Annotated in this window: 55 protein-coding genes, 1 tRNA gene and 2 pseudogenes (2 of these 58 running past the window's edge); 25 read left to right on the forward strand and 33 right to left on the reverse strand. The window is 67.0% G+C overall.

The genetic code is table 11. The features are described from left to right. Positions 1-245, forward strand: partial view of an AAA family ATPase gene (locus Q9Q95_RS09845; protein ID WP_306096470.1) — the 3' end only. It extends 1,036 nt beyond the left edge of the window; the window shows 245 of its 1,281 coding nt (coding positions 1,037-1,281); its start codon lies beyond the left edge, outside the window; it ends in the stop codon at positions 243-245. Positions 246-446: 201 nt separating this feature from the next. Here the strand turns inward: Q9Q95_RS09845 and Q9Q95_RS09850 are convergent, their stop codons facing one another. Further along, the gene (locus Q9Q95_RS09850; RefSeq protein WP_306096472.1) at positions 447-1,556 is read right to left on the reverse strand and encodes a DNA sulfur modification protein DndB; all 1,110 of its coding nucleotides are present in this window, start codon (positions 1,554-1,556) and stop codon (positions 447-449) included. A gap of 274 nt (positions 1,557-1,830) precedes the next feature. On the opposite strand from Q9Q95_RS09850, the gene Q9Q95_RS09855 reads away from it, so the two are divergent. From Q9Q95_RS09855 to Q9Q95_RS09875, 5 genes are all read left to right on the forward strand, one after another. Beyond that, entirely contained in the window at positions 1,831-2,589 is a 759-nt protein-coding gene (locus tag Q9Q95_RS09855) for a hypothetical protein (protein ID WP_306096474.1), read from the forward strand. A 183-nt stretch (positions 2,590-2,772) separates the two neighbouring features. Next, a complete protein-coding gene (locus Q9Q95_RS09860) occupies positions 2,773-3,114 on the forward strand; it encodes a hypothetical protein (RefSeq protein ID WP_306096476.1) in 342 nt (113 codons plus the stop codon). Between the two features lie 87 nt (positions 3,115-3,201). After that, positions 3,202-3,618 (forward strand): hypothetical protein, encoded by a 417-nt coding sequence (locus Q9Q95_RS09865; protein ID WP_306096478.1) that lies wholly within the window; start codon positions 3,202-3,204, stop codon positions 3,616-3,618. Beyond that, positions 3,615-3,818, forward strand: coding sequence for a hypothetical protein (locus Q9Q95_RS09870; RefSeq protein WP_306096480.1), 204 nt, complete (start codon positions 3,615-3,617; stop codon positions 3,816-3,818). The genes Q9Q95_RS09865 and Q9Q95_RS09870 overlap by 4 nt, the downstream gene beginning before the upstream one ends. A gap of 5 nt (positions 3,819-3,823) precedes the next feature. Next, the gene (locus tag Q9Q95_RS09875; RefSeq protein WP_306096482.1) at positions 3,824-4,048 is read left to right on the forward strand and encodes a hypothetical protein; all 225 of its coding nucleotides are present in this window, start codon (positions 3,824-3,826) and stop codon (positions 4,046-4,048) included. Positions 4,049-4,661: 613 nt separating this feature from the next. Here the strand turns inward: Q9Q95_RS09875 and Q9Q95_RS09880 are convergent. Next, a tRNA-Pro gene (locus tag Q9Q95_RS09880) sits at positions 4,662-4,738 on the reverse strand. 141 nt (positions 4,739-4,879) lie between these two features. Between Q9Q95_RS09880 and yajC the strand changes: the two genes are divergently transcribed. The 5 genes from yajC to Q9Q95_RS09905 are packed head-to-tail and all read left to right on the forward strand — an operon-like array spanning position 4,880 to position 8,844. Then, entirely contained in the window at positions 4,880-5,221 is a 342-nt protein-coding gene (gene yajC / locus Q9Q95_RS09885) for a preprotein translocase subunit YajC (RefSeq protein ID WP_306096484.1), read from the forward strand. Then, positions 5,221-6,819 carry a protein translocase subunit SecD gene (secD, locus tag Q9Q95_RS09890; protein ID WP_306096486.1) on the forward strand — a complete coding sequence of 533 codons (1,599 nt, stop codon included), beginning with the start codon at positions 5,221-5,223 and terminating at the stop codon, positions 6,817-6,819. The genes yajC and secD overlap by 1 nt, the downstream gene beginning before the upstream one ends. Before the next feature lie 10 nt (positions 6,820-6,829). Beyond that, positions 6,830-7,795: a protein translocase subunit SecF gene (gene secF, locus Q9Q95_RS09895; protein ID WP_306096488.1), complete on the forward strand. Its 966-nt coding sequence runs from the start codon at positions 6,830-6,832 to the stop codon at positions 7,793-7,795. 12 nt (positions 7,796-7,807) lie between these two features. Then, positions 7,808-8,179 (forward strand): Mth938-like domain-containing protein, encoded by a 372-nt coding sequence (locus Q9Q95_RS09900; RefSeq protein WP_306096490.1) that lies wholly within the window; start codon positions 7,808-7,810, stop codon positions 8,177-8,179. A 14-nt stretch (positions 8,180-8,193) separates the two neighbouring features. After that, the gene (locus Q9Q95_RS09905) at positions 8,194-8,844 is read left to right on the forward strand and encodes an alpha/beta hydrolase (protein ID WP_306096492.1); all 651 of its coding nucleotides are present in this window, start codon (positions 8,194-8,196) and stop codon (positions 8,842-8,844) included. Positions 8,845-8,923: 79 nt separating this feature from the next. Here the strand turns inward: Q9Q95_RS09905 and Q9Q95_RS09910 are convergent, their stop codons facing one another. Both Q9Q95_RS09910 and Q9Q95_RS09915 read right to left on the reverse strand, forming a co-directional pair. Continuing rightward, positions 8,924-10,150, reverse strand: a complete 1,227-nt coding sequence (locus Q9Q95_RS09910) for a threonine synthase (protein ID WP_306096494.1) — start codon at positions 10,148-10,150, stop codon at positions 8,924-8,926. A gap of 103 nt (positions 10,151-10,253) precedes the next feature. Continuing rightward, positions 10,254-11,105, reverse strand: coding sequence for an endonuclease/exonuclease/phosphatase family protein (locus Q9Q95_RS09915; RefSeq protein ID WP_306096496.1), 852 nt, complete (start codon positions 11,103-11,105; stop codon positions 10,254-10,256). Between the two features lie 98 nt (positions 11,106-11,203). Between Q9Q95_RS09915 and hslV the strand changes: the two genes are divergently transcribed. Both hslV and hslU read left to right on the forward strand, forming a co-directional pair. Continuing rightward, positions 11,204-11,758: an ATP-dependent protease subunit HslV gene (gene hslV / locus Q9Q95_RS09920; protein WP_306096498.1), complete on the forward strand. Its 555-nt coding sequence runs from the start codon at positions 11,204-11,206 to the stop codon at positions 11,756-11,758. 193 nt (positions 11,759-11,951) lie between these two features. Then, on the forward strand, positions 11,952-13,244 hold the full coding sequence (hslU, locus tag Q9Q95_RS09925) for an ATP-dependent protease ATPase subunit HslU (protein WP_306096500.1): 1,293 nt from the start codon (positions 11,952-11,954) through the stop codon (positions 13,242-13,244). 140 nt (positions 13,245-13,384) lie between these two features. On the opposite strand, the gene Q9Q95_RS09930 is transcribed toward hslU, so the two are convergent. The 8 genes from Q9Q95_RS09930 to Q9Q95_RS09965 form a co-directional block, all read right to left on the reverse strand. Then, positions 13,385-13,783, reverse strand: a complete 399-nt coding sequence (locus tag Q9Q95_RS09930; protein ID WP_306096502.1) for a hypothetical protein — start codon at positions 13,781-13,783, stop codon at positions 13,385-13,387. Positions 13,784-13,785: 2 nt separating this feature from the next. After that, positions 13,786-14,187, reverse strand: coding sequence for a hypothetical protein (locus tag Q9Q95_RS09935; protein ID WP_306096505.1), 402 nt, complete (start codon positions 14,185-14,187; stop codon positions 13,786-13,788). Positions 14,188-14,223: 36 nt separating this feature from the next. Continuing rightward, positions 14,224-14,952 (reverse strand): hydroxyacylglutathione hydrolase, encoded by a 729-nt coding sequence (gene gloB, locus Q9Q95_RS09940; RefSeq protein WP_306096507.1) that lies wholly within the window; start codon positions 14,950-14,952, stop codon positions 14,224-14,226. Between the two features lie 38 nt (positions 14,953-14,990). Then, positions 14,991-16,040, reverse strand: coding sequence for a nitronate monooxygenase family protein (locus Q9Q95_RS09945; RefSeq protein ID WP_306096508.1), 1,050 nt, complete (start codon positions 16,038-16,040; stop codon positions 14,991-14,993). Beyond that, positions 16,037-16,492 carry a VOC family protein gene (locus Q9Q95_RS09950; RefSeq protein WP_306096509.1) on the reverse strand — a complete coding sequence of 152 codons (456 nt, stop codon included), beginning with the start codon at positions 16,490-16,492 and terminating at the stop codon, positions 16,037-16,039. Before Q9Q95_RS09950 ends, Q9Q95_RS09945 begins: the two co-directional genes overlap by 4 nt. 197 nt (positions 16,493-16,689) lie before the next feature. Then, positions 16,690-17,439, reverse strand: coding sequence for a tetratricopeptide repeat protein (locus Q9Q95_RS09955; protein ID WP_306096511.1), 750 nt, complete (start codon positions 17,437-17,439; stop codon positions 16,690-16,692). Beyond that, positions 17,421-18,167, reverse strand: coding sequence for an alpha/beta hydrolase (locus Q9Q95_RS09960; protein ID WP_306096513.1), 747 nt, complete (start codon positions 18,165-18,167; stop codon positions 17,421-17,423). The genes Q9Q95_RS09955 and Q9Q95_RS09960 overlap by 19 nt, the downstream gene beginning before the upstream one ends. 167 nt (positions 18,168-18,334) lie before the next feature. Beyond that, complete coding sequence (locus Q9Q95_RS09965; RefSeq protein ID WP_306096516.1) at positions 18,335-19,213, reverse strand: neutral zinc metallopeptidase; 879 nt, start codon at positions 19,211-19,213, stop codon at positions 18,335-18,337. Positions 19,214-19,328: 115 nt separating this feature from the next. Here Q9Q95_RS09965 and Q9Q95_RS09970 point away from each other — a divergent pair, with 115 nt between their 5' ends. The 3 genes from Q9Q95_RS09970 to Q9Q95_RS09980 all read left to right on the forward strand — a co-directional run bounded on the left by Q9Q95_RS09970 (position 19,329) and on the right by Q9Q95_RS09980 (position 22,037). Continuing rightward, positions 19,329-20,468 carry a patatin-like phospholipase family protein gene (locus tag Q9Q95_RS09970; RefSeq protein ID WP_306096935.1) on the forward strand — a complete coding sequence of 380 codons (1,140 nt, stop codon included), beginning with the start codon at positions 19,329-19,331 and terminating at the stop codon, positions 20,466-20,468. A gap of 133 nt (positions 20,469-20,601) precedes the next feature. Further along, the gene (locus Q9Q95_RS09975) at positions 20,602-21,387 is read left to right on the forward strand and encodes a 3-hydroxybutyrate dehydrogenase (RefSeq protein ID WP_306096517.1); all 786 of its coding nucleotides are present in this window, start codon (positions 20,602-20,604) and stop codon (positions 21,385-21,387) included. 20 nt (positions 21,388-21,407) lie between these two features. Further along, positions 21,408-22,037, forward strand: coding sequence for a DUF4893 domain-containing protein (locus tag Q9Q95_RS09980; protein ID WP_306096519.1), 630 nt, complete (start codon positions 21,408-21,410; stop codon positions 22,035-22,037). A 72-nt stretch (positions 22,038-22,109) separates the two neighbouring features. Here Q9Q95_RS09980 and Q9Q95_RS09985 read toward each other — a convergent pair whose 3' ends face one another. Then, positions 22,110-22,469 carry an endonuclease domain-containing protein gene (locus tag Q9Q95_RS09985; protein ID WP_306096522.1) on the reverse strand — a complete coding sequence of 120 codons (360 nt, stop codon included), beginning with the start codon at positions 22,467-22,469 and terminating at the stop codon, positions 22,110-22,112. A gap of 220 nt (positions 22,470-22,689) precedes the next feature. On the opposite strand from Q9Q95_RS09985, the gene Q9Q95_RS09990 reads away from it, so the two are divergent. The 3 genes from Q9Q95_RS09990 (at position 22,690) to Q9Q95_RS10000 (ending at position 24,479) form a co-directional block, all read left to right on the forward strand. Further along, positions 22,690-23,970, forward strand: a complete 1,281-nt coding sequence (locus Q9Q95_RS09990; RefSeq protein WP_306096523.1) for an amidohydrolase — start codon at positions 22,690-22,692, stop codon at positions 23,968-23,970. 70 nt (positions 23,971-24,040) lie between these two features. After that, on the forward strand, positions 24,041-24,253 hold the full coding sequence (locus Q9Q95_RS09995) for a hypothetical protein (protein ID WP_306096525.1): 213 nt from the start codon (positions 24,041-24,043) through the stop codon (positions 24,251-24,253). A gap of 79 nt (positions 24,254-24,332) precedes the next feature. Continuing rightward, on the forward strand, positions 24,333-24,479 hold the full coding sequence (locus tag Q9Q95_RS10000) for a hypothetical protein (protein ID WP_306096527.1): 147 nt from the start codon (positions 24,333-24,335) through the stop codon (positions 24,477-24,479). Here Q9Q95_RS10000 and Q9Q95_RS10005 read toward each other — a convergent pair. The 5 genes from Q9Q95_RS10005 to Q9Q95_RS10025 form a co-directional block, all read right to left on the reverse strand. Then, a complete protein-coding gene (locus tag Q9Q95_RS10005; RefSeq protein ID WP_306096529.1) occupies positions 24,476-25,189 on the reverse strand; it encodes a TorF family putative porin in 714 nt (237 codons plus the stop codon). The two genes, Q9Q95_RS10000 and Q9Q95_RS10005, sit on opposite strands and share 4 nt — an antisense overlap. Further along, positions 25,189-27,378, reverse strand: a complete 2,190-nt coding sequence (locus tag Q9Q95_RS10010) for a bifunctional diguanylate cyclase/phosphodiesterase (protein ID WP_306096531.1) — start codon at positions 27,376-27,378, stop codon at positions 25,189-25,191. The genes Q9Q95_RS10005 and Q9Q95_RS10010 overlap by 1 nt, the downstream gene beginning before the upstream one ends. Positions 27,379-27,505: 127 nt before the next feature. Further along, positions 27,506-28,456 (reverse strand): cation diffusion facilitator family transporter, encoded by a 951-nt coding sequence (locus Q9Q95_RS10015; RefSeq protein ID WP_306096534.1) that lies wholly within the window; start codon positions 28,454-28,456, stop codon positions 27,506-27,508. An 11-nt stretch (positions 28,457-28,467) separates the two neighbouring features. Continuing rightward, the gene (locus Q9Q95_RS10020; RefSeq protein ID WP_306096536.1) at positions 28,468-28,836 is read right to left on the reverse strand and encodes a hypothetical protein; all 369 of its coding nucleotides are present in this window, start codon (positions 28,834-28,836) and stop codon (positions 28,468-28,470) included. Positions 28,837-28,974: 138 nt separating this feature from the next. After that, the gene (locus tag Q9Q95_RS10025; protein ID WP_306096538.1) at positions 28,975-29,724 is read right to left on the reverse strand and encodes a Bax inhibitor-1/YccA family protein; all 750 of its coding nucleotides are present in this window, start codon (positions 29,722-29,724) and stop codon (positions 28,975-28,977) included. A gap of 115 nt (positions 29,725-29,839) precedes the next feature. Here Q9Q95_RS10025 and thpR point away from each other — a divergent pair, with 115 nt between their 5' ends. From thpR to ybaL, 3 genes are all read left to right on the forward strand, one after another. Beyond that, complete coding sequence (thpR, locus tag Q9Q95_RS10030; protein WP_306096539.1) at positions 29,840-30,376, forward strand: RNA 2',3'-cyclic phosphodiesterase; 537 nt, start codon at positions 29,840-29,842, stop codon at positions 30,374-30,376. A 51-nt stretch (positions 30,377-30,427) separates the two neighbouring features. Further along, positions 30,428-30,844, forward strand: a complete 417-nt coding sequence (locus Q9Q95_RS10035; RefSeq protein WP_306096541.1) for a hypothetical protein — start codon at positions 30,428-30,430, stop codon at positions 30,842-30,844. A 282-nt stretch (positions 30,845-31,126) separates the two neighbouring features. Then, on the forward strand, positions 31,127-32,773 hold the full coding sequence (ybaL, locus tag Q9Q95_RS10040; RefSeq protein ID WP_306096543.1) for a YbaL family putative K(+) efflux transporter: 1,647 nt from the start codon (positions 31,127-31,129) through the stop codon (positions 32,771-32,773). A 45-nt stretch (positions 32,774-32,818) separates the two neighbouring features. Here ybaL and Q9Q95_RS10045 read toward each other — a convergent pair whose 3' ends face one another. The 6 genes from Q9Q95_RS10045 to Q9Q95_RS10070 form a co-directional block, all read right to left on the reverse strand. Then, positions 32,819-33,394 (reverse strand): PAS domain-containing protein, encoded by a 576-nt coding sequence (locus Q9Q95_RS10045; RefSeq protein WP_306096545.1) that lies wholly within the window; start codon positions 33,392-33,394, stop codon positions 32,819-32,821. Positions 33,395-33,547: 153 nt separating this feature from the next. Next, a complete protein-coding gene (locus tag Q9Q95_RS10050; protein ID WP_306096547.1) occupies positions 33,548-34,588 on the reverse strand; it encodes a DUF2332 domain-containing protein in 1,041 nt (346 codons plus the stop codon). 95 nt (positions 34,589-34,683) lie between these two features. Continuing rightward, on the reverse strand, positions 34,684-36,528 hold the full coding sequence (locus tag Q9Q95_RS10055) for a methyl-accepting chemotaxis protein (RefSeq protein ID WP_306096549.1): 1,845 nt from the start codon (positions 36,526-36,528) through the stop codon (positions 34,684-34,686). 88 nt (positions 36,529-36,616) lie between these two features. After that, positions 36,617-39,094, reverse strand: a complete 2,478-nt coding sequence (locus tag Q9Q95_RS10060) for a TonB-dependent receptor domain-containing protein (RefSeq protein WP_306096551.1) — start codon at positions 39,092-39,094, stop codon at positions 36,617-36,619. A gap of 117 nt (positions 39,095-39,211) precedes the next feature. Next, entirely contained in the window at positions 39,212-41,692 is a 2,481-nt protein-coding gene (locus Q9Q95_RS10065; RefSeq protein WP_306096553.1) for a TonB-dependent receptor domain-containing protein, read from the reverse strand. Between the two features lie 119 nt (positions 41,693-41,811). Then, positions 41,812-44,325, reverse strand: coding sequence for a TonB-dependent receptor domain-containing protein (locus Q9Q95_RS10070; protein WP_306096555.1), 2,514 nt, complete (start codon positions 44,323-44,325; stop codon positions 41,812-41,814). A gap of 321 nt (positions 44,326-44,646) precedes the next feature. Here Q9Q95_RS10070 and Q9Q95_RS10075 point away from each other — a divergent pair, with 321 nt between their 5' ends. After that, positions 44,647-45,399 (forward strand): nuclear transport factor 2 family protein, encoded by a 753-nt coding sequence (locus Q9Q95_RS10075; RefSeq protein WP_306096936.1) that lies wholly within the window; start codon positions 44,647-44,649, stop codon positions 45,397-45,399. 5 nt (positions 45,400-45,404) lie between these two features. On the opposite strand, the gene Q9Q95_RS10080 is transcribed toward Q9Q95_RS10075, so the two are convergent. Continuing rightward, the gene (locus Q9Q95_RS10080; RefSeq protein ID WP_306096557.1) at positions 45,405-45,869 is read right to left on the reverse strand and encodes a low molecular weight protein-tyrosine-phosphatase; all 465 of its coding nucleotides are present in this window, start codon (positions 45,867-45,869) and stop codon (positions 45,405-45,407) included. Positions 45,870-45,943: 74 nt separating this feature from the next. On the opposite strand from Q9Q95_RS10080, the gene Q9Q95_RS10085 reads away from it, so the two are divergent. Next, positions 45,944-47,509, forward strand: a complete 1,566-nt coding sequence (locus tag Q9Q95_RS10085) for an MFS transporter (RefSeq protein WP_306096559.1) — start codon at positions 45,944-45,946, stop codon at positions 47,507-47,509. A gap of 89 nt (positions 47,510-47,598) precedes the next feature. Next, complete coding sequence (locus Q9Q95_RS10090) at positions 47,599-49,149, forward strand: amidohydrolase family protein (RefSeq protein ID WP_306096561.1); 1,551 nt, start codon at positions 47,599-47,601, stop codon at positions 49,147-49,149. Between the two features lies 1 nt (position 49,150). Here Q9Q95_RS10090 and Q9Q95_RS10095 read toward each other — a convergent pair whose 3' ends face one another. The 8 genes and pseudogenes from Q9Q95_RS10095 to Q9Q95_RS10130 all read right to left on the reverse strand — a co-directional run. Further along, on the reverse strand, positions 49,151-49,888 hold the full coding sequence (locus Q9Q95_RS10095) for an ATP-binding cassette domain-containing protein (RefSeq protein WP_306096592.1): 738 nt from the start codon (positions 49,886-49,888) through the stop codon (positions 49,151-49,153). Then, positions 49,885-50,943 carry a hypothetical protein gene (locus tag Q9Q95_RS10100; protein ID WP_306096593.1) on the reverse strand — a complete coding sequence of 353 codons (1,059 nt, stop codon included), beginning with the start codon at positions 50,941-50,943 and terminating at the stop codon, positions 49,885-49,887. The genes Q9Q95_RS10095 and Q9Q95_RS10100 overlap by 4 nt, the downstream gene beginning before the upstream one ends. A 34-nt stretch (positions 50,944-50,977) precedes the next feature. Then, a complete protein-coding gene (locus Q9Q95_RS10105; protein ID WP_306096595.1) occupies positions 50,978-52,183 on the reverse strand; it encodes a serine hydrolase in 1,206 nt (401 codons plus the stop codon). 66 nt (positions 52,184-52,249) lie between these two features. Beyond that, positions 52,250-52,687, reverse strand: a pseudogene (locus tag Q9Q95_RS10110) (chromate transporter); the annotation flags it as partial. 7 nt (positions 52,688-52,694) lie between these two features. Continuing rightward, positions 52,695-52,763 (reverse strand): annotated as a pseudogene (locus Q9Q95_RS10115) (chromate resistance protein ChrB domain-containing protein); the annotation flags it as partial. Positions 52,764-52,946: 183 nt separating this feature from the next. Next, positions 52,947-53,477 (reverse strand): superoxide dismutase family protein, encoded by a 531-nt coding sequence (locus tag Q9Q95_RS10120; RefSeq protein WP_306096597.1) that lies wholly within the window; start codon positions 53,475-53,477, stop codon positions 52,947-52,949. Between the two features lie 62 nt (positions 53,478-53,539). Next, entirely contained in the window at positions 53,540-54,565 is a 1,026-nt protein-coding gene (locus tag Q9Q95_RS10125; protein ID WP_306096599.1) for a hypothetical protein, read from the reverse strand. A 56-nt stretch (positions 54,566-54,621) separates the two neighbouring features. Beyond that, positions 54,622-54,831 carry the final stretch of a hypothetical protein gene (locus Q9Q95_RS10130; protein ID WP_306096601.1) on the reverse strand. It continues 471 nt past the right edge of the window, so only the last 210 of its 681 coding nucleotides appear in the window; its start codon lies beyond the right edge, outside the window; its stop codon occupies positions 54,622-54,624.

Below are 54,831 nucleotides of genomic sequence, written 5' to 3' on the forward strand. Positions count from 1 at the left end.
TAGGCAAATCGCGTGGACCCAAGAGCCAGTATGAAGCGCCGTTTGCCATGTGGATGCAGGCGTTCTTCGTTCTCTACCCTAACCACGAGTGGTTGCCGGTCAGCACGGTGAAGCAGGTCGCGGTTGGCGAGAAGGTCGTCTCCGCAAGCTGGTGGGACAAGCATAGTGCTGACCACATGGAGAAGCAGAACGTCAACGGCGAGTGGATGTGCCGACCGAAGCGCGTGACCCTAGGTAAGGAGTGAGTAGGGTGGGGAAAGTGGGGGGAGTGCTGTAAGGTGGGGAAACTGGGGAATGTGCTAGCAACTCCTCACTTTGCACCACTGCCCCCACTTCACCACATTCCCCACCTTGCGGGGTTTCGTTACGTGCGCGCCCGCGCATGTGGTCATAAACGAAAGGCGGGCCAGCATTGCTGACCCGCCCCTCATTACAATGCTTGACGATTACGCTGCTTGGGCGAGCGCGTTCGTTTCGCCGTCGGTCAGCTTGAGGCCCAGCTTGGCCTTGATGAACGCCTTCGTCGCGGCCCGGGCCTGCCGGTTGGACACGACCGAGTTGGAAACGATGCAGACGTTTTCCCACTCGTGGTTCTTCTTGCTCCAGTCGATGGTCTGGAGCATTGCCAGCTTGGTCTTCCAGTCATCGTGCGCGAGCAGGTCCGCGCCGAGGCCGCCAAGCGCACGCAGTACGGTGGAGTGCGACGAAATCTTCTCCTGCCGCAGTTCCAGCGCGAGCTTGTGCTGGCTGAGGACGCTGCCCCAATCCGGCATATTGGCAGCCACCTCGTTCCAGTATTCGGCCAGAAGCTCGGCATTGCCGACAATGTCGTTCTTCTTGCCGATCACCTTCAACAGATCGACATTGGCATCATACAGCGCCGCGAGCGTGAACAGCTTGGTGGACTTGACGCCGAGCGACACGTTCTCCTTGTCCGTCAGCTCCTTGAGGACCGGCACCTTGTCGATCATCGCGAGCGTGGCAGCAGCCATGTCGTCGCGCTTGTCGAACAGAATGTCGAGCGACTTGGACGTCTTCTGGACGTAGCGATTCAGGTCGGAGAACATCTGCTGCACGCGATCCGTGTTCTCCCACGGGAAAAGCAGAATGGAGATTGCGTCCTTGCCGATCGGCACGCCCCGGTCGAGCGCGCTGACGATGCCGGCGCAACGATGCTGGCCGTCATTGATGATCAGTTCATCGCCGAGTTGCAGTATCAGCACGCCGATGTCCGCGCCCTCGGTATAGGGTTCGAACTTCGGTTCCGCCTTGTACGACGCCGTGATGGACGAGAACAGGTATTCGTCCTCGTTGTCCTCGATATACTTCGTCAGGTCAGGCACACGCTTTTCGTTCAGCACGCGCTGCTCGCGGTCTTCCGGGCTGATGCCCGCCCAGTTCGTGAACTTGAAGAACTGCGGCACGCCGCTCATCGGCATGAGGCACGAGTAGTAGGTGCGGCTCCCCATCTTGCCGCGCATTGCCGGGATACGAACTTCCAACATGGCATTTCCTTTCACCGAGCTCGCGTGGGCCAGAGCGAACAGCTCGCTCATCACTCGCCCCGAGCTCGTGGTCATATAGCTGACAGCTCGCTCAAATCGTGTCAAGTCCACTCGCTAAATATCTTTACAGCTCTCTCCGCAGAACAAGAGAGCTGTAGCGCAGACGTGGGCGAGCTGTCTCGGCGCTCAAACACCCTGTGTTCGGTTCTAATGCGCCTGAACTGACTTAAGCTATTGTAATAACAATATAATTGCTTGCGGACCTTCGCGCGGCCTCGGTACGCATAAGCATACCGTAATTCTTATCCGAGAGCCGGAGCCGAAAATGTCCGATAAAATCGACACCCGCATTTCGCCAACGCTGCACCCCGGCATTGCCGGTGAGATTGCCGACTACGACGACGAGACGCGCCCGTTGCTTGGAGCGACCGAGACGGCAGTGGACGAGGCGTTCGAGGCACTGAAAAGCATTCACGATGCCAAAGCGGCGGCAGCGACCAACCCGACCCTGAACGAATTCGCCCAGCTGATTGCGGTCGACAACCACGCCAGCAAGCTGATGACGAAGGTGTATGCGTCGTGGTCGCGCACGGTGGACACGCTGAACACCAACATCGCAAAGATGGAGCGCGACTTGAACGCGCCCGTCGAGCAACGCGCCACGGCCTCAATGGCGTCGGAAATCCGAACCTACTTCCGCAGCATGGACAACGAGGCGAAGCGGATCACTGCGATCCGGCAGGCGATTGCCGATGGCGACGACATGACCGTCACGGCGGTTCTCGGTGGCCGCCATTACCTGTCCGGGATCGACGCGGAGACCAGCGCGCAATTCCTCCGGGAATGGCACGGGGCGCAGCGCCCGCTCGAAGCGAAGAAGCTCCGGGCGATGAAGGCAGCAGCGGAGATGCTGAACAGCCGATACAAGATGCTCACCAAGGCGGTCAGCGATGCGGTCGGGGACATCAAGGTCTATCAGGATTCGAAGGATGGCAAGCGGCAGATCCTCGTCAAGACGATCACCCCCGAAATGGTGCGAAAGCAGGTGAAAGAGTCCAACGCCGCATTCGCCGTTCCGGTCTGACGCTTCTTCTAATCAAATCGAGGTAGTTCGATGAATGCTGTCGCTCCCCCTTGGGGCACGGATTGGAAGCCTGCGCCCCCGCCACCTGCGCCACCCGTGCGCGGTGCGGGCAACCCGGCATGGATCCCCGGCTGTCCGTCGCCGAACCCGAAGGGCCGACCAGCGGGCGTACCGGATCGTCGGTTGCTGGCCACACAGCAGATGCTCGACGAGATGCGGAACATCATCGCCGTGCTGGTCGGCAAGGCGCTGGAGGGCGACACCAACGCCGCGAGCATCGTGTTGGCGAAAATCCTGCCGTCAGTGAAAGCGCAGGCCGAGAAGGTCAGCTTCGACTTCGACGCCTCCCAGCCGATCAGCGATCAGGTTGCCCAGGTGCTGGACGCCGTGGCGGCTGGCGCGGTCGCGCCCGATGTGGGGCGGCTCATCATCGACAGCATCAAATCGCTCGCGGACGTTCGGGCCACCGAGGAACTGGCCGCTCGGATCGAGGCCTTGGAGGCGGCGGCAGATGCCCGAGCGTAATTCCGAATATTTTGCGCGCCGCTTGCAAAAAGGCCGAGTGCGAACGGCCTTCGCGCAGATTGACGCATACCCCGACGGAGGCCGCTCATGACGACGATAACCACGGTGCGGAACAAGGTCGTCACCGACGAGCCAGATGCCAGCGACGTGCTGGTCTATGTGGGCTGGACTGGTCCGACCCACGACCCGCGCATCCGTACCGCCATCTCAACCCGCTACATGCCGATCAGCGCCTATCGCGACTGCTTGGACTGGGCTGTGGGTATCGCGGACCAGTTCTCGCACCCGCTCTATATCGTGCCGATCAGTCACGACGACATTCTCCACACCGACCGCTGGAACCCGTTTGCGGACATGCTGGCGACCCTGACCGATCAGGAGCGCGGGGAGCTGCGCCAGACGGCAGTCGCAAGCATGTGCGAACTGATGCGCGACTGCGACGACCGGGAGGTTCGCGCCGAAGCATACGACATTCTTACTCAACTGAAGGTGATACGACCATGACTGACAATACCGTTCCCGAGGGCAAGGCAGACGTTCCTGCTTCGCAGCTTCGTCGTGCCGAGAAGTACGGGATGCCCGCTGAATATGCCGACCGCATCGTGCAGCGCCATTTCGGCATTGCCGACGAGAACGCGGCGCTCGCGGGCGGGCAGCTTGCCGCTGACATTGAGATGAGCAAGGCGCTCAGCGGGAAGGGCTGACCACAGTGGCGGGCATCCGGGCGCTCCAACGCCGCGTGAAGCGGATTGAGAGTGCTCGGAAACCGCGACCGTCGCCCATCATCATTCTCTTCAATTCGTTCGAAGCCTTCGCCGACGCTGCATACGCGGACGTTGAGGCCGGTAGGGTGGCGGGGGAGTTTCTGCCGATCCTCGACATTCTGCGCGATTGGGAAGCGGGCGGCGTTTGGATGCTGGCATATGCCCGCTGACGAGGAGCCAGCATGGCTACTAGCGTGGCAGCACGAGCAGAGTCAGCCCGCACCGCCCCCAGCGCCAAAGGCTCCACCGCCACCACCGCCGCCCGGGCCACCTGTGCCGTTGCGGATGCGTGGTCAGGCCGCAGCCATCGGTATCATCGAGCCGGACCCGTGGCCGTTCGACGGGTGCGTGCGCCGCGAGCCGGTGTTGGACGAGGATTACCCGCCCCGCGTGGTCAGGAAGGTGGGCTGGCACCGCTGCCTCAAGTGCCGTCGCCCATTCTTCTCAGAGGACGTGTTGCGCCTGCGGCTGTGTAGCGGCGCACAGGGCTGCCGGGGAGACGAAGACAGATTCAGATAGCGAGACAGCGCGGGGGTCGTTCCATCACCCGCCGCGCCGAGGGTTAAGGCCACCGACCCCTCGCCATTAAAACATCGGGGCCAGCAGCGGGGTCGCTCTCCTTGAGACCTGACGCTGCCAGCACCCTGCGCCCTCGGGCGTGGGGTGCTGCTATGAGCGCGACGAGTCACGGGCGACAGCTTACGGTCTGCTTATCACCGGCGCGGGCAAGGAAACGGGCAGCTTGCGCTGCCCGGGTAACCTATTGAAATGGTGTGGTAAAATTGGTCGGGGCGACAGGATTCGAACCTGCGACCCCCACACCCCCAGTGTGATGCGCTACCAGGCTGCGCTACGCCCCGACCAAGGGTGCGCCCTCTATTCCGGTCCGGCGCAGGATGCAAGCGACTGCGACAATAGTTGCGCGCCTTTGTACGCCATGTTAGCGCGCGCCGCTTGAACGGGGCCGTTCCGCGTCTCGCAATCCAGGCAAATAAAAACCCATGTTCGCCACCCCAGCATATGCACAGGCCGCAGGCGCGGCACAGGGCGGAAGCACCGCCGGCGCGATCGTGTCGCTGCTCCCGCTCGTCCTCATCTTCGTGGTCTTCTACTTCCTGATGATCCGCCCGCAGCAAAAGCGCATGAAGGCGCTGCAGGATGCGGTCGGCGGCGTCAAGAAGGGCGATTCGGTGGTCACCGCGGGCGGGCTGATCGGCAAGGTCACCAAGGTCGACGAGACCGAGGTCGAGATCGAGCTGGGCACCAACGTAAAAGTCCGTGCGATCAAGGCGACTCTCGCCGAAGTGCGCCCGCTGGGCGGCGCCAAGCCCGCGAACGACTGATGCTCGATTTTCCCCGCTGGAAAGTCTGGGCGGTCATCGTCACGATCGTCGCCTGCGTGGCGCTGTCGATCCCCAGCTTCGTCCCCGAGAATATCCGCAGCACCTGGCCGCGCTGGGTTCCCCAGCCCTCGGTGAGCCTCGGCCTCGATCTCGCCGGCGGCTCCTATCTCCAGTATGAAGCCGACACCAAGGGCGTCGCCGCGGCGCGCCTCGACGGGATGCGCGAATCGGTGCGCGCGGTGATGCGCCGCGATCCGCGAATCGAGATCGGCGACATCTCTGTCCAGAACGGCCAGTTGAGCTTCATGGTGCGCGACCCCAGCAAGGTCGATGCGGCGCGCGAGCGCCTGCTCGAGATCACCGGCAGCGGCGCAGGGCTCACGGGTCAGCGCGTCTGGGACATTTCGGTGCGCGATTCGTCCGTCTTCGTGCTCACGCCGACCCAGGCCGGGCTCGAGGAAGCGCTCAACACCGCGATGGACGACGCCCGCGAGATCATCTCGCGCCGCATCAACGAGTTCGGCACGCGCGAGCCCAATGTCGTCCGTCAGGGCAAGAACCGCATCGTCGTCGAAGTGCCCGGCCTCAAGGATCCGCAAGGGCTCAAGAAGCTGATCGGCGAGACCGCCACGCTCGAGTTCAAGCTCGTCGACACCAGCGTCACGCCGCAGCAAATCCAGTCGGGCACCGTGCCGGCAGGCAGCCAGGTCCTCCCGATGGTCGAGGGCGGCGGCCAGATTGCGGTGTTCCGCAACGCGATGATCACCGGCGACATGCTGGTCGACGCGCGGCAGGACTATGATCCGCAGGACGGTACCCCCGGCGTCGCCATCCAGCTCGACGGCGTCGGCTCGCGCCGCTTCGCCAAGGTGACGCAGGAAAACAGCGGCAAGCCTTTCGCGATCATCGTCGACGACCGGGTGATCTCGGCCCCGAACATCAACGAGCCGATCCTCGGCGGCGCGGCGCGCATCAACGGCGGCTTCACCGTCGAGAGCGCCAACGCGCTCGCGATCTCGCTGCGCTCGGGCAAACTCCCGGTCAAGCTGCGGATCGTCGAGGAACGCACCGTCTCGGCCGAGCTCGGCAAGGATTCGATCCAGAAGGGCATCCTCGCCGGCGTGATCGGCACACTGGCGCTGATCTTCTTCATGATCGTCACCTATGCCCGGTTCGGCGTCTATACGACCTGCGCGCTGGTGGTGAATGCGTTCATGATCATCGGGATCATGGCGATCTTCAACGCCACGCTGACCTTGCCCGGCATCGCCGGATTCGTGCTGACGATCGGCGCCGCAGTCGACGCCAACGTGCTGATCAACGAGCGCATCCGCGAGGAGCAGCGCGTCCGCAATCGCAACGCGCTCGCTTCGGTCGAGTTCGGCTACAAGGAAGCCAGCCGCGCGATCTTCGACGCCAACATCACCAACGTGATCTCGGCGGTGATCATGTTCGCGATCGGCTCCGGCCCGATTCGCGGCTTCGCGGTCGTGCTCGCGATCGGCATCGTCACTTCGGTCTTCACCGGCGTCACCTTCACCCGTCTCCTCGTCGCGGACTGGCTGAAGCGCAACCGCCCCAAGACCATCCAGATCTGAGGCCGAAAGCATGTTCCCGCTCAAGCTCGTCCCCGACAACACCAACATTCCGTTCCTGAAATACCGGAACATCGCGATGGTGCTGTCGATCCTGCTGATCATCGCCTCGATCGTGCTCTGCGTGGTGCGCGGCTTCAATCTCGGCATCGACTTCGTCGGCGGCCAGACGGTGCGCGTCCATTTCGACCGCGCCGTCCCGATCGACGAGATCCGGACCAGGATGGCGTCGATCGGTTTCGACGACGTCACCATCCAGGAATTCGGCAGCGCGCAGGAAATCGGCATCCGCACCTCGCTTCCCGAAGGCGGCGACACCGCGGCCGAGGCGGCAGCGACCAAGATGCGCACGGCGATCGAGAGCAACTTCCAGGGCGCACGCGTCACCGGGGTGGAGAGCGTCTCGGGCAAGGTTTCGAACGAATTGTTCCGCACCGGCGCCTGGGCGCTCGGCGTGGCGATGGTCGCGATCGCGCTCTACATCTGGTTCAGCTTCGAATGGCAGTTCGGCGTCGGCGCCTTGTTCGCCTTGTTCCACGACGTCGCGCTGACATTGGGCTTCTTCGCGGTCACCCAGCTCGAATTCGACCTGAACGTCGTCGCGGCGATCCTGACGATCATCGGCTATTCGCTCAACGACACGATCGTGGTCTATGATCGCATCCGCGAGAATATGCGCAAATATCGCAAGATGGAGATGGTGCCGCTGCTCAACCTCTCGATCAACGAGACGCTGTCGCGCACCGTCGTCACCAGCCTGTCGATCGGGATCGTGCTCACCATCCTGCTCGTGCTCGGGCCCGAGGTGATCTTCGGCTTCACCGCGTCGATGCTGCTCGGCATCGTCATCGGCACTTTCTCGTCGGTCTATGTCTCGGCGGCGATCCTGCTCTGGCTGCGCCTCAAGCCCGACAGCTTCGTCCAGAAGGCTACCGGCGACGACAATGCCGAGCGCGTGACGACGCGCGACCTGCCCTAAGCGGACGACGCGATGAAGATGGAACGCCGCAGCGCCGAAGGGCCGGTGATCTCCGGTTTTTCCGGGCGCGGCTTCCGGGTCGACGAAGGCGTGTACGAAGGGCTGCTGATCACGCCGCAGCGCGCCGATGGCTGGTCGCCCCCGCCGATCGCCGAACTCGGCGAGGCCGATCTCGCGCCGGTCCTCGCGCTCGATCCGCAGCCCGAATTCCTGCTGCTCGGCACCGGCGACACGCTCGTCCGCCCCCCGGCCGCCCTTGTCAGGGCGCTGGGCGCCCGCGGGATCGGCATCGAACCGATGGACAGCCGCGCCGCAGCACGCGCATGGGGGGTGCTGCGTGCCGAACTGCGCTGGGTAGCCGGCGCGCTCTACCCGCTCGGCTAAGGATTCCCACGCCAATGCAGCAATTGAACGGCCCCAGCCTCACGCCCGCGTCGGGTGGCGCGCCGAAGCAGATCGTCGTCCTGCTGCACGGCTATGGCTCGAACGGTGCCGACCTGATCTCGCTCGCGCCGATGTGGCGCCAGTTGCTCCCCGACACGCTGTTCGTCGCGCCCAATGCCCCCGAACGCTGCCCCGGCGCGCCCGGCGGCTATCAATGGTGGGCGCTGCACGATCTCGGCCGCCCCGCGCTCGCCGCCGGCGCCCGCCACGCCGCACCGGTGCTCGACGCCTATCTCGACGGTCTGCTCGCGGAGCATGCGCTGGAGGAGGACAAGATGGTGCTCGCCGGCTTCAGCCAGGGTACGATGATGGCGCTCCATGTCGGCCCCCGCCGCGCGCGGCCGCTGGCCGGCATCCTCGGCTATTCGGGAATGATCGCGGGGCCATCGCTCGACGATACGGAGGTGCGCAGCAAGCCGCCGGTGCTGCTGATCCACGGCGATGCGGACACGATCGTGCCCCTCAGTGCGTACCACCATGCGCATGCCGAGCTGGGGCGGCTGGGCTTCCCGCTCGAAGGCCATGTCTCGCACGGGCTGGGACACGGCGTCGATCCAGCGGGCATCGAGATGGGCGCGAAGTTCGTGACTCGGGTGCTGGGCTAGCCGTGCTCCTGCGAAAGCAGGAGCCCAAGGTCTCACAGGACGTCGCTTGCCGCCCTGGACTCCTGCTTTCGCAGGAGCACTAAAGAGCGCTCCAATCCACCGGTGCGTGCCGGTCCAGATATCCGGACGCATCCGCCAGCGGATATTTCAGCCCCGTCGCGCAGTTGAACAGGACGGCTTTCTCTTCCGCGTCGACCAGCCCCGCCGCCCGTGCATCGCGATACGCTGCCAGCGTCGCCCCGCCCTCGGGACACAGCAGCAGCCCGTCGCGCTTCCCGGCATCGTCCACCGCCTGCATCAACGCCGCGTCGCTCACCGCCAGCGCCTCACCCCCGCTCGCGCGCACCGCGTCGAGGATCAGGAAATCGCCCACTGCCTGCGGCACGCGGATTCCCGCCGCCACGGTATGGGCATCTTCCCAACGCACCGCATGCCGCTCGCCTGCCTCGAACGCCCGCACGATCGGCGCGCAACCCTCGGCTTGCACTGCGTACATCCTCGGCCGCTTGCTGCCGATCCAGCCCAGCGCCTCCATCTCGTCGAACGCCTTCCACATCCCGATCAGCCCGGTTCCGCCGCCGGTGGGGTAGAAGATCGCGTCGGGCAGTTCCCAGCCGAGTTGCTCGGCGAGCTCGAGCCCCATCGTCTTCTTGCCCTCGATCCGATACGGCTCCTTGAGCGTCGACAGATCGAACCAGCCGCGCGCTTCCTTCCCCGCGCCGACCAGCTTCCCGCAATCGTCGATCAGGCCATTGACCCGATAGACCCGCGCGCCCTGCGCCGCGATTTCGCGCACGTTGATATCGGGTGTGTCGTCGGGACAGAAAATCACGGCCTCGATCCCCGCCCGCGCGGCATAGGCGGCCGCCGCGGCCCCGGCATTGCCGTTGGTCGGCATCGCGATCGTGGTGACGCCCAATTCCTTCGCCATCGCGATCGCCATTACGAGGCCCCGCGCCTTGAACGAGCCGGTAGGCAGCCGCCCCTCGTCCTTGACCCAGACGTTCCCTGGCTCTTTCTCCAGCGGCACGATCGGCGTCGCGCTCTCGCCGAGGCTGACGATGTTCGCGGTGTGCCGCACCGGCAGCAGCTCGCGATATTTCCACAGATCGTCGGGCCGCGCGGCAAGCGTCTCGGGATTCAGCGCCGTCCGCACACCATCAAGGTCATAGCGCACCAGCAGCGGCCGCCCGACCCGCGACAGCCCGTGCAGTCGGTCGGCCTCGTATCGCTCCCCGGTCATCGAACATTCGAGATGGCTGACGAAGGTCGGGCGATCGGCGGTGAGATTGTCGTTATGGGACATGCGGCGACGCTTACTCCAAACCGTCATCCCGGCGAAAGCCGGGACCTCAGGCGGCACGCGAACGGCTCGCGGCGCGAAATCCCGGCGTTCGCCGGGATGACGATCAGCGCTTCACCCACCCCAGCTCGGTCATCACCGGGAAGTGGTCCGAAGTCTGCACTGCGCCCCGATGATCGGTGATCGTCACCGTCCGCTTGGCCACGAAACCGCGCGTGAAGATCCAGTCGATCCGTTTGTCGGCAGTGCCGGTGAAATTGTGGAAGGTCATCTCCGGCCCTTCGCGTTTCGGTGCGCCCGTCCACGCATCCTCCAGCCTTGCGCTCAGCGTCCGGTAGGCCGCGCTGCCGGGAATGGTGTTGAAGTCGCCGGTCAGCACCACCGGCGTGTCGCCCGCCATCGCCTCGATCCGTTCGAGGATCAGCGCCGCCCCCTTGGTGCGTGCGTCCTCGTCCTCGGCGCGATACGGCAGATGCGTGTTGAACGCATAGAAGCGCCGCCCGCCTTTGATCGTCTCGAACAGCCCCCATGTCACCATGCGCGGCAAAGGGTGCCCCCAGGTCAGGCTGCCCACCACATCCGGCGTGTCGGACAGCCAGAAATTACCCGACTCGACCAGCTTGAGGCGGTCGGTCCGGTAGAACATGCCCATATGCTCGTCGTCATGCCCGCCGCGGCGATCGACGCCGAACCATGCATAGCCTTTGAGCTTCGCGACCAGATAATCGCCCTGCACCTTGAGCAATTCCTGCGTCCCGAACAGATCGGGCGCGGCCTTTTCGAGCATCGCCACGGTCACGTCGCGGCGCTTGCTCCACGCATTGGCGCCGTCCTTCTCGTTGGCGTAGCGGATGTTGAAGCTCATCACCTTGAGCGGCGCCTGCGCCATCGCCGGCCCGGCCACGGCCAGCACCATCGCCGCCACCAGGCTCCACCACATCCGCATCCCGATACGCATCCTCAACTCCCTCGTCGCTGTGCCCGCATAGGCCACAGGATTGTTTCGCCAGGGTTGCCCCTTTGCGGCGCCGATCGATCACCCCATATCCGCCGCCTATGAGCGAAAACAGCAATGCGTGGCACGGCACCACAATCCTCTCCGTGCGCAAATCGGGCAAGGTGGTCATCGCAGGCGACGGGCAGGTCTCGGCGGGCAACACCGTGATGAAGCCCAATGCCAGAAAGGTCCGTCCGCTGGGCGACGGCAAGGTGATCGCAGGCTTTGCCGGCGCGACCGCCGATGCCTTCACTCTGTTCGAGCGGCTCGAATCCAAGCTCGAGCGCCATCAGGGCCAGCTGCTGCGCGCCGCGGTCGAGCTCGCCAAGGACTGGCGCACCGACAAATATCTCCGCAACCTCGAGGCGATGCTGATCGTCGCCGACAAGGATGTGACTCTGGTGGTCACCGGCAATGGCGACGTGCTCGAGCCCGAGGGCGGCGTCGCGGCGATCGGCTCGGGCGGCAATTTCGCGCTCGCCGCGGCGCGCGCGCTGGTCGATTACGAGACCGACCCCGAGAAGATCGCCCGTCAGGCGATGAAGATCGCCGGCGAACTCTGCGTCTACACCAACGACCGGCTGACCGTAGAGATGCTGGACAGCGCGACCTGAAGTGACATCCCCTCCCTCTTGGGGGAGGGGACCGGGGGTGGGTAAGAAAGGTCGGGCTCGATGCGCGCGCTTTTCTTTCAGCCACTCGCCCCGTTGGGCTCGCTGCGCTCGCACCCTCCGACCCCACACCGCTTGAAGCCACGCCCCCGCCCCCACATCTAGAGCGGGAAGAAGCACGGAACCCAATCCCCACATGAACGAAGCTCTCACGCCCAAGGCGATCGTCGCCGCCCTCGACTCGCACATCATCGGCCAGAAGGACGCCAAGAAGGCCGTCGCGGTCGCGCTGCGCAACCGCTGGCGGCGACAGCAGCTCAGCGCCGACCTTCGCGACGAGGTCACGCCCAAGAACATCCTGATGATCGGGCCCACCGGCTGCGGCAAGACCGAGATCAGCCGCCGTCTGGCGAAGCTCGCCGACGCCCCGTTCGTCAAGGTCGAGGCGACCAAGTTCACCGAAGTCGGCTATGTCGGCCGCGACGTCGAGCAGATCGCCCGCGATCTCGTCGAGGAGGCGGTCCGGCTCGAGAAGGAGCGCCGTCGCGCCGCGGTCAAGGACAAGGCCGAGGAAGCGGCGATGGGCCGCCTGCTCGACGCGCTCACCGGCAAGGATTCGTCGACCGCGACCCGCGAGGCGTTCAAGCAGCGCTTCCATGACGGCGTGCTCGACAATACCGAGATCGAGATCGAGGTCGAGCAGGCCCAGGCCATGCCGTTCGACATTCCCGGCGCCGGCGCGCAGATGATCAATCTCGGCGAGATGATGAAGGGCCTGTCGGGCACCCCGCTCAAGCGTCGGAAACTCAATGTCCGCGCGGCATGGGACAAGCTCGTCGAGGAAGAGGCCGACAAGCGCCTCGACCAGGACGAGGTCAGCCGCCAAGCCCTCGCCGACGCCGAAGCCAATGGCATCGTGTTCCTCGACGAGATCGACAAGATCGCAGTCTCGGACGTGCGCGGCGGTTCGGTCAGCCGCGAGGGCGTCCAGCGCGATCTGCTGCCGCTGATCGAAGGCACCACGGTGGCCACGAAGTACGGCCCGATGAAGACCGATCACATCCTGTTCATCGCGAGCGGCGCCTTCCACGTCGCCAAGCCGTCGGATCTGCTCCCCGAGCTCCAGGGCCGCCTGCCGATCCGCGTCGAACTGAAGGCCCTGACCGAGGAGGATTTCGTCGCGATCCTTTCGGACACCAAGGCGAGCCTCGTCCAGCAATATGCCGCCTTGCTCGGCACCGAAGGCGTGCTAATTGATTTCACCGAAGACGGTATCCGTGCGGTTGCAAAGATCGCCGCAGAGGTTAACGGCGAGATCGAGAATATCGGCGCGCGGCGGTTGCAGACGGTGATGGAGAAACTGCTCGAGGAAGTCAGCTTCGACGCCGAGGACCGCGCGGGCCAGACCCTCGCGATCGATGCCGCCTATGTCGACAAGCAGCTCGCCGCCGTGGCGCGGAACACCGATCTGAGCCGCTACGTGCTGTAGAAGATCCTCCCCCGGGGACCGGGGGAGTGGCAGGCGCAGCGTGACGGAAGGGGCGCTTCGGCAAGCGAGCCGCCTGTTGCGGAGCCCCCTCCGTCGCCTTCGGCGCCGCCTCCCCCGCTGCGTGAGGGAGGATGTTCAGTTCATTCCTTCACGTACGGGGTGAACGCTCCGAACCGGCAATAGGCGCCCGGGATGCGGCTTCCGGGGTCGACCGGCCGGAACAGGTCGTTCTTGCAGATCTGCGATCCGTGCAGCTCGACGACGAGAATGTCGTATTGGTCGAGCGACGGGCAATCCGCCGCGAGATCGTTGCGCCACACCCGCCTGCCGTCGCGATACAGGATCGTCCGCGCATCCACGATCTGCGGGCCGTTGACGCTCGATGGCGAAGACAGACAATTCTGCGGCTTGCCGGCCACGCGGCCCTTCAGCGCCTCGCTCAGGTCGCGCTGGGCCTCGGCCTCGCGCGATGCCTGCAGCGCGGCGTTGCCGGTGCAGCCAGCCAGCGCAAGCGCCGCGAGCATGAGGACCTGTCGCATGCCTATCTCCCTTTGTCGCGCGTATAGGGCGTGAACTTGCCCAGCGAGCAGCTTCCCGAAAGCACCCCGCCCATCGGCGATCGCGTCTGGATGATGTCGCCGTCGCAATATTGGCCGCCAAAGGTCTTCGAGACCAGGATGTCGCCGCGGCGCAGACCCTCGCAATGGCCGACCACGTCGTTGCGCCACATCCGTCCCCGCCCTGCGACATAGAGGATCGTGCCGTCGAAGGTGCGAATCTCGTTGAACTGGTCGCGCCGGATGCAGCGCAGCGGTTCGCCCGGCACGAGCCCGGCCAGCGCCCTGGTCATCCGTGCCCGATCGCGCGCGTCGGACTGTTCGGTGGCGGCGGTGGTGGTGCAGGCGGCGAGCAGCAGGAACGCGGGCACGGCGAGACGCATCATCCTATACTCCTCAAGCCCCATGCGAACATAAACCGTTCAGCCGCGAAATGCATCCTTGGCCGCGCGCCGCTCCGCCAGAATTTCCACGCTCTCCGCGCGCAGGAACGGATTGGTGGCACGCTCGGCCGCGATCGTCGTCGGCACGGTCGCCTCGCCCGCCGCCCGCGCGCGGTCGACGTCCGCCATCCGCGCGCGGATCGCTTGATTGGCGGGCTCGGCGACCAGCGCATAGCGGCCGTTCGACTGAGTATATTCGTGCGCGCAATAGACCCGCGTCTCGGGCGGCAGCGCGCCCAGCCGCTGCAAATTCGCGAACATCTGCGCCGCGGTCCCTTCGAACAGCCGCCCGCAGCCCATCGCGAACAAGGTGTCGCCGACGAACACCACGCCGTCCTCCGCGAAATGATAGGCGATATGCCCCGCGGTGTGCGCCGGCACCTCCATCACCGTCGCGGCATGATCGCCGAGCCGCACCACATCGCCCTCGCCGACCAGCCGGTCCGCAGTCGGGATCTTCGCCGCTTCGGCCGCCGGCGCGATCACCGGAACCTTCCACGTCGCCTTGAGCTCGGCATTTCCTCCGGTGTGATCGGGATGCCAGTGCGTGTTCCAGATCGCGGTGAGCCGCCAGCCCCGCTCCGCCAGCACGCGTTCGACGCCGGCCGCTTCGGCAGGATCGACCACCATCGTCCCGCCCGAGGCGGGATCGTGGACCAGCCAGATGTAATTGTCGCTGAGCGCGGGTATCCGGACGATATCGAGCATGAGAGCAAGTTAGGCGCTCGCCACCCGCGGCGCCAGCCTCAGGCGGCGAATGTCGCGGCCAAGGTCTCTTCGGCAAGCAATCGGGTAAGCGCCTCCGCTGGCATTGCGCGCGCCAGCGGAGCCCCCTGCCCGGCCCACGCGGGCGAATAGTCCGTCCGGCCGTCCGCCTCCGCCGCTGCGCGCAGCGGCGCCAGCGCGGTCGCCGCGTGCGGGAATGCCGGCGCGAGCGGCGAGATCGGCCCGAGCGCGTCGATCAGCCGGTTGCGGAACCCGCGCGCCTCGCGGCCGGTCAGCACATTGGTGAACACCGTCTCGGCCTCGCTCCCCAGCAAACGCCGATGCATCGGCGAGGCCATGCTTTCGGGCGCGGCGAGATAGGCAGTGCCCAATTGCGCCCCGCTCGCCCCCAGCGCCTGCGCCGCGGCCACGCCCGCGCCGTCCATGAATCCGCCCGCCGCGATCACCGGCAGGTCGATCGCGCGCGCGATTCGCCGCACCAGCGCCAGCGTTCCGATCGGCCGGTGCCCTTCGAGGAACCACCCCGCATGCCCGCCCGCTTCGCCGCCTTGCGCGATCACCGCATCGCAGCCCTGCCGCGCGAGAAAGCGCGCCTCGTCGGCCGTCGTCGCATTGCCGAACACTTTGGCGACCGCCTTGACCCGCGCGAGCAAAGCCGGCGCGGGCAGCCCGAAATGGAAGCTGACGATGTCGGGCCGCACGGCTTCGACGGCCGCGCACAAAGCTTCATCGAACGGTCGCCGCAATGTCCCCGGCCCGACCGGCGGCGCGACGCCCTCCCGCGCATAGAAAGGGGCGAGCGCTTTCCGCCACGCTCCATCGTCGGGCGCGTCGTCGAGTTCGTGACAGAAGAAATTGAGATTGAGCGGCCCGTCCGCCGCGGCGCGCACTTCCGCCGCCTGCGCCGCGACCTGCCCGGCATCGAGCATCGCGCAGGGCAAGGATCCCACCGCCCCGCCGCGGATCGCTGCGACCGCCAGCGCGACGCCGCCCGCCCCCGCCATCGGCGCCTGCACGATCGGAGCCTCGGCTCCGGTCAGCGCGCGAAAGCGGGCGGCGGGGTCGCTCACCAGCTGCCGGTATTCGGCATCGACGCCCAGGGCTCGGCCGGCGGCAGCGGGTCGCCGGCCTGGAGCAATTCGATCGAGATCAGGTCGGGGGTGCGCACGAACGCCATATGCCCGTCGCGCGGCGGCCGGTTGATCGTCACGCCGCCGTCGAGCAGCCGCTGGCAGGTCTCGTAGATATTGTCGACGCGATAGGCGAGATGCCCGAAATTGCGCCCGCCCGTATATGCCTCGGGCGCGCTGCCGTCCTCGGCGGGCCAATTATAGGTGAGCTCCACCTCGGCATTGGCGCGCTCGCCGGGGCCGTTCGAATCCTCGGGCGCGGCGAGGAAGATCAGGGTGAAGCGCCCCTTCTCGCTCTCCATTCGCCGCACTTCCTGCAAGCCGAGCAATTCGAAGAACCGCACCGTCGCCTCCGGATCGGTGACGCGGATCATGGTGTGGAGATAGCGCATGGGTGCTCCGAAAGATGTTTCGGCGGAGATAAGCAGGCCGGAGAGCGCCGCCAACCCCAATCCTCCCTAGCGCAGCGGGGGAGGGGGACCAGCGAAGCTGGTGGAGGGGGCTTGGCCGCAAGTGATATCGCCTTGGGGACGCCCCCTCCGTCGCCTTCGGCGCCACTTCCCCCGCTTCGCGAGGGAGGATTTGCATTTTACTTCTCGGTCGCGCCGAATTGCGCCAGTGCATTGCGCGCCGACTCGGCCATCGGGCTCCCCGGGGCGAGCGTCATCACCTGCCCCCATGCCGCCCGCGCGCCGGCCTCGTCGCCCGCGCTCGCGGCAATGTTTCCCGCCTCGAGCTGCACCTGCGGATCGTCCGCCGCGCGGCGCAGCGCCTCGGCGATGTCGGTCTTCGCACGCTGCAGATCGCCCTGCCGCCGCGCCAGCGTCGCCGAGAGCAGCCATGCCAGCGGATCGGCCTTGGCATCGGCCAGCGCACGGTCGAGATCGCTCCGCGCGCCCTCCGTGTCGCCCGCCGCGACCAATGTCCGCGCGCGATCGAGCCGCGCCTCGCCCAGCGCCAGCCCGCGCAGATGCCCGCCCGCCAGCGCCGCATCCAGCGCCGCGCGCGCCTTCACATGCTCGCCCGCCGCCAGCCACGCATTGCCCGCCTGCGCCCAGTAATTGGCCGATCGCACGTCATGCGCATTCTCGGCCTCGCGCGCCGCTTCCTCGAACGCCGCCGCCGCCGAGGGCCAGCGTTTCTGGTTGGCATAAGCGACTCCGAGGCATTGCCGGGCGAGCATCCCGCCGCCCTCGACCCGCCATTTCGCCGCCGCGGCCGCGCCTTGCGACGGATCGCCGGTGGCGAGGTCCATGCACTCGGCATAGCGCGGCGGCTCCTGCCCTGCGGGCGGCGCCGCGACGGTCGCGGCCTGAAGGCTCAGGAGGAAGAAGAACATAAAGAAAGCACGTCCTCGACAGATCGCAGGATCAGCGCGAGGTCCTGGTCGCGCGAGAGCCGGTGGTCGCCGTCCTTGACCAGCACAGTCTGCACCGCGTCTGAACGGAGCAGTTCGGCGAGCCGCGCGGCGCGCTCCCACGGCACCTCCTTGTCGCGCTGGCCTTGCAGCAGCCGCACCGGTCCGTCGAAGGCGATCGGCCCGATCATCATCCGGTTGGCCTCGCCCGAGGCCCAGAAGCCGCGCGTCGTCACCGTCGGCGCGTCGCCATAGTCGTTGGGCTGCTCGAGCCGCCCATGCTGCAGCATGGTGAGCTTCTCCGCCTGGCTGAATCCCCAGTCGGTGAAGTCCGGCGCCGCGGCGATCCCGACCATTCCCTTGACCAATTCGGGCCGTGCCCTGGCGACCAGCAGCATCACCCAGCCGCCCATCGACGAACCGACCAGCACCACCGGCCCCGTCACCTGCGCGTCGATGATCCGGAGCGCATCGTCGCGCCACAGCGCCAGCGTCTGGTCCTCGAATTCGCCTTCGCTCTCGCCGCAGCCGGCATAGTCGAAGCGCAGAAAGGCCTGCCCCGTCCGCTTCGCCCATTCCTCGAGCGCCAGCGCCTTGGTGCCGTTCATGTCGGAAGCATAGCCGCACAGGAAGACGACCGTCGGGCCGGTGCCCGGGGTATGGCGGAAAGCAAGCCTGGGGCGCTCGGGAGCTTCGGGAATATCGGTCATGCCGAGGGCTTAGGGGCGACACCGCCGATCATCAATCCTCCCTCGCGCAGCGGGGGAGGTGGCGCCGTAGGCGACGGAGGGGGCCTCGCCGCAGATGCGCCGCTCGCGGAGAGGCTCTCCCCACTTCGTGGTTCCCTCCCCCGCTGCGCGAGGGAGGATTTAAAGGTTCAACCCGCCGCCGCGAACGTATCGCATTGCGCCGGATCGCCGCTGTCGAGCCCGCGCTGGAGCCACTGCTTGCGCTGCGCCGAGCTGCCGTGAGTGAAGCTGTCGGGCACGACTTCGCCCTGCCCCTGACGCTGCAGCGTATCGTCGCCGATCGCGTTCGCCGCGGTCATGCCTTCCTCGATGTCGCCCGGTTCGAGCCGGCCGCTGCGCTTTGCCCACACGCCGGCATAGCAATCGGCCTGCAGCTCGAGCAGCACCGACAGGCGATTGCCCTCGGTCCGCGATGCGCGGCCCTGCGCCTGGCTGACCTTGGCCGAGGTGCCTTCGAGATTCTGGATATGGTGCCCCACTTCGTGCCCGACGACATAAGCGCGCGCGAAATCGCCCTTCGCGCCGAAGCGCTTGTCGAGCTCGTCGAAAAAGCCGGTGTCGAGGAACACGCCCTGATCGCCGGGGCAGTAGAACGGACCGACTGCGGCCGATGCCTGCCCGCACGCCGACTGGACCGATCCGGTGAAGAAATTGATCGTCGCCGGCTGATAGCGCTGGCCCTGCTCGGCAAAGACCTGGCTCCACACCTGCTCGGTGCTGGTCATCACCCGGCACGCGAACAGCTCTTCCTGCGTGTCGCACGCCTTGGCCGCGCCCTGGCTCTGGCCCTGCCGGGTCTGCGTCCCGCCGCCGCCGAGCAGCCCGCCGCCGCCCATCCCGAAAAAGATCAATGCGACGATGCCGATCAGCACGATCCCGCCACAACCCATCCCGCGTCCGAGCAGCAAGGGCAGCAGACCGAGCAGCCCGAAGCCGCCGCCACCGCCACCACCGCCCGAACCCCAGTCGCGCGCATTATCGGTGGGATCGAGATCGTCGAGCCGCATGGGAACCCCTTCATCGTTCGGTCTCCGCAACAATGCGCGAGAAGCCCGAGCGTTGCACTCGTTTCCTCTACGGGTGAGGATTGCGGTCGTCCCATAGATGCGCCACATGGCCGGCATGGCCGACGCCGATCCCCGCCCGCGCCGCCGCGTCGCCGGACTGCCTTTGCCGGACTGCGTCGCGCTCGTGCTCCAGGGCGGCGGCGCGCTCGGCAGCTTCCAGGCCGGGGTGATCGAGGCGCTCGACGAGGCGCGCATCGACGTGGACTGGGTCGCCGGCATCTCGATCGGCGCGGTCAATGCCGCGCTGTTCGCCGGCAACCCGCCCGAGACCCGCCTCGCCGCGATCCGCGCCTTCTGGGAAGGCGTCACCGGCGCGCTTCCCGATTTCTCGATTCCCCTGAGCGAGACCGCGCGCGAGTTCACCCATGAATGGGCGGCCGCGACGGTGCTGCTCGGCGGCGTTCCCGGCTTCTTCCGCCCACGCCCGATCCCGCCCGCCTTCGCCGCGCCGGGCACGCCCGCCGCGCTCAGCTTCTACGACAGCAGCCCGCTTGCCGACACGCTGAACGCGCATATCGACTGGGATCTGCTCAACAGCGGCCCGGTCCGCCTGTCGGTCGGCGCGGTCGACCTCGCCAGCGGCAATTTCCGCTATTTCGACACCGCCGACGAGCGTCTCGACGCGCGCCACATCATGGCTTCGGGCGCGCTTCCCCCCGGCCTTCCGCCGATCGAGATCGACGGGCGCTTTTATTGGGACGGCGGCCTCGTCTCGAACACGCCGCTCACGCACATCCTCGATCGCCAGTGCGACGATACGCTCGTCTTCCAGGTCGATCTCTTTCCCGCCGCCGCCGATTTGCCCCGCACGATCACCGACGTGCTCGCTCGCGAAAAGGAGATCCGGTTCTCGAGCCGCACCCGCCAGGTCTCCTACGAGCGCCTCCGCCTGCGCAAGGAGCGCGAGGCGATCCGCCGCGTCCTCGCCAGGCTGCCCGCCGACATGGCCGACGACCCCGACGTCGCCGCACTCCGCACCCTCGCCGACGAAAAGCCGCTCAGCCTCGTCCATCTGATCTACCGCGCCAATGCGTGGGAGGGCGGATCGCGCGACTTCGAATTCTCCGCCCGCTCGATGCACGAGCATTGGCAGGCCGGCCGCGCCGCGGTCGCCGAGACGATGGCGAACGCCCAGCTCGTCGCGCAGAACATCCTCGACGGCAAGACCGCCGCCTTCGACCTCACCCATCGATGATGCGCATCGCCCTCACCCTTCCGGCGCCTTCGGCGCCTCCCTCCCTCTCCCGGCGGGAGAGGGAAGGGGCCCGCCGCCGCAGGCGGTGGGAAGGGTGAGGGTGGCCGCAATTTTCTAGCCAGGGAGTCCCCTCATGTTCCTCAAGGGCAAGTCCGCGATCGTCACCGGCTCGACTTCCGGCATCGGCCTCGCTTACGCCAAGGCACTCGCCGCCGAAGGCGCGTCGGTGATGATCAACGGCTTCGGCGACACGCAAGCGATCGAGGCCGAACGCGCCGCGCTCGAAGCCACCAGCGGCGCCAAGGCGCTCCACGATCCCGCCGACATGTCGAAGCCCGACCAGATCGCCGCGATGGTCGCGCGCGCCGAGGAGGAGCTCGGCAGCGTCGACATATTGATCTCGAACGCCGGCATCCAGCACGTCGCTCCGATCGACGAGTTCCCGATCGAGAAATGGGACGCGATCATCGCGATCAACCTCAGCTCGACCTTCCACCTGATGCGCGCCGCGATCCCGGGCATGAAAGCGCGCGGCTGGGGCCGGATCATCACCACCGCGAGCGCGCACAGCCTCGTCGCCAGCCCCAACAAATCGGCCTATGTCACTGCCAAGCACGGCATTGCCGGCCTGACCAAGACCGCCGCCCTCGAAGTCGCCACGCACGGCATCACGGTCAATTGCATCTCGCCCGGCTATGTCTGGACGCCCCTGGTCGAGAATCAGATCCCCGACACGATGAAGACCCGCGGCCTCACCCGCGAGCAAGTGATCAACGATGTCCTGCTCGACGCCCAGCCGACCAAGCAGTTCGTCCAGCCGGAACAAGTTGCCGCGCTCGCGCTCTTTCTCTGTCGGGACGAAGCCGCGGCGATCACCGGGGCGAACTATTCGATGGATGGCGGCTGGACTGCGGCCTAAGCCGGCATCAAAGGGGACGTATGATGAAGTGGATGCTGCCTGTCGCCATCGCCCTCGCTACGGGCCTCGGGGGCTGCAGCGTCTATCGCGAGGCGACCTCGTCGAGCTCGCCGACCAATGTCCGCTGGCAGAGCGTCGCGACCAGCGCCGATCGCGACCGGATCCGCGACTGGCGCAAGGCGTGGGACGAAGCGCTGCCGCTGGCGCGCAAGGCCGACGCCCGGGCGGTCGCCGCCGAGCCCCTGCTGTTCGATCCCGATCGCGCGCTCGCCGACGCCGCGCTGCCGCAGGGCGCCTATCGCTGCCGCACCTTCAAGCTCGGTGCCAAGGGCACCGCGATGCGCGATTTCACTGCCTATCCATGGTTCGACTGCCGCGTCGCCGACGAAGGCGAGGTCAGGAGCCTGCACAAGGTCACCGGCTCGCAGCGCCCGACCGGGCTGATCTTCCCGCACGAGGCGACCCGGCAGATGTTCCTCGGCACCCTCGTCCTCGGCGACGAGACCTCGCCTCTGCGCTACGGCCTCGACGCCGATCGCGACATGATCGGCTATGTCGAGCGCATCGGCCCGAAGCGCTGGCGCCTGGTATTCCCGCGCCCGCGGTTCGAATCGGTGCTGGACGTGGTGGAACTGGTTCCGGCCACCTGAGGGCGGCGAGGTAGATATAACTCCTCCCTCGCGGAGCGGGGGAGGTGGCATGCGCAGCATGACGGAGGGGGCCTATCCGCGCGCTTCCACGTTGGCGATGATGTGCGCTACCACACCCTCGAGATTCCCCAACACCTCCGTCGCCGGAATCCGTAGCGTCGTGACACCCTGCGTCGCCAGCCAAGAATCCCGCGCCGCATCGCGCTCTGGCCGCTCGCCAAAGGCATGCGCCTCGCCATCCACTTCAATGCACAGCTGCGCCTTCGCGCAGTAGAAATCCAGCCGGTATCGCCCGGCCGCATGCTGTCGCCGGAAGTAATGCCCATCGGGCTGCTTGCGAAGTTCCTGCCACAGCAGGATCTCGGGCAGGCTCAGTTTCTTCCGCTCTTCCCGAGCCGCGCGTTTCGCCGAGTTCCAGCCTTTGAGACGCATAGGCCCCCTCCACCACCGCCTTCGGCGGCGGTCCCCCTCCCCCGCAGCAGAGCTGCGAGGGAGGAATTGGCATACAACGAAACTCCTCCCTCGCGAAGCGAGGGAGGTGGCACGCGCAGCGTGACGGAGGGGGCCTCGCCGCACATCCACCCCCTCGACAACACCCCCACCCCCGCATAGCCTCACCTGCATGCACACTTTCCTCACGGCAGCCATCGCCATGACTCTCGCCGCTCCCGCTCTCGCCGCCGATCCCGTCCGCGATGCGACCCAGCGTTCGCTTCCCGAGCTGATGGATTTCTACCGCGACTTCCACGCCCATCCCGAGCTCAGCCTTCACGAAGTGCAGACCGCCGCCAAGCTCGCGGCCGAGGCGCGCAAGGCCGGGTTTAAAGTCACCGAGAAGGTCGGCGGCACCGGTGTCGTCGCAGTGATCGAGAACGGCCCCGGCCCGATTCTCCTCATTCGCGCCGACATGGACGGCTTGCCGGTCACCGAGGATACCGGCCTGCCCTTCGCCTCCAAGGTGCGCACCACCAACGACGAGGGTATCGAGACCGGGGTGATGCACGCCTGCGGCCACGACACCCATATGGCGAGCTGGATCGGCACGCTGCGCAACCTCGCCGCGATGAAAGCCCGGTGGAAGGGCACCCTGGTGATGATCGCCCAGCCTGCCGAGGAACGCGGGATGGGCGCACGGATGATGCTCGAGGACGGGCTGTTCACCCGCTTCCCCAGGCCGCAATTCGCGTTGGCCTTCCACGACGCCGCGTCGCTCCCCGCGGGCGTGGTCGGCGTGCGCTCGGGCTATGCGCTCGCCAATGTCGATTCGGTCGACATCAAGGTTTCGGGCGTGGGCGGGCACGGCGCCTATCCCCAGACCACCCGCGACCCGATCGTACTGGCGTCGCGGATCGTCACCACGCTCCAGACCCTCGTCAGCCGCGAGATCGATCCGCAGGATTCGGCCGTGGTCACCGTCGGCAGCTTCCATGGCGGCTCGACGCACAACATCATCGGCAAGGAAGTGACCCTGCTGCTCACCGTGCGCAGCTACACCCCTGAGGTCCGCAGGAAATTGCTCGACGGCATCGCCCGCATCGCCAAGGGCGAGGCGATCGCCGCCGGCATTCCCGAGGATCGCATGCCGGTGGTCACCGTCCGCAACGAAGGCACCCCCTCGACCTTCAACACCGAGCCGCTCACCGGCCGCCTCCACAGCCTGTGGACCAGCCGCTTCGGCAAGGATCGCGTCGTCGAGACCCCCGCAGTGATGGGCGGCGAGGATTTCGGCCGTTTCTATCTCGCCGACAAATCGATCCAGAGCATGATCTTCTGGGTCGGCGGGGTCCCGAAAGCCAAATGGGACGCGGCCCAGGCGGGCAAGGAAGCCCTGCCCTCGCTCCACAGCCCGTTCTGGGCGCCGGAAGCCGAAGCCGTGATCGGCACCGCCACCGAGGCGATGACAGCCGCCGCGCTCGATATATTGAAGCGTTAAATCGACGGCCCGTTGGCACAAACCGGCCTAACCCTCGTTAGAGCAGCATGAGTTCGCCGGAGTTTGGGCATTGGCGCAGGAGCATATCGTCGCGGTGGGATTGTTGACCAATCGCGACCTCGAGAGACTCGGGAGCGGTTTCAAACGCTGCTTCCCGGTCTCCGACGACGGAAAATTCGAGGATTTGCTGCGTGCGATCGACGCTGCGGATGCCGCGGCGCTGCGTGCCGGCCGTGCCGACGGCCCGGATGCGAAGACGATGCCGTCGCTTCGGCAAAGCTGAGGCGTTCCTTATCCACGATTAGCCGTTTGAAACCTATGGGCTTTGTGGCACTCTCGATCCTGCGATCAGGGATTTCGCCATGTCCGATTCGATCTATTTCCAGGCCCGCGCCCGCCGTGAACGCGAAGCGGCGCTGCGCCAGCAGCACCCCGCCGCGCGCCATGCGCATCTGGTGATGGCCGAGCGCTACGAACGGCTGCTCGCCGAAGGAAGCAGCGCCCGCTAGAAGCTGCGTCCCAGCGCGAGCACCAGCCCGCGCTCGCGCTTCGGCTCGCCGGCTGTCGCCCGCGGCCGTACCGCGCCGACATAATTGGCCGAAACCGTAAATCCGCCGCGCGACAGGCTCGCTCCCGCCCGCCAGTCGAGCTTGCCGCCACGCGCCGCGCCATCGAACGCTCCCGATTCATAGCCCGCCGCGAGACTCAGGCTGATCGGCGTGTCTGCGATCCCCTGCTCGATTCCGGCAAAGCCGTAGAGATTGCCGCTTTTGCGCCCCGTCACGTCGATCAGATGGGCCTGGCGCGGCGCCCAGGCGATTCCGGCGCGCGCATCGGTCTCCCCGCGCTCCCAGCCGAGCGTCGCCGTCGTTTCGGCATAATCGCAATCGGCTGCGCCGGGATAATGGTACCAGGCGACGTTGCCCTCGAACGCCAGTGCGCCACCGACCGCACCCCGCCAGCCGAGGATCGCATCCATCTCCACCGCCGCCGATCCGCCGCCATGGGGCACCCAGGAGCCGAATCCACCCAGATAGAATCCGGCGCCGCCGTCGAGTTCGGCGCTGACCTGCAGCGCCGGCTTGCCGTTCGAAAGCGATACGCCGCGATAGCGATAGTCGGAGACGATCTCCGCCTCGCCGCTGACGTCCTGCGCCGCCGCCGGAGGCACGATCGCCATCAGCGCGGCGGCAGTGAGCAAGGCCGGCGCCGCGCGCATCAGGCGGCGCGCAACGTGCCGCGCTGCGCGATCAGCGCCGCGATCTGCCCGGCAGGCACCGGGCGCGAGAACAGATAGCCCTGCATCTGGTTGCAGCCGGCGAGCTTGAGGAAGCGTTGCTGGTCGCCGGTCTCGACGCCCTCGGCGGTGACCGTCAGCCCCATCGCATGGCCGAGGGTCACCACGGCGTGGATGATGGCGGCCGAATCCACCGTATGCCCGAGATGCTGGACGAAGCTGCGATCGATCTTGATCTTGTCGACTTCGAACTTCCGCAAATAGCTGAGCGACGAATAGCCGGTGCCGAAATCGTCGAGCGCGATCTTCAGCCCTGCCGCGCGCAGCTTCGCCAGACCCGCGCGGACCAGTTCGTCATCGTCGATCAGCACGCCTTCGGTGACCTCGAGTTCGAGCTGCTCGGGCCGCACCCCGGTATCGCGAACGATCTCGAGCACGCGCTCGGCGAAGCCGGCGGTGCGGAACTGCACCGGCGACAGGTTGAGCGCGACGAACAATTCGGGCCAGCGGTTCGCTGCAGCGCAGGCCTGACGCAGCACCCATTCGCCCAGCGGGATGATCAGCCCGGTCTCCTCGGCGATCGGGATCACCTGCGCCGGCGGCAGCAATCCCTGCTCGGGATGCACCCAGCGCAGCAATGCCTCGACGCCGACCATCTTGCCGTCGACGCCGACCAGCGGCTGATAATGGAGCGCGAGCCCCTCGCCGGTCGCGAGCGCCGCGCGCAGATCTTCCTCGATCGTCCCGCGCAGCTTGACGGTCGCATCCATCGATACGTCGAAATGACGATAGCAGTCGCGGCCCTCGGCTTTGGCGCCGTACAGCGCGATATCGGCCTTGCGCATCAGATCGACGCGGTCGGTGCCCGCGGCAGGCGCCTGCACCACGCCGATGCTGACTCCGACGAACGCCTGGTTGCCGAGCACTTCGAACGGCGCATGCACCGCAGTCAGGATCCGCGTGCACAATGCGTCGACCATCTCCGTGCCGGCCAACCCGGGGAGCAGGATCGCGAACTCGTCGCCGCCCAGCCGCGCGATCGTGTCCTCCTCGCGCACCAGGGCAGTCAGCCGGCTGCCGAACTCGCGGATCAGTTCGTCGCCCGCCTGATGCCCATAGGTGTCGTTGACGTGCTTGAAGCGATCGAGGTCGAGCAGCAACAAGGTCGCGTCCTCGCCGCGCCGGGCGCGCGCCAGCGCATGATCGACCCGGTCGTTGAACAATGCCCGATTGGGCAGCCCGGTCAGCCCGTCATGGAACGCGAGGTGTTGCGCCTGCGCCCGGCTGGTCTCGAGCTCGAGCCGCGCGCGCAGATTGCGGTTGAGCAACCACGCCAGCAACGTCCCGATCAGCCCGAGAGCCACCAGCAGCACGATAATCATATAATTCTTCACGGCATTGCCCGGCCGAAAGGCCTGCCATTCGATATAGCCGATCAGCTCGCCTTGCGTGGCCCGCAGCGGGATCGCGGCGTGGGCGCCCGGCGTCCGGACGAAACGCGGCGCCTCGATCCCATAGTCGCCGGCGAGCTCCGTCAGGAAGTTGCCGTCGATGTAACGGACGCTGACATGAAGATATTCCGATCCCGCTGTCTGCGCGACCGTGCCGGTTTCCGACAGGATCGGCTTGACGCTGACGATCGCCGGGCGGCTGCGAACCATTGCGAGGTTCGACCGGCCGGGGGTCTGTTCGGTGCTGCTGGCAGCGGCGAGGTCGCCACGCCGCAGCTGCGCCCGAAGCTGCGCCACGAGAGATTGCACACGCGGCGCGATTCCGGCGAACTGACGCGGCGCGGCACGTCGGCCGTCCCGCATCGCATAGACCGCGCGCTCCTCCGCATCGAGCACATAGGTCTCGTCATGCTTGTAATAGCTGTAGAACCAGATGCCGAGATTCTGGTCGAGCCATGCCAGGTCGAGCGGTCGCGCGTGCGCGTGGCGCACCGAATCGTCCCAGTAGGTCGAAGCTTCCTGATCCTTGCGGACGTCCGCGACCGCCCGCTGCATCGCGACTGCGGCCAATCGGGCCTGACGCTGCGCCGCGACTGCGTCGGATCCCTCGGTGGCAAAATGGAGCACCGCGCCGACCATCGCCGCAAGCAGCAGCAACGTCCCCGCGGTGGGAACGATCACTGCCTTGAGCAACAGTCTTCCAGGCCGGGACCCGATCACGCACACCCCATGAGTTCTTCTGAATCATCATAGAGGGCAGCCCGGCCGCTTTGGATTTCGGCTTGGAAATCCGATGCTTAATGCAGGGAAAATACGGAGGAAAAGTGCAGCGCCGCGCAGGCCCCGGTCAGCCGATCGCCACCGCGTCGGGCGCATCCTCGGCCTTTTCGGGCCGGATATAGATCGACGAGAGCAGCGGCAGCGCGGCCTTCAATTCCTGCTCGATGCTCTCGATCAGCGTCTCGCCCGCACCCATCGTGATCGCGTCGTCGAAATCGGCGCTGACCGCGACGAAGATGCGATCGGGCGCGGTGTGGATCGTCCGCACATGATTGACCCGCACGATCTCGGGACGGCGGTCGAGGATCGCCCGAACGCAGGCCACCACCTGCGGATTGGCGCGCTCGCCGATCAGCAGCCCCTTGGCCTCGCGCGCGAGCAGGACCGCCACGCCGGCGAGGATGCAGCCGATCACGATCGACGCCGCCCCGTCGATCCGCGGGTCGCCCCAGGCGTGGCTCGCCCAGATGCCCAATCCCGCCACCAGCAAGCCCGCGAGCGCCGCCGAATCCTCGAACAATACGATGAAGGTCGCCGGATCCTTGGATTCGCGCACCGCCTGCCACCAGCCCATCTCGCCCTTGGCCGCGGCGAATTCCTTGAGCGCGATCGCCCAGGAGGTGCCCTCCAGCACTATCGCCACGCCGAGCACGATGTAATTGACCAGCGGATCGTGGAGCGGCTCGGGCGCGACGATGTGCTTCCAGCCCTCGTAGATCGAGACCCCGGCGCCGAGCCCGAAGATCAGGATCGCGACGACGAACGCCCAGAAATAGAGCTCGCGGCCATAGCCGAACGGGTGCTCGGCATCGGGCGGCCGCTTCGCGCGGTGCTGGCCGTAGAGCAATAGCCCCTGATTGCCGCTGTCGACGAGGCTGTGAACGCCCTCGGTGAGCATCGAGGAGGACCCGGTGATCGCCGCCGCCACGAACTTGGCGACCGCGATCCCCAGATTGGCCGCCAAGGCGGCATAGAGAACGATATTGGCGCGCCAGCCCGACGCGGGAGAGGCGCCCATGGCGTGCCGCCTTAGTCGAGGCCGAGCTTGTGCAGCACCTTGCCGATGATGCCCTTGGTGCCCGCGGGCCCTGCGGCGAGCTTCTCCTCGGCCTTTTCGTTATAGCCCGAGCTTTCGGGCAGCGAATGATTGTGGACCGGCTGGGTCGAGGCGGGCGGATCCGACGCGTCCATCGATTCGTCGAGCGCGCGGTCGAGCCGCGCTTCCTTGCTCTCGGGGTTGCGTTCGAGCCGCTCGACGATCGATTTGTCGGTACCGGCGTCGGCCGAGCCCACCGGCGCGGGGCGCGCATTGGCGGTCGCCGAACCGGCATCGGCATCCTCGGGTCCCGGTGCCACCGACATCTTGTCCATCGCCGGGTCGATCGGGTTCGCAGTCATGGTCACTCTCCTGAGCGTTGCCTTGCTGTAACGACCATGCCGCGATTCGCGTTCCCGCGCCGAAACCTCGCGAACACAAAAGAAAACGGCCCGGCGGGAATGCCGCCGGGCCGTGTTTCGTCGAACCAGTGTCGCGGATCAGTCGCGCGCGCTGCCGAACAGCCGGAGCAGGAACAGGAACATGTTGATGAAGTCGAGATAGAGGTTCAGCGCCCCCATGATCACGACCTTGCCCATCATGTCGGTGCCCGCGACATGCACGTACAGGCTCTTGATCTTCTGCGTGTCATAGGCGGTGAGGCCGGCGAAGATCAGCACGCCGATCGCGCTGATCACGAGGCTCATCGTACCCGACTGCAGGAACAGATTGACGATCGAGGCGACGATCAGCCCGACCAGGCCCATGATCAGGAAGGTGCCGAGACCCGACAGGTCACGCTTCGTCGTATAGCCGTAGAGGCTGAGCGCTCCGAAACCGGCCGCGGTGGCGAAGAACACCTGCGCGATCGACGTCGCGGTGTAGGCGAGGAAGATCGTCGACAGCGACGCCCCCATCAGCGCGGCGTAGACGAAGAACAGGGTCTTGAGCGTGCCTTCCGACATGCGGTTCTGGCCGAAGCTCATCGCGAAGACGATCGCCAGCGGCGACAGCGTCACCACCCAGCCGAGCAAAGTCGGCGAATAGCCGCGCGCGGTGGGCTGCACCATCAGTTCGACCAGGCTGGTATTGCCGACCACCAGCGCGATGATTCCGGTCAGCAGCACGCCCGAGAGCATGTAATTGTAGACCGACAGCATATATGCCCTGAGCCCCGCGTCGTGCGCCTCGGCGCGCGCGCCGGTCGCTGCATAGGCCGCGCCAGTCCGGGGATCCGACCAATTCGCCATTATGAACTCCTTTGCCCGGCGCTCTGCCGGAATATCCCCGAATATCGTTCCTGAACCGGTCCTTTTCAAGCAAAACCGGTGGGCCGCGCGCCGATCCACGGTTAAACGCTGCCGCATGCACCGCCTGTTCGTCGGCCTCCGCCCCCCTCCCACGATCCGCGCGCAGCTTCTCGCGCTGATGGGCGGCGTCTCCGGCGCGCGCTGGCAGGACGATGCCCAGCTCCATCTGACGCTGCGCTTCATCGGCGAAGTCGAGCGCCCGCAGGCCGAGGATGTCGCGATCGCGCTCTCCAACGTGCATTTTCCGCCGATCGAGGTGTCGCTCGACGGGGTCGGCGAGTTCGACAAACGCGGCCGGCCCAATGCGCTCTGGGCCGGAATCCGCCCGCACGACGCACTCGCCGGGCTCCACAAGAAGATCGATCAGGCGCTGGTCCGCTGCGGCCTCGCGCCCGAGGGCCGCGCCTATCTGCCGCACGTCACCCTCGCGCGGATGAACGCTTCGGCCGGGGCCACCGCCCGCTTCCTCGAAAGCCATGCCGGCCTCGTCAGCCCGCTTTTCACCCTCGATCATTTCCTGCTGTTCGAGAGCACGCTCGGCAGCGAAAGCGCGGTCTACGAAACGATCGAGCGCTATCCGCTGCGGGGCTGAGGGGCGGGATTGGTTTACCGTTACGCCTCAACATGATAAGACTGCCTCGGCATGGCGCGTATCTTCACCACCATGCGCTCCGGCGCCAGACAGTCGTTTTCGCGGCTGTATCGACCCGTTGTCGCCGGATGGCTTTCGGTACTGACGATCCTGTTCTGCGCGATTTTGCCGATGGGCTTGCCCCAGACGGCCGCGCACGGATCCGCCTTCAATCCCGCCACGACCAGCGTGGTGGTTTTGACGAGGACACCGCAGCGGCGGCTCGCAATCCTGCCGCGGACGGGTCCCGATCTCGACGCGCACAAGCACATCCCGGTACGGGAAATTCCGCGCTTCCTGTCGGCGCTTCCAGATCTGGTGCCGACACGCTTCGCACGCGCCGCCGGCGCCATGTGGAACGCCGATTTTGCCTTTCAGCAGCTCGCGCTCGCGGGAATTCGCTTTGCGAGAGGGCCTCCGCAGGCCTGACCAGGCGCACGGACATGACCGCGAGCGATGCTCCGCGTGCCTGACGCCGAATTATAGTTCGCACCCTCTTCAGCGAAGGCGCCTTGGTGCGCGTTCTGGAGGTTGAACATGAACAACAACGAAAAACGACCGCCCTGGTGGTTCGAGCCGACAATGTGGGCCGGAATGGCTGCCGCTGCGGCGCTCCTCACGGCCGTCGCGGGGCCAGCCATGGGCTGATCCCGTGCGGAAGCCGGCAACAAGCGGCCGGCTTCCGCTATTTTCGCCTCAACAGGAAAATTGATGCCCCATCACACTCCGCTGATCGCCACCATCGTCGCCGGGCTCTTCGTCGCCTTCGTGTTCGGCGCGATCGCACATCGATTGAAAGTCTCCCCGATCGCCGGCTATCTGCTCGCCGGCGTCATGGTGGGTCCGTTCACGCCCGGATTCGTCGCCCATTCCGGTATCGCCAACGAACTCGCCGAGATCGGCGTGATCCTGCTGATGTTCGGCGTCGGCCTGCATTTTTCGCTGCGCGACCTGATGTCGGTCCGCAAGATCGCGGTGCCGGGTGCGGTCGTCCAGATCGCCGCGGCCACCGCCCTCGGTATCGGGCTCGCCTGGCTGACCGGCTGGGGTCTGGCGGCAGGACTCGTATTCGGCCTCGCGCTTTCGGTGGCCAGCACGGTGGTGTTGCTGCGCGCGCTCCAGGGCCATGACATCGTGCAGACCGAGCGGGGCCGGATCGCGGTCGGCTGGCTGATCGTCGAGGATCTGGCGATGGTGCTCGCGCTGGTGTTGCTGCCGGTCGTCGCCAACATGCTCAACGGTGCCGGCCACGGTGCCGCCGCGATTTTCCAGCCGTTGCTGTCGACTTTCCTCAAGGTCGCGGGCTTCGTCGCGCTCATGCTGGTCGTCGGCCGGCGCGTGATTCCGTGGACCCTGCAATGGGTGGTGGGCACGGGATCGCGCGAACTGTTCCGCCTCGCGGTGCTGGCGATCGCGCTCGGCGTCGCCTTCGGCGCGGCGATCGCTTTCGACGTCTCGTTTGCGCTCGGCGCGTTCTTCGCCGGCATGATCCTCGGCGAGACCTCGCTCAGCCGGCGCGCGACCGAGGAAACCCTGCCGCTCCGCGACGCATTCGCCGTATTGTTCTTCGTCTCCGTCGGCATGTTGTTCAATCCGGCGGTGATCGTCGAACAACCCCTCGTGCTGGCGGCGGCGGTGGCGATCATCCTGTTCGGCAAATCGCTGGCGGCCTATCTCATCGTCCGCGCCTTCGGCTATCCGCGGCAGGCCGGACTGACGATCGCGGTGAGCCTCGCGCAGATCGGCGAGTTCTCGTTCATCCTCGCGGGCCTCGGCACCGAATTGGGGATGCTGCCGCCCGCCGCCCGCGACGTCATCCTCGCCGCCGCGATGATTTCGATCTTCGCCAATCCATTCCTGTTTTCGTGGGTGGCGGGGCGCCAGTCCGATCAGGAGCCCGCACCGGGGCCCGTCACGCCGATCGATCTGCCCGCCGGGCACATCATCCTGGTCGGTTATGGCCGGGTAGGCAGCATGATCGCCACCGAGCTGAAACAGCGCAACAAGGCGTTCGTGATCATCGAGGATCAGGGCGACATGGTCCGCCAGGCGCAGGAAGACGGGATGACCGTGATCGAAGGCAATGCGCTGGTCGCACGCACTTTGGTCGCCGCCGGGATCGGCTCGGCGAGCAAGCTGCTGATCGCGATACCCGCGGGCTTCGAAGGCGGCGCGATCCTCCAGCACGCGCGCCTCCTCAACGCCGATCTTCCGGTGATCGCCCGCGCCCACTCGACCGACGAGGTCGCGCATCTCGAGCATCTGGGCGTCGATCATGTCGTCATGGGAGAACGCGAAACCGCGAATCGCATGATGGAATTGTCCGCAACCATGGCGCCGGCAAGCTTCGCGCGGTGATCCGGGCGGCGGGGTCGAGGGTGCGTACCTCCGCGGGACGGTCGGCTAGTTCGGCCGCTCCGCCTGGCGCGCCTGCTCCTCATAGTCCGCTGCCATCGCCTGCAGGATATCGGCGGTGCGCGTGTCGCCGACCGATCCGGCGAGCCGGCGGCAGCGCGCTCTCTGGCTGCACAGGAAGTCGCGGTAACGCGCGTCGCGGAGATCGACGAGCAGATTGACTGCACCGATCAATCGATCGTCCGCGTCGAAGATCGGAGTCGGATGCGGCAGGAAATCGACGCGGGTGCCGTCGGGGCGTTCGGCGGTGGCACGCACGCCGCGTACCCTGCGTCCCTCGCGGATCGCGACCGCCATCGGGCAGTGCTCGTGCGGGAGGAACGCGCCGTCGTCGCTGTAGAGACGCCATGTCACGCACCAGCGATCGAGCCGGGCCTCGGGCTCGCGCCCGGCGAAATCGACGCAGGCGCGGTTGAAATGCGTGACCACGCCCTGGGCGTCGGTCAGATAGACCGCGGCCGGAATCCGGTCGAGCGCCTCGGCAAGCGACTGCTCGCCACGACGCGCGGCTTCGACCGCGACGTCGACGATGTTTTCGGGATCGAGCGAGAGGGAATTGCTCACAGGGACTTTCGAGACGGCCGGACGGTACGCCCCGGACTCCGGGTCAGCAAACTCTTGATCCAGATCAAGGTTCCGCGGCTCGTCGTTCCGTCGGCCCGTTTTCGATCGCCCCACCGTGCCGGGCCGGCCCGGTACAAGACGGCCGAACCGCGATCAGGCGCGCTTATGCCATTCGATCCAGGCGCCATAGGGATGGCAGGTGGCGAGGTGCCGCGCCTCGCCGCTCGGCCAGCAGGTCAGCCAGAGCTGAACCTCGCTGCGGTTCGGCGTCCATTCGAAGCTGATCCACGCCAGCGGGCGCTCCATGGTGGCGCGTCCGCCGGCTGCGGCGATCAGATCAGTCGCCACCTTGCGGTCGTCGGCGCTGAGATATTGCAGCACCATCGAATGGAACACCGCGCGGCATCGCCCGTCCGCCTGCGGGACGGCGAGCTGCTCGGCGAGCCACGACACCGCATCGGCGCGTGCGATCCGCGGCGGGTGGCGCTGGGCGAGCGCGATCGCATTCTGCAGCCGCTCGGCCCGCAAGGGCTGATCGGCGAACACGAACGACAATAGCCGGTCGCGGGTCGCCTCGTCGGCGACGTCGAGCGGGTGGAGATCGACGCCGTGCGCCGCGAGAACCTCGACCGCGGCCTCGGGCGGCGGCGCGCCGTGCCAGGTCGGCGCGATCTGCACCGACGAGCCGATCGCCCCCGCGGGCACCCCGCCGAGATCATAGGCGTAATGCGCAAGGTTCAGATTGAGCCCCGCGCTCGATCCCAGTTCGAGCAATTCGAAGGGCAGTCCGAAATTCTCTCCCGCCACCATCAGCGCCGAAAGGATCGCCGCGGCGCGATTGACTTCGTTGGTCTGGGTCGGCTGGCGCATCCAGTGCGCGATGAATTCGTCCTCGCTGACCAGAGCGGCGCAGAGCGCGCCGTCGAAATCGTCATGCTGGCGCTTGTAGAGCGCCTCGAGCCGCAGCGGGCGGCCGCGCCGCGCGAGTGCGTGGATCGCGGCGTTGAAGCGCATCGCCAACGCTGCTGCGGAAGGATCCCCCGGCCAGGTTTCGATCAGCGCCGCAGTGCGCGGCGCCCGGCGGAGGTGACGCTCGCCCGCCTCGAGGACCGAAGCGACGAAGGGCGATCCCAGCGCGCGCGCGATGTCCGCCTGGCGCGCGAATTCGCCCCGGGTCGCAAGATTGTCGGTCATATTCCTCCCTTCGCCGGATGTGCGGTCCGACGAAACTTTACGCACATTCGAGCTTCGGGCCGCCGCGCCGATCAGCGTGGCGGCCCGACACTTGCTCAGAACGACTGCCAGTCGTCGTGGCCGTTCGCGCGCTTGAGCGCGGGCACGGCGGCGGCAGGCAGCGGCTTGACCGGCCCGTCGAAACGGATCTGGGTCTTGCTCTGACGGGTAGCGCCCGATCCGCCGACGTTGAACCGCGACGCCTGCTCGCTGAGTGCGGCGACTTCGCCGCTCAGGTTGCGCGCAGCAGCCGAGGTTTCTTCGACCATAGCGGCGTTCTGCTGGGTCGACTGGTCCATCGTGCCGATCGCGATCGAGATCTCGCTGATCGCAGTCGACTGGGCCTTGTTGTCCGACGCCATCTCGCCGAGCAACTTGTGGACTTCGCCCACGTCGCCCGAAATGTCGGCCAGCGCCGTGTCGACCTTCTGGACCATCTCCACCGCCGCGACGATGTCGGTCTGGGTGGCCGTCAGCTGGTCGCGGGCGCGGCCGGCTTCTTCCTCGGCGCGCATCGCGAGCGCCGAGACGAGGTCGGCGACGACCGCGAATCCGCGGCCCGCTTCACCCGCACGACCGGCTTCGACGGCGGCGTTCATCGCGAGAACCCGGGTCTGGAAGGCGATCTTGTCCAAGCCCTCGATCACGCTGTCGATGCCCTTGGCCGAATCCGCGACGCGGGTCATCGCCTGCATCGCCTCGTCGGCGGTCGAACGGCCGTTGGAGACCGTGACGATCGTCCCGTCGGCACGCTCGACGGTGCGGCCGGCAGCCGCCGCGGTCTGTTTGAGGCGGCCGTCCATCTGGGTTACCGCTGCCGAGGTCTGTTCGAGGCTCGCGGCATTGGCTTCGGTGCGGCGGGCAAGGTCTTCAGAGGCCTGGGCGATCTCGTTCGAGCCGTCGCGGATCGTCGCGGCGCTCTGCATCACGGTGCCGATCAGCCCGCGCAGCTCGCCGACGGCGGCGTTGAAGTTGGTCTTCACCGTCGCATAGTCGCCGGGGAAATCGCGGTTGATCTCGGCGGTCAGATTGCCGTTGGCGAGCTCGGAGAGCTGTGCCGACACGGTCTCGACCACCATCTTCTGCTCGGCCTCGGCGCGGGCATTGGCAGCCTCGGCAGCCTGCTTCGCGACCGCGGCGTCGCGGAACACCAGAACCGCGCGGGCCATGTCGCCCAGCTCGTCGCCGCGATCGGTGTCGGGCACGGCGATGTCGTTCTTGCCGGCGGCGAGATCGGCCATCGTGCGGGTCAGGCCCGAGACCGGACGTGCGATCAGCTTGGTCAGCATCACCGCGAGGGTGACCGCGATCCCCATCAGCGCGAGCGCGCCGACGATGAGCACGAAGAGTGCGGACTTGATCGCGCCTTCCTGGCGCGCGCCGGCTTCCTCGATCAGCTTGGTCTGGGCGTCCTTGATCTCGCGCAGCGGCAGCACCGCGGCGCTGGTCAGCACGGCCTTGCCGGCGGCGCGCACGTCGGCCTCGGCGGCTTCCTGCTGCCCGGCCTTGACCTTGGCGATCAGGCGATCGCCCCATTCCTTGCGCCACTTGAGGGTTTCCTCGCGCGACTTGAGCAAGGCGGCTTCCTGAGCCGGATCGACGAGGAGTTCCTCGAGCTCGACCGAGGCCTTGTCATAGTCCTCGCGCCCCTCGTCGTACGACTTGAGGTAGGATTGGTCCGCGGTCACCAGGAACCCGCGGAACTGGCTGTTCTGGCGCAGCAGCGAGGTTTCGAGCGCCAGCGCCTTGGCGTGGATTTCCTGGCTGAGATTGTTCGCGTCGGTGGTGCTGCGGATCGACGAGATGTTGGTGTAGAACACCAGCATCACGATCGCCGCAGTAGCGCAGATCGTCAGGAACGACAGACCCAGCTTCCTCGGGATTTTCATCGACTTCAGCATTGTTCGCTACTCTGCTCTTTTCGTTTCACTTCGCATTATAGGCCGCTCTCCGTAGAGAGCGGCCCGAATGCCTTGTTTTCGTTGCGTCTCAGAAAGAGAAGCGCAGCGAGCTGGAGATGGTCCGGCCGTTGACCGCACGGCCCCAGGCGATGCCGTTGGCGGGCATCGTGGCTTGCGAGATCTCGAAATAGCCGAGCGTGTTGAACAGGTTGTTCGCATTCACGCTCAGCTGGACGCCCTCGGCGGGGCGGAACTGGACGAAGGCATTGACCACCGTGAAGCCCGGCATGCGGAGCTGGTCGGTGTCCTGCGCATAGCTCTTGGTCACGGTGACCGAGCTGGCGCCGAAGGTCGCCCATTTGGTGTCGACCTGCGGCATCAGCTGGAAGGTGAATTCCGGCTGGTGGCGCGGCTCGAGCCCGGTGATCGCCGCGTTGAGCAGATCCTCGGTGATCTTCGCCTTGGTCCAGGTCGCCCCAGCGTTGAGGCTGAACGGCCCGCGGCGGAAGCTGCCCTCGAACTCGGCGCCGTAGGCGCGATAGGTCCGCGAGGTGCCGAGGCCCGAACCCGACTGGATGTTCTGGTCCTCGGAATTGGCGAGGAAGCCGGTCAGGTTGAGCGCGAGGCCCGCCTGACGGAACTTCACGCCGCCCTCGAGCTGGCGCACCGTGTCATAGGCCGATTCCGCGTCGAACAGGTCGCCGCTGTTCGCGTTGACCGCAGTGGTGAACAGGATCTTGTCGGCATTGGCGCGGGCGCCGCGGCTGTAGCGGGCGAACACCGCCAGCTCCTCGGCGATGCGGTAGTTGATGCCCGCCGAATAGCTGAGATATTTATAATCGTAATTGACCGGCGAGGGCTGGGTCAGCGGCAGCATCGCGGTCTTCGCTTCGGCTGCCGAGATCACGCCGTCATGGTTGAAGTCGTACGCGCCGACCCCCACGCGGCCGCCGCCGAGATCGGCGCCGAACACGGTGCCGTTGACGCTGCCCACGTCATAGCGGACGCTGCCGCCGATCGCGATCTTGCCGAAACGATAGTTGATCGAGCCGTAAGGCGCGGTGATGTCGTAATCGACGTTGAACGCGCGATGGAGCAAAGGCAGCCCCTGGATCGAGAAGGCCTGGTAGCCGTTCTGGGTGACCTTGGTGCCGGCGGCGTTGGTCACGTCGACCAGCGAGGCGTTGCCGCCGCCGACCACGTCCTGGATCGCCGTCGAGTACAGCCAGTCCATGTCGATCGTCTGGAGCGCCTTGTAGACGCCGGCGGTGACCGTGAGGTCGCCCGCGCCGACCTTCCACACGCGATTGGCGCGCAGATCGTTGGTGAAGTTGTTGAGCGAGTGCAATTTGACCTTGGCGAGATAGGTCATCGCCAGCAGGCCGTTGCCGTTGAGCCCGGCCAGATCGGTGATCGCCTGGCCGGTCTTCGGGCCCGACGCATAGCTCAGCGTCGCGCCGGCGCCGCCGACGGTGGTGGCGAGCGCCGCGGCGGTGGTGATGCTGCCGGGAACCATGCGGAACAGATCGCCCGAATTGGCCGAATAGCGCGCGCGCTCGGTGAACGAGAAGCCGCCGATCTCGAACTGCGCCTCGAGCCCGACCGACTTCGATTTCGCGTGCAGGCCGTCGTGGAAATTTTCGGCGACCGGCTGATTGTTGCGATCGAGCGACAGGAAGGTGCCGATGTTGCTCGATCCCAGCGAATCCTTGCTCGCGTCGAAATTGGTCACCTTGGTGAATTCGGGCTTGTCGTTGGTGCCGCTGATCAGCACCGGCGCCGGGACATATTGCGGCGAGCGATCGTCGAGCAATTTGCCGTAGATGCGGACGAAGCCATTGTCGAACGAGCGGGTGACGTTGAACTTCACCTGGCCGCCGCGATAGCCGTTATAGCCGATGTCGCGCGGGCCTTCGCCGCTGCGATAGAAGCCGCCGACATGGAAGCGCAGCGTGTCGCTGACCTTGGTGCCATATTCGAAGTCGACGCGCTTCTCGCCATAATCGAGGCCGGTGGTCGCCTCGATCGTGCCGCCCTCGGCATCGCCGGTCTTCGAGATCAGGTTGATCACGCCGCCCGGCGAGTTCGACGCGAAGGTCGAGGCCGAGCCGCCGCGGATCGCCTCGATCGCCGCGAGGTTGAGATCGGCGCGGATGAACACGTCCGACGCGGCGTTGAACACGTCGCCGAATTCGAGCACGGGCAGGCCGTCTTCCTCGATCTGCAGATATTTCGAGCCGCCCGAGGCGAGCGGGAGACCGCGGATCGTATAGTTCGAATTGCCCTCGCCCGATGCGGCCTCGACCCGGATGCCGGGCAAGGTGCGCAGGATCTCGCCGAGCGAGCGCGCGCCGAGCTTCTGGACTTCGGATTCCTTCAGCGAACTGGTCGAAATCGCACTGTCGAGGATGTCACGGCCCTTGGCGACGCCGGTCGAGAAGACTTCCTTCTCGGGCGCCTTCGCTTCGGCCTGGGGTTGCGCCGGACCGGCAGGCTTGTCCTCGGCAAAGGCCGGGGCAGCGAGCGCGAACGACGCGACGGACAACAACAACAGATGCTTTTTCATGGTAACCTAACCCCTTGTTATCGGAGCGTCGCAGCGCGGCGCCCTCGTTGAAACGCCCCCCTTGGGCGGTAGAAAACAGGCCCGGACCGCCCCCCGGCGGCCCGGACCTGCTGCAGATCAGAAGTCGAAGCGGACCGAAGCCGAGATCGTCCGGCCGTTGAGGACGTGCGCACGCGCCACCCCGGTCGCCGGGATCACCGCATCGTCGATCGCGGTGATCGCGAGTTCGTCGAACAGGTTGCTGGCGTTGACCGCGAGCGTCACCCGATCGATCGGACGGAACTGGACGAACGCGTTGGTGGTGACGAAGCCCGGCACCTTGAGCGTGTTGGTCGCAGTCGCGTAGCTGCCGGTGGTGCCGACGAACACCGCACCGACGCTGAACCGGTCGGTGGTGATCTGCGGCGTCGCCTGGAAGACGAGCTTGGCCTGATGCTGCGGCGTATTGCCGCTGATCGTCGCGTCGATCGCGTCGTTGGTGATCTCCGCGTCGGTATAGGTGGCACCCGCGGTCAGGCTGAAGATGCCCGTCCGGTAGCTGCCCTCGAACTCGGCGCCGATCGCCTTGTAATCGCGCAGCAGCGGCAGGCCGGTGATCGAATCGAGGTTCGAATCCTCGGCCTTGGCCCAGAAGCCGGTGACATTGAGCGTCAGATTGTCGTTGCGGAACTTCACCCCCGCCTCGGCCTGATGCACCACGTCGACCCCGGTGTCCTTGTTGAGCAGGCTACCGTCGGTCTGGCTGATGAACGGGCTGAACTGGATACGGTCGGCATTGGCGCGGCCGCCGCGGCTGTAGCGCGCGAACACCGCGACCGGCTCGGCGATGCGCCACAGCGCGCTGAGCGAGTAGGACAGATAGCCATAGGAATAGTCGACCGGGGCCGGGCGGGTCAGCGGCGAGACCGCGACCTGCATCTCGGGGACCGAGATCACACCGTCGCCGTTCATGTCGCGCGCAGCGACGCCGACGCGGCCGTCGCCGAGCTCGGAACCGATCACCGAGCCGCTCGCCTTGCCGAAATCATAGCGAAGGCTGCCGCCGAGCGAGACGCCGCCGAGGCGCAGATTGACCGAGGCGAAGGGCGCGTTGGTGGTGTAGCCGAGCCTGTAGCCGCGGCGGAAGGTGCCGACGGTCGGCGCGCCGTAGCGCAGCGTGCCGTCCTGGCTGACCTTGACGCCGGTCGGAGTGACGATGTCGAGCAGCTGCGCATTGCCGTCGCCGGCGACGCCGCTGAGCACCGACGCCCAGTTCCAGTCCGAATCGATCGTCTGGTGCGAGCTGTACAAGCCGACCGTGGTGGTCAGGTCGTTGCCGCCCAGATTCCACACGCGGCTGGCGCGGATGTCGTTGGTGACGTTGTTCAGGCTGTTGAGGTCGGTGTCGGCGACCATCATCAGCGCGCCGAGGCCGTTGCCGTTGAGCGTCGTCGGATTGGCGACTGCCTGACCCGCATTCGGGCCGCTGGCATAGCGCAGGCTGCCGCCGGGGACGCCGAACGCCGCCGGCATCATCGCCGCCGGAACGAACTGCGCGTAATAGATGCCCATGTAATGATTGGACATGTCGGCGTAGCGGAAGCGCTCGGTGATATCGAAGCCGGCGACTTCGAACTTGGCCTCGACGCCGACCGATTTGACCACCGCGTGCTGGCCCGCGGTCATGTCGTCGCGCACCGGCTGGTTGTTGCCGTCGAGCGTCAACAGGCTCTGGAAGTTCTTCGAGAACAGCGAATCGTGGCGCGCGTCATAGCCGGGGATGTTGCTGTAGACCGGCTTATCGTTGGTCCCGCTCACGCCCAGCGCGGTGATGTCGTACGCCGGCGTGATGTCGTCCATATACTTGCCGTAGAAGCGGACATAGCCGCCCTCGAACTCCTTGGTGACGTTCAGCTTGATCTGGCCGCCGCGGGTCGAGTTGACGCCGGTCGCGCGCGGGCCTTCGCCGTCGCGCCAGAAGCCGCCGACATGGAAGCGCAGGGTCGGCGTGACGTGCGTGCCGTAATCGAAGTCGATGCGGCGCATGCCGTAGTCGAGGCCGGTCGAGAGCTGGACGGCGCCGCCTTCGGTGTCGCCGGTCTTCGAGATGAAGTTGACGATGCCGCCGGGCGAGTTCGACGCAAAGGTCGAGGCCGAGCCGCCGCGGATCGCCTCGACTGCGGCGAGGTTGAGATCGGCGCGCAGGAAGGTGTCGGCGGTCGCGAAGGCGATGTCGCCGAATTCGAGGATCGGCAGGCCGTCTTCCTGCAGCTGCAGGAACTTGGCGCCGCTCGATGCGATCGGCAGGCCGCGGATGGTGATGTTGGCGCTGCCTTCGCCGGTCGAGGCTTCGGCGCGGATGCCGGGGATGTCGCGGAGGATCTCGGCGATCGAGCGCGCGCCGATCTTCTCGATCTCGCTGGCGCGCAGCGCGCTGGTCGAGGTCGCGCTGTCGAGACGGTCGCGGCCCTTGGCGACGCCGGTCGAGAATACTTCCTCATTGCCCTTCTTCGCGGGCGCGGCCTCGGCTTCCTGCGACGGGGCAGCAGGCGCATCCTTGGCGAGCGCGGGCGAGACCATCGCGAACGGCGCGACGGCCGCCAGCAGATACTTCTTCATGTCATTCTAACCTTGTGCTGGAGCCGTCTTCTGACGCGCTCGCAATGGACGTGCCAGCGGACCTGCGGGGCACGGACGTGGAAAAACCGGGCCGCACGGAGGCGGCCCGGGTCGATGGATCAGAAGTCGAAGCGGACCGAGGCCGAGATCGTGCGGCCGTTGAGCACATGCCCCTTGGCCACGCCGCCTGCCGGCAGCGTCGCGTCGTCGACCGCGGTGATCGCCAGCACGTCGAACAGGTTGCTGGCATTGACCGCCAGCGTCACCCGGTCGACCGGGCGGAACTGGACGAACGCATTGGTGGTGACGAAGCCCGGCACCTTCAGCTCGTTGCTGTCGGTGGCATAGCTGCTCGTCGTGCCGATGAAGGTCGCGCCGACGTTGAACCTGTCGGTGACGATCTGCGGCGTCGCCTGGAAGATCAGCTTGGCCTGGTGGTGCGGGGTGTTCCCCACGACTGCCGGGTTGAGATAGTCCAGCGTGATCTCGGCGTCGGTATAGGTCGCGCCTGCGGTCAGGCTGACGATGCCTGCGCGGTAGCCGCCCTCGAACTCGGCACCCATCGCCTTGTACTCGCGGGCGATGATGTCGCCGTTGGTCGAGTCGATGTTGGTGTCCTCGGCCTTGGCCCAGAAACCGGTGACGTTGAGCGTCAGCCCGCCGTTGCGATACTTCACGCCGGCTTCGGCCTGCTTGACCGTGTCGACTGCCGCCTCGGGGAAGAGCAGGCTGCCGTCGCCGTTGACGATCGGGCTGAACAGCAGACGATCGGCATTGGCGCGGCCGCCGCGGCTGTAGCGCGCGAACACCGCGAGCGGCTCGGCGATGCGCCAGTTCACGCCCACCGAATAGCTGAGATAGCTATAGTCGTAATCGACCACGCCCGGACGGGTGAGCGGCAGCACTGCGACGCTCATCTCGGGGACCGAGATCACGCCGTCGCCGTTCATGTCCTTCGGCGCGGTGCCGACGCGGCCGTCGCCGAGCTCGGCACCGAGCAACGTGCCCTTGGCGCTGCCGAAATCGTAGCGGAGGCTGCCGCCGATCGCGAGCTGGCCGAGGCGCAGATTGACCGAAGCGAACGGCGCGTTGGTGGTATAGCCCATGCGGTAGCTGCGGTGCAGCGTGTCGCTGCCCGGGATGCCATATGCCAGCACGCCGTCCTGGGTGATTTTGACGTTGGTCGCGGTGACCACGTCGAGCAGATTGCCGTTGCCGCCGCCGTTGATGTCGCTGAGCACTGCGCTCCACGCCCAGTCGCTGTCGATCGTCTGGTGCGAGCTGTACAGGCCGACCGTGGTGGTCAGGTCGTTGCCGCCGAGATTCCACACGCGGCTGGCGCGGATGTCGTTGGTGACGTTGTCGAGGCTGTTGAGCTTGGTGTCGCCGATCAGCAGCATCGCGGCGAGGCCGTTGCCGTTGAGCGCGCCCGGGTTGGCGATCGTCTGGCCGGCATTGGCGCCGGTCGCGTAGCGGATCGTGCCGCCCGGTGCGCCGAACGCCGGCGCGAGGAACGCCGCGGGGACGAACTGGGCGTAGTTGACGCCCATGTAATGGCCCGAAATGTCGGCGAAGCGGAAGCGCTCGGTGATGTCGAAGCCGGCGACCTCGAACTTGCCTTCGAGGCCGAACGACTTGACCACTGCGTGGTTGCGGTTCTCGTGGTTGCTGACATTGTTGTCGCCGTCCAGCGTGGTCACGGTCTGGAAGTTGCGGTTGAACAAGGTGTCCTTGCGCGGATCGAAGCCGGGAAGCGCGCCATATTCGGGGTCCGAATTGGAGCCGGTCACCGCCAGCGGAGTCACGTCATAGACGGGCGAGCGGTCGTCGAGATACTTGCCGTAGAAACGGATATAGCCGCCGTCGAATTCCTTGGTGACGTTGAGCTTGATCTGGCCGCCCTGGGTGGTCTTGAACCCGGTCGCGCGCGGACCTTCGCCGTCGCGCCAGAAGCCGCCGACATGGAAGCGCAGCGTGTCGCCGATCTTCGCGCCATAGTCGAAATCGACCCGGCGCATGTCGTAGTCGAGCCCGGCCGAGACCTGGATCGCGCCGCCTTCGACGTCGCCGGTCTTCGAGATGAAGTTGACGATGCCGCCCGGCGAGTTCGACGCGAAGGTCGAGGCCGAACCGCCGCGGATCGTCTCGACTGCGGCGAGATTGAGATCGGCGCGCAGGAACGCATCGGCGGTGCTCAGGCTGATGTCGCCGAATTCGAGCACGGGCAGGCCGTCTTCCTGCAGCTGGAGGAACTTGGCGCCGGTCGAGGCGAGCGGCAGGCCGCGGATGGTGAAATTGGCGTTGCCCTCGCCCGAAGCCGCTTCGGCGCGGATGCCGGGGATGTCGCGGAGGATCTCGGCGATCGAACGCGCGCCGAGCTTGTCGATCTCGCTCGCACGCAGCGAGCTGGTCGAAGTCGCGCTGTCCAGACGGTCGCGGCCCTTGGCGACGCCGGTCGAGAAGACTTCCTCGTTCGCCTTCTTGGCAGGCGCCTCGGCTTCCTGGGTCGGCTCGGCGGTCTTGGCTTCGTTTTCGACCTTGGGCGCCGACAAGACATTCGCCGTCGTCCCGGCATAGGCCGGCGTCGCAAGCGCGAGCGGCGCAGCTGCAAGGAAGAGGGTACCCCGTTTCATTATGACTATGCTCCCGAAAGGATCTTTACGTTGATCCGTTATAGGAGGAGCCCGGAGGGAGCCGGCGCGAGCACTGTCAATTTTACCGACAATTCAACGTCAAGTTGCGGCAACTTCTCTGGGAAGGAGCCTCTTGGTACCGCATTTTATCGGAGGCGCGCAGAAGCCTGCGTTAACCAGTTTCTTCTACGCGCGGCGAAGCGACCACTGCTCTTCATAACGCCTGCGTCACGTCTCTGCCGCGCCTGATCTGTGCGGCGCATTTACATTGGCGTCTTACCCAGATAACACAGCATGCCTGGTTGGTGAGTGGTCGTGGCGATGATGCAAGCTTTGGCATGGTTGGCACTGGCGCAGTCGGCGCCGGCGCACCCGGTCGCGCCGCCCTCCGCAATAGACGTCCGCGCGGCCGATACCGCGTTCTGGGATGCGTTCAATCGTTGCGATCGGACGGCGATGGCGCGCTTCTTCGCGGACGACGCCGAATTCTATCACGATCAGACCGGCGTGACGCGTTCGCGCGCGGCGATCGTCGACAGCCTCGTGCACGGCCCGTGCGGGACGCCCGGCCTCCACGTTCGGCGCGCGGTGGTTCCCGACAGCGTGCACGTCTCCCCCGTTCCCGGCTTCGGCGCGGTGATCGCGGGCACCCATCTTTTCTATGCACGGCAAGGGACTGCGCCCGAAGTCGCGGCGACCCGCGCGCGCTTCACCACGGTGTGGCGACAGCTGCCGGCCGGATGGGAGATGACCCGCGTGGTCAGTTATGACCATCAGCCCATGCCCTATGTGCCCCCGCCCGCGGGCCTGAAGCTGACGCCCGCGGCGCTGGCCGCCTATACGGGTGTCTGGCAGAGCGCGATCGGCCCCATCCGCGTGACTCTCGATGGCGACGCGCTGAATCTCGCCTCGGGCGATCTGCGCGTGACGCTCGATCCCCTCGCCCGCGACCGCTTCTTTGCCCGCGAACGGGATCTTCAGTTCCTGTTCTCGGCCGACAGATCGACGATTGCCGTCGAGGAGAAGGGCAAGATCGTCGCCAGAGGCGTGCGGAAGGCGCCCGTCCGCGACTAGCGCCTTCACCCCCGCAGCATCGCCACCAGCGCGTCCGCCGCGCGCGTCACCTGTTGCCACACCAGGTCGAAGTCGGCCGCGTCGCCATAATAGGGATCGCGCACCGCCTGCCCCGCGCAGCCCGGCACATGGTCCATCAGCAATGCGATCCGCGCCGTGCAGCGCCCCGGCGCCATTGCGTGGAGATCGAGCAAATTCTGCGGATCGAGCGCGAGGATATGGTCGAAGCGCGTGAAATCGTCGCCGCGCACCCGCCGCGCGCGCCTGCCCGAAATGTCGATGCCGTGACGCAGCGCCACTGCCCGGCTGCGCGGATCGGGCGCGCTGCCGATCTGCCATTCGCCGGTCGCGGCGGAATCGGCGATCGCCTCCAGCCCCGCGCGCGCCGCAGCCGCGCGGAAAGCCGCCTCGGCCAATGGCGAGCGACAGATGTTGCCGAGGCACACGAACAACAATGACGGCGGACGCACCGGAAATCCCCTCTTTCGTAAATGCGGTATGCTCTGCTAGCCTCGCGCCGAAAACATAAGCGAGGAGAGAGTGGATGGCGAGTTCGAGCGCGCCCGCAGCCGATCGCAAGGCGGGGGCCTATGCCTGGTACGTCCTCGTCGTCCTGTTCCTCGTCTACGCCTTGAATTTCATCGATCGCCAGATCCTGACGATCCTCGCCCCGCACATTCGCCGCGATCTCGGGCTCAGCCACGCCGATATCGGCTTTCTCTACGGCACGGCATTCGGCGTGTTCTACGCGCTGTTCGGGATTCCGCTCGGCCGGCTCGCCGACAGCTGGCACCGCGTCCGGCTGATGACGATCGGGCTCGCGCTCTGGTCGTCGATGACCGCGCTCTCCGGCCTGTCGCGCAACGGCCTCCAGCTCGCCGCCGCGCGGATCGGCGTCGGGGTCGGCGAGGCGACGGCGAGCCCCTCGGCCTATTCGCTGATCTCGGACTGGTTCCCCAAGCGCCAGCGCGCCACCGCGCTCGCGATCTATTCGGCGGGCATCTATTTCGGCGGCGGCTTCTCGCTGTTCCTCGGCGGCGCGATCGTCGACTGGTGGAATGCGGCTTATCCGGTCGATCCGCCGTTCGGATTGGTCGGCTGGCAGGCGGCATTCATGGCAGTCGGCCTGCCCGGGCTGGTCCTCGCGCTCTGGGTGCTCACCCTGCGCGAGCCGATGCGCGGCCTCTCCGAAGGGCTGGTCGCGCCGCCCCACCCCGCGCCGTTCAGGAGCTTCCTCGAGGATCTGCTGACGATCATCCCGCCGCTCACCCTGATCGGCGCCGCCCGCAACGGGGCGGCGGCATTTCTCCGCAACCTCGTTGTCCTCGCGCTAGTCGCTGCCGCAGCCTACGCGCTGATCCGATTCGACGGTCCGAAATCGGACAAGCAATGGCTCGCGGTCGGCATCGGCGTGTACGCCGTCTACAGCTGGTCGGCGGCGCTCCGTCACCGCGACGCGGCAACCTTCAGGCTGATCCTCGGCACCCCCGCTTTCCTCGCGGTGGTGCTCGCCTACGGGCTCAACGCCTTCCTGGCCTACGCCGTCGCCGGGCTCGCCCCCAGCTATGCCGTGCAGGTCTTCGGCATCACTGCGCGCGAGGCCGGGCTGTGGATCGGCGGTCCGGCGATCCTCGGCGGTTTCCTCGGCGTCACGCTCGGGGGGATCGCCGCCGATCGCCTGCGCCGGCGCTGGCCGTCGGGACGGATCATGGTGATCCTGTTCGGCAGCCTCGCGCCCGTGCCCAGCCTCGTGATCGCTTTCACCACCGCCGACAAAGCCTTGTTCTACGCAATGCTGCCGCTCACCCAGATCTTCGCCAGCTGCGCGCTCGGCGCCGCCGCGGCGGCGACGCAGGACCTCGTCCTGCCGCGGATGCGCGGCACCGCCACCGCCGCCTTCTTCATCGGCACCACGCTGATCGGCCTCGCATTGGGGCCCTATCTGGCGGGCCGCGTCGCCGATCTCAGCGGCAGCCTGTCGACCGGCATCCTGTCGCTGCTCGTCACGCTCCCGCTCGCGCTCGCCGCCGCGATCGCCGCGTTGCGCCTCGTCCCCGCCGCCGAGGCGAGCCGCGAGATCCGCGCCCGGGCCGCGGGCGAGCCGCTATAACCGCACGACATAGCCGCACGATCAGCGGCCGGCTTCCCGGCAAGCGCGCGGTGGGCTAGCCCGGTACGACCAGAGCCAGGGGAGCGGTTATGTCTCGACGTCTGACGCGGCGACAGCTGATCGGCGGCGCCGCGGCGGCGGGCGGATTGGCGAGCTGGCCCGGCCGCGCGATGGCGGCCGCCGAAAGCATTCTGTTCCGCGAGGTCCTGCTGGTCGACGGCACCGGCGCGCCGCCGCGGCTGGCGGACGTGCTCGTCACCGGCGACCGGATCGCCCGGATCGCGCCGCCGGCCACCCGCACACGGCTCTCGGCCACGCGGGTGATCGCGGGCGAGGGCCGGGTTCTCGCGCCGGGCTTCATCGACACCCACAGCCATGGCGATCCGCTCGAGCAATCGTATGAGAGCTTCCTCGCAATGGGCGTCACCACGATCACGCTCGGGCAGGACGGCAGCGGCCCCAGGATCGGCAAGGATCTCGATCTGCGCCCCTGGCTGAACGCCGTGGATCGCGCGCGCCTCGACGTGAACGTGGCGACGCTGTCGAGCCACGGCACCCTGCGGCGCGCGGCGCGCATCCCCGACGCGGTCCGCCGCCCCGATGCCGCCGCGCTCGCGCGGATGGCGGCGCAGCTCGGGGCCGAGCTGCGCGCCGGCGCATTCGGCCTGTCCTACGGCCTCGAATATGTCCCCGGCATCTATTCGGAGACCGCCGAGCTGTCCCGCCTCGGCCGCGTGGTCAGCCGCCGCAACGGCGTGGTGATGAGCCATATGCGCTCGGAGAATGACGAGGAGATCCATGGCTCGATCGACGAACTGATCGCGTCGTCGCTGCCGGCGCGTCCGCACATCTCGCATCTCAAGCTGGTGTTCGGCAAAGGCGAGCGACGCGCCCGCGCCTTGCTCGATTTCCTCGCCGCGAAGCGCCGCGCCGGGATCGATCTCACCGCCGACGCCTATCCCTATACCGCCGGCTATACCGGCATCGCGATCCTCTTCCCCGAATGGGCGCTGCCGCCCACCGATTACGCCGCGATCGTCGCCGCGCGCCGGCAGGAACTGCGCGACCATCTCGAGAAAAGAATGATCCGCCGCGGCGGCCCCGAGGCGCTGCTGCTCGGCACCGCGCCTTATGCCGGCAAGACCCTCGCCGAAGCCGCGCGCGACGCGGGGCTGCCCTTCCCGGACTTCCTGATCAAGATCGGCCCCGAAGCCGGCTCGGGCGCGCATTTCACCATGGACAAGGCGCTGCAGGACGCGCTGCTCCTCGATCCCTTCGTCGCGATCTCGACCGACGGCGGCCCCGGCATGCGCCATCCCCGCGCCACCGGCACCTATGCCAAATGGATCGAGGAATATGTCGTGCGCGACGCGAAGCTGCCGGTCGAGCAGGCGATCCGCAAGGCGACCGGCTTTCCCGCAGGCATTCTGCGGCTCCCCGATCGCGGCGTGATCCGCATCGGCGCCAGGGCCGATTGCATCCTGTTCGATCCGGCGAAGGTCAAGGCGCGCTCGACCTATGTCGATCCCTTCGCGCGCGCCGAAGGCATGGATCTGGTGATGGTCAACGGCACGCCCGCCTTCGAGCGCGGCACGCGGATCGCCGCGGCGGGGCGGCTGCTCCGCGCCGGCCAGCGGTGATTCATTCCGGCGGAGGATGACCGACGGCGCCCGATCGCAAGGCGTGGATCGTCCGCCGCTCGAACCCCGCCAGATCCGCCGCGGCGCTTCGAAGCACTGCCTTGTCGAGCTTCAGAACCGCCCTGCCATCGGCGAGCATCAGGCCAGCGTCACAGGCGATGGCCAGCGTGCTCAAATCGTGCAGTGCGGTTATCAGCGTAAGGCCTTCATCGACCATCGCCCGCAGCGCCTCGCGCAGATCGAATGCCGCTACGGGATCCAGCCAGTTGAACGGCTCGTCGAGGACGACGATGTCCTTGCCCTCCGCGAACGCCGCGGCGACGGCGATCCGCTGCCGCATCCCGGCCGAGCAATCGCCGATCCAGCGGCCGAGCAGCATGTCGAGGCCCAGCGCTTCGCGCAACAGGCGCGCTCCCGGTCGCTCCAGCCCGGTGCCGAGGAATGCGAGCAGGTCACGGCCGCGCAGCGCGTCCGGCAATTTGTCGGCCGGCGGCGCGAAGCCGATGCGCGAGGCGCGGCCCGCCCGATCCCCGGCGCATTCGTCGCCGAGGATCCGGCACGACCCGCCAGCAAAGGGCAGTCTGCCGGCAAGCGCGCGCAACAGGCTCGTCTTGCCGGATCCGTTCGCGCCGATGATCCCGGTCCACGACGCTTTCGGGATGCGCAGATCGACGTCGCAAACGACGCCGCGGCCGGCACGCTCGACCGACACGGTCGCCAGATCGATCAGAACCGTCATGCGAGAAGCCAGACCCTCGCCCTCGCGCGGCGGTGCAGCGCCCAGAGCATGGCGGCGGCCATGACGGGAAGCGCAGGCGGCAGAGCGAAGGCCGTCAGGACGAGGAGGCCGGCGAGCAGCGAGAATGCCAGCTCTGCGAAGCGCTCGCCGTAAATTTGATAGGCGAGCAGCCGGATCGCGAACAGGACGAGCGCCCCGACGGAGACGGCCGCCACGGTCCCCGCGACGAACGGCGCGAAACCGAACCAGCAGATCGGCACCGCTATTCCGGCGAACAGCGCGGCGGCGCGGGCGTGCGCATACAGGATGCGCCACGGCCCGTGCCCGGCCAGCCGCATGAATTCGACGACATGGTGGTCGATCGAGGTCAGCGCGAGCATGAGCACCGCGGTCACTACGCCGGCGACCGCGCCCAGCGCATTTTCCCGCAGCACCGGAAGCGCAAGCGCGAGCAGCAGCATCGCCGCAGCCGTCAGACCGGCGGCCGGCTGGTGCGCTCCTGCGCGGATCGTGCGGATCGTGCGGCCCGGCCGCATGCCGCCGATCCGGATATTGGCCGGATCCAGCCGCTGGATCAGCTGCCCCGCCACGGCCCCGACCAGATAGCCGGGCAGCGTGACCGTCAGGATCGATGGCCGTGCGAGCAGCGTCAGGACGGCCAATGCCGCGATCCCGAGCGCGTGCCAGACGAGCAGATAGCGGCGGCGGCTGGCACTTCGGATCGCATCGGCGGCGAGCGTGCCGTCGGCCGCGTGAAACCGCAACCGCGCGGCGACGAGGCGGCCCGTCCCCAGTCCGATGACGGCGCCGGCGCCGAGACCGACCCATATCGCGGTCGTCCAGGCCTGCGCCGCGAGCGCCGATCGCACCATCGCCAATCCCGCCGCGAGCATCGCCCCGGCGATCAGCCGGTCATGCCAGCTCGCAAAAGTCCCCCGCGCCAGATTGATTGCGATGCGGCAGTCATAGCGGAACAGGGCATTGCCGGCGGGCAGCGTCGCGACGATCCTGAGGAGAGTGCGACGGAGCCACGACACCCGATCAGGATAGCGCAAAGGCCGGTATCCGCAATCGGCGCGCCTCGCTCGCTCAGCCCCGCGGCTTGCGCAACGCCTTGCACAGCCCGTCGGCCGCCAGCGCAATGCGCGATTCGGCGCTGGTCCGGTTCGACGGATCGTTGGTCACGCCGCGCGTCTCGGTGTTGAAGGCGAGCAGGCTGCCGATCCTTTGCTCGGGGCACAGGCTCAGATAGGCGCGAAAGCCGTTCTGGTCGCCATTATGGCCGATGATCCGGATACCCGCGCTTTCGTCGACGAAGAAGGACAGCCCGCTCCATGTCGTCCTTGCCATCCGCCCCTGGGTGAAATCCTCTCCCGCAGAGATCCGCGGCCGCCACATCTCCTCGAGCGACGCGCGCTTCAGGACCAGATCATATTCGGCCGCGCGCGCCGGATCGCCGAGCAGGAAAGCGAGATATCTGGCCATGTCGGGGAGCGGCGCGTTGAGCCCGCCGTTCGACACGGTCACCCCGGTATCGACGTCGAACGGCGCCGCGATCCTTTTGCCGTCGCGGATATGGTAACTGTGCGAACGGTGCGGCAGCAGATGCGGCGGGGTGCGATCGAAATAGCTCGCATGCATGCCGAGCGGCTTGAGGATGTTCTTGTCGACATAGACTTCGAAATCCTCGCCCGACAGCCGCTCGATCACCTGGCCGAGATAGACGATCCCCGGATTGGAGTAGCCGAACCGGCTGCCGGGGCGGAACTGCACGTCGGTGTACGGCAGCATCGCCACCAGTTGCGCCCAGCTTCTGGGTTCGAACGGCTGCCAGTCGCGATCGCGCCAGCGCCACGTCCCGCCGCCGAAGCCGGCGCTGTGGCTCATCAATTGGGCGAGGGTGATCGCATCGGTGTCGCCGAAGCGATTATGCACCGCGGCGAGCTCGGGCACGTAGCGGATGACCGGATCGTCGAGCTTGAGCAGCCCGCGGTCGCGCAATTGCAGGATCGCGATCCCGGTCATCGTCTTGGTGATCGACGCCCAATGATAGATCGTCCGCGCGTCGACCGGAACATGCGCCTCGGCATCCTGCTCGCCGAGATGGTCGGCCGCGATCGTCCGGCCGTCGCGCACCACGTAGAAGCTGCTTCCGGCGATCCCCGCCTTTCGCACTTCGGCGCGGTGCAGCGCCCGGAACGTGTCCAGCGCCCGGTCGAGCGCGGTCTCGTCGGCCGCGGCCGGCGTCGCGACCAGCGACATTGCCAGCATCAGCCAGCCGACGCGCCGGGACATGGCGATCTCCTTATTTGCCCAGGCGGGGCAATCTGCGGGCGCAACGGCGAAGGCGCAACCCGAAGGTCAGGCGAGAAGCACATACGCCGCGCCGAGGCAGGCGCAGGTGCCGAGCACGGGCAGCACGCCGAGCCGGAACCGGAACACCGCCACCACCGCGCCGGCCGCGAGCAATAATGCCGGCCAGTTGATCGTCGCGAGCACCGGCACGTCGAGCGTTCCGCCGGCGAAGATCCACAGGAAGCACGGCACGAAAGTCACCCAGGTGGTGAGGATCGCGCCCGGCGTCGCGGCGAGCAGCGGCGGCAGCCCGGTCGCGGTGCGAAACGCGGCGAGGAAGCCGACGAACTGGGTCACCATGATCAGCGGCCCCGGCGTGGTCTCGGCCATGCCCAGCCCGTCGAGCATCTCGCCGGGCTTCAGCCAGCCGAACGTGGTCACTGCCTCCTGCGCGACATAGGCCAGCACCGCATAGGCGCCGCCCAAGGTCACCACCGCGAGCTGGAACACCCGCCTGCGGGTCGACGAAGCGGCGGATCAGCCACGGGCAGGCGATGCGGTCGACCTTGGGCCGGGCGCGCCGGCGGTGCCGATCAGGCGGAAAAGCTTGTCGCAGCTTATGGCATTCAATTGCGGCATGACGCGTCCTCTAAAGGCTGGGGACGCGATGCTTCAGCCTGCCGCCTCATGGGGAGATCGCGATCCCCATGCCGGCTTCTTGCCCGTCACGCCGCGGCCTTGTCGACGCCGGCGCCGCGCCCGCTCACATCGCCTGGAACACCCCGCAGGCGATGCGTCCGCCCGAATTGCCCGAAGGGTCGGTCTTGTAGTCGTCGGCCTGGGCGTGGATCACGATCGCCGCGCCGTCCTCGTCGAGCAATTGCTGATAGGTGCCGCCGGGGAGCGTGAAGATCGTCCGGTCGCGCCCGCCCGCCGCGACTTCGAGATTGGGCATGTCGCCGGCATGCGGACCTGCGGGATTTTCCTTGCCGTGCTGGTGCGTGGTCGGGTTCCAGTGCGGCCCGGCGCTGGCGAAGTCGGGCGCGGTGCATTTGCCGACCGCATGGATATGGGTGCCGTGCGGCCCTTCGGGCAGATTGCCCGCCTCGACGATCACCCGGATCGCGCCGTCGACTTCCTCGGCGACCGCAGTGCCGATCTTCTCGCCCGCCGGGTTCATGATGTCCGCCTGCGCGCGATAATGCCCCGCCATGTAGCGCGCATTCTGCTCGGGCGTCGCGCACCCGCCCAGCATCGCCGCGGCCCCGATCGCCACCATCGCCACGCGCTTCATCTCGTCACTCCCTGAACTGTCCGCTTCTCTAATGGACCGTCGCCGCGCCGGTTCCAAGGGGGTCATGAGCTGCCGAGGCAATCCCCGTCGCGCTTCCCGCTCACGCTGCCGACGTCGAGCGCGATCTTGGCCCGCCGCGAGAAGGTCAGCGCCTGCCACCGCCCGCTATTGCCCACCGCGGTCCGGCTGCGCAGAAAGGTCAGATGGAGCAATTCATATTGCTCGGGATCGATCCGCCCCTTGTCGAGCATGCAGCGCCACTGCGCGAGGTTCCACGCGAAATCGCGCCCCACCCCGTCCTGGTCCAGGCTGCGGCTGAGCCCGTCATACCAGTCGAAGATCGCGCGGAGCCGCTCCGCCCGCTCGCTCGCGGGCATCGCCGCCAATTTGCCGCGCAGCCGCGCGAGATCGCCATCGGCGGGGAAGAAGCCCTGCTGCACCTTGGTATCCACCGCCCAGCGTATCTTGCGCATCGTGATCGGCTGGCCCGGAAACACCCGCAGCAGATCGGTGCGCACCTCGAGCAGCAAGGCGACATAGGCGTCGGTCTGCACCTGCAGCATCGCGTCGCTCTCGAAGATCGCGGTGAGCTCGCGCAGCATCGCCGCATTCAGCTTGCCGTCCGGCCCGTGCGCGGCGAGGATTCCCGCGCGACATTTGTCCTTCACCGGCACTTTCAGGCAATCGCGCGAGAACAGCAATTTTCCGTAGACCGGCGCCAACGCCTTGCGCGTCCGCCCGAACTGGCCGCGCAGCCGCCGCTTCCACGCCTTGAGCACCGGCTGCAGGCTGCCGGTGCCGTAATTCCACTGGCTCATCCCCACCGACATCAATTGCCCGTCGAAATTCCCCACCGGCATCGCCCAGCAGCCCATCGTCTCGGGGATCGCGGTCTCGGCCATCCGCGCGAAGATCGCCGCCCGGTCGAGCCCGATCTCGCCGAGCAGGGCTGCCGCCTCCGGATCGATCCGGAGGAAAGCCGCGTCGCCGACGCGCCGGCATTCGGGCAAGGGCGTGGGCGCCGCCGCCGGCAGGCCCTGCGCCGCCGCGCCCGCGCTCGTCAGCAATGCGCTTGCTGCGAGCAACATCGCGCCGCGTCCCGGTCCGTGCCGCAAATCCCTTTCCCCCGATGGTCGCGTCGAGCCTATGCCCCGCCTTCCCAGCCCGCAACCGGGTAAAGCTCCGCCGCCTCGAGCGCCGCCAGCTCGGCGCGCAATTCGGCGTCGTGCACCGCCGCCTCGGCGATTTCCCCGGGGGTTTCGGCCGGCTTGCGCCCGTCGCCGCGGCAATGCGGGCAGGCCACCGTCCCCGCCACGCTGCGCATCTCGATCTCGGCCAGCTTGCGCATCAGCGC

This window comes from Sphingomonas sp. DG1-23 (assembly GCF_030730875.1).
In the GTDB taxonomy this organism is placed as follows: domain Bacteria; phylum Pseudomonadota; class Alphaproteobacteria; order Sphingomonadales; family Sphingomonadaceae; genus Sphingomonas.

What these genes read in the sequence shown, in the direction of transcription:
- Q9Q95_RS10065 (WP_306096553.1), bottom strand. Translation starts at nt 41,692, where the DNA reads ATGAAGAAGTATCTGCTGGCGGCCGTCGCGCCGTTCGCGATGGTCTCG.
- Q9Q95_RS10075 (WP_306096936.1), top strand. Translation starts at nt 44,647, where the DNA reads ATGATGCAAGCTTTGGCATGGTTGGCACTGGCGCAGTCGGCGCCGGCG.
- gloB (WP_306096507.1), bottom strand. Translation starts at nt 14,952, where the DNA reads ATGCTCGATATCGTCCGGATACCCGCGCTCAGCGACAATTACATCTGG.
- Q9Q95_RS09960 (WP_306096513.1), bottom strand. Translation starts at nt 18,167, where the DNA reads ATGACCGATATTCCCGAAGCTCCCGAGCGCCCCAGGCTTGCTTTCCGC.
- Q9Q95_RS09905 (WP_306096492.1), top strand. Translation starts at nt 8,194, where the DNA reads ATGCAGCAATTGAACGGCCCCAGCCTCACGCCCGCGTCGGGTGGCGCG.
- Q9Q95_RS09865 (WP_306096478.1), top strand. Translation starts at nt 3,202, where the DNA reads ATGACGACGATAACCACGGTGCGGAACAAGGTCGTCACCGACGAGCCA.
- secF (WP_306096488.1), top strand. Translation starts at nt 6,830, where the DNA reads ATGTTCCCGCTCAAGCTCGTCCCCGACAACACCAACATTCCGTTCCTG.
- Q9Q95_RS10035 (WP_306096541.1), top strand. Translation starts at nt 30,428, where the DNA reads ATGGCGCGTATCTTCACCACCATGCGCTCCGGCGCCAGACAGTCGTTT.
- Q9Q95_RS09870 (WP_306096480.1), top strand. Translation starts at nt 3,615, where the DNA reads ATGACTGACAATACCGTTCCCGAGGGCAAGGCAGACGTTCCTGCTTCG.
- Q9Q95_RS10055 (WP_306096549.1), bottom strand. Translation starts at nt 36,528, where the DNA reads ATGCTGAAGTCGATGAAAATCCCGAGGAAGCTGGGTCTGTCGTTCCTG.
- hslU (WP_306096500.1), top strand. Translation starts at nt 11,952, where the DNA reads ATGAACGAAGCTCTCACGCCCAAGGCGATCGTCGCCGCCCTCGACTCG.
- Q9Q95_RS09850 (WP_306096472.1), bottom strand. Translation starts at nt 1,556, where the DNA reads ATGAGCGAGCTGTTCGCTCTGGCCCACGCGAGCTCGGTGAAAGGAAAT.
- Q9Q95_RS09980 (WP_306096519.1), top strand. Translation starts at nt 21,408, where the DNA reads ATGATGAAGTGGATGCTGCCTGTCGCCATCGCCCTCGCTACGGGCCTC.
- Q9Q95_RS10050 (WP_306096547.1), bottom strand. Translation starts at nt 34,588, where the DNA reads ATGACCGACAATCTTGCGACCCGGGGCGAATTCGCGCGCCAGGCGGAC.
- Q9Q95_RS10090 (WP_306096561.1), top strand. Translation starts at nt 47,599, where the DNA reads ATGTCTCGACGTCTGACGCGGCGACAGCTGATCGGCGGCGCCGCGGCG.
- thpR (WP_306096539.1), top strand. Translation starts at nt 29,840, where the DNA reads ATGCACCGCCTGTTCGTCGGCCTCCGCCCCCCTCCCACGATCCGCGCG.
- Q9Q95_RS10005 (WP_306096529.1), bottom strand. Translation starts at nt 25,189, where the DNA reads ATGCGCGCGGCGCCGGCCTTGCTCACTGCCGCCGCGCTGATGGCGATC.
- Q9Q95_RS09985 (WP_306096522.1), bottom strand. Translation starts at nt 22,469, where the DNA reads ATGCGTCTCAAAGGCTGGAACTCGGCGAAACGCGCGGCTCGGGAAGAG.
- Q9Q95_RS09965 (WP_306096516.1), bottom strand. Translation starts at nt 19,213, where the DNA reads ATGCGGCTCGACGATCTCGATCCCACCGATAATGCGCGCGACTGGGGT.
- Q9Q95_RS10015 (WP_306096534.1), bottom strand. Translation starts at nt 28,456, where the DNA reads ATGGGCGCCTCTCCCGCGTCGGGCTGGCGCGCCAATATCGTTCTCTAT.
- Q9Q95_RS09950 (WP_306096509.1), bottom strand. Translation starts at nt 16,492, where the DNA reads ATGCGCTATCTCCACACCATGATCCGCGTCACCGATCCGGAGGCGACG.
- Q9Q95_RS09970 (WP_306096935.1), top strand. Translation starts at nt 19,329, where the DNA reads ATGGCCGACGCCGATCCCCGCCCGCGCCGCCGCGTCGCCGGACTGCCT.
- Q9Q95_RS10025 (WP_306096538.1), bottom strand. Translation starts at nt 29,724, where the DNA reads ATGGCGAATTGGTCGGATCCCCGGACTGGCGCGGCCTATGCAGCGACC.
- Q9Q95_RS10125 (WP_306096599.1), bottom strand. Translation starts at nt 54,565, where the DNA reads ATGTTGCTCGCAGCAAGCGCATTGCTGACGAGCGCGGGCGCGGCGGCG.
- Q9Q95_RS09915 (WP_306096496.1), bottom strand. Translation starts at nt 11,105, where the DNA reads ATGCGTATCGGGATGCGGATGTGGTGGAGCCTGGTGGCGGCGATGGTG.
- Q9Q95_RS09930 (WP_306096502.1), bottom strand. Translation starts at nt 13,783, where the DNA reads ATGCGACAGGTCCTCATGCTCGCGGCGCTTGCGCTGGCTGGCTGCACC.
- Q9Q95_RS10020 (WP_306096536.1), bottom strand. Translation starts at nt 28,836, where the DNA reads ATGACTGCGAACCCGATCGACCCGGCGATGGACAAGATGTCGGTGGCA.
- ybaL (WP_306096543.1), top strand. Translation starts at nt 31,127, where the DNA reads ATGCCCCATCACACTCCGCTGATCGCCACCATCGTCGCCGGGCTCTTC.
- Q9Q95_RS09910 (WP_306096494.1), bottom strand. Translation starts at nt 10,150, where the DNA reads ATGTCCCATAACGACAATCTCACCGCCGATCGCCCGACCTTCGTCAGC.
- Q9Q95_RS10105 (WP_306096595.1), bottom strand. Translation starts at nt 52,183, where the DNA reads ATGTCCCGGCGCGTCGGCTGGCTGATGCTGGCAATGTCGCTGGTCGCG.
- Q9Q95_RS09935 (WP_306096505.1), bottom strand. Translation starts at nt 14,187, where the DNA reads ATGATGCGTCTCGCCGTGCCCGCGTTCCTGCTGCTCGCCGCCTGCACC.
- Q9Q95_RS10060 (WP_306096551.1), bottom strand. Translation starts at nt 39,094, where the DNA reads ATGAAAAAGCATCTGTTGTTGTTGTCCGTCGCGTCGTTCGCGCTCGCT.
- Q9Q95_RS10095 (WP_306096592.1), bottom strand. Translation starts at nt 49,888, where the DNA reads ATGACGGTTCTGATCGATCTGGCGACCGTGTCGGTCGAGCGTGCCGGC.
- Q9Q95_RS10000 (WP_306096527.1), top strand. Translation starts at nt 24,333, where the DNA reads ATGTCCGATTCGATCTATTTCCAGGCCCGCGCCCGCCGTGAACGCGAA.
- Q9Q95_RS09955 (WP_306096511.1), bottom strand. Translation starts at nt 17,439, where the DNA reads ATGTTCTTCTTCCTCCTGAGCCTTCAGGCCGCGACCGTCGCGGCGCCG.
- hslV (WP_306096498.1), top strand. Translation starts at nt 11,204, where the DNA reads ATGAGCGAAAACAGCAATGCGTGGCACGGCACCACAATCCTCTCCGTG.
- secD (WP_306096486.1), top strand. Translation starts at nt 5,221, where the DNA reads ATGCTCGATTTTCCCCGCTGGAAAGTCTGGGCGGTCATCGTCACGATC.
- Q9Q95_RS09975 (WP_306096517.1), top strand. Translation starts at nt 20,602, where the DNA reads ATGTTCCTCAAGGGCAAGTCCGCGATCGTCACCGGCTCGACTTCCGGC.
- yajC (WP_306096484.1), top strand. Translation starts at nt 4,880, where the DNA reads ATGTTCGCCACCCCAGCATATGCACAGGCCGCAGGCGCGGCACAGGGC.
- Q9Q95_RS10085 (WP_306096559.1), top strand. Translation starts at nt 45,944, where the DNA reads ATGGCGAGTTCGAGCGCGCCCGCAGCCGATCGCAAGGCGGGGGCCTAT.
- Q9Q95_RS09990 (WP_306096523.1), top strand. Translation starts at nt 22,690, where the DNA reads ATGACTCTCGCCGCTCCCGCTCTCGCCGCCGATCCCGTCCGCGATGCG.
- Q9Q95_RS09855 (WP_306096474.1), top strand. Translation starts at nt 1,831, where the DNA reads ATGTCCGATAAAATCGACACCCGCATTTCGCCAACGCTGCACCCCGGC.
- Q9Q95_RS10070 (WP_306096555.1), bottom strand. Translation starts at nt 44,325, where the DNA reads ATGAAACGGGGTACCCTCTTCCTTGCAGCTGCGCCGCTCGCGCTTGCG.
- Q9Q95_RS10120 (WP_306096597.1), bottom strand. Translation starts at nt 53,477, where the DNA reads ATGAAGCGCGTGGCGATGGTGGCGATCGGGGCCGCGGCGATGCTGGGC.
- Q9Q95_RS09900 (WP_306096490.1), top strand. Translation starts at nt 7,808, where the DNA reads ATGAAGATGGAACGCCGCAGCGCCGAAGGGCCGGTGATCTCCGGTTTT.